Annotated in this window: 53 protein-coding genes (2 of these 53 only partly in view); 34 read left to right on the top strand and 19 right to left on the bottom strand. The window is 48.7% G+C overall.

The features are described 5' to 3' along the window. The 3 genes from aceE to lpdA form a co-directional block, all read left to right on the top strand. On the top strand, window positions 1-1156 hold the end of the coding sequence (gene aceE / locus MHM94_RS08675) for a pyruvate dehydrogenase (acetyl-transferring), homodimeric type (protein WP_022945362.1). Its footprint begins 1511 nt before the window's first position; only the last 1156 of its 2667 coding nucleotides appear in the window; its start codon lies beyond the left edge, outside the window; its stop codon occupies window positions 1154-1156. A gap of 11 nt (window positions 1157-1167) precedes the next feature. Beyond that, window positions 1168-3075, top strand: coding sequence for a pyruvate dehydrogenase complex dihydrolipoyllysine-residue acetyltransferase (aceF, locus tag MHM94_RS08670; RefSeq protein WP_235419264.1), 1908 nt, complete (start codon window positions 1168-1170; stop codon window positions 3073-3075). 155 nt (window positions 3076-3230) lie between these two features. Then, a complete protein-coding gene (lpdA, locus tag MHM94_RS08665; RefSeq protein WP_045980580.1) occupies window positions 3231-4658 on the top strand; it encodes a dihydrolipoyl dehydrogenase in 1428 nt (475 codons plus the stop codon). Between the two features lie 95 nt (window positions 4659-4753). Here lpdA and MHM94_RS08660 read toward each other — a convergent pair whose 3' ends face one another. The 5 genes from MHM94_RS08660 to MHM94_RS08640 form a co-directional block, all read right to left on the bottom strand. Next, complete coding sequence (locus MHM94_RS08660; RefSeq protein WP_235419265.1) at window positions 4754-5716, bottom strand: DUF2608 domain-containing protein; 963 nt, start codon at window positions 5714-5716, stop codon at window positions 4754-4756. A gap of 4 nt (window positions 5717-5720) precedes the next feature. After that, window positions 5721-7724, bottom strand: coding sequence for a GMC family oxidoreductase (locus MHM94_RS08655; protein WP_235419266.1), 2004 nt, complete (start codon window positions 7722-7724; stop codon window positions 5721-5723). An 8-nt stretch (window positions 7725-7732) separates the two neighbouring features. Beyond that, window positions 7733-8227, bottom strand: coding sequence for a hypothetical protein (locus MHM94_RS08650; protein WP_235419267.1), 495 nt, complete (start codon window positions 8225-8227; stop codon window positions 7733-7735). After that, window positions 8227-9522 carry a hypothetical protein gene (locus MHM94_RS08645; protein ID WP_235419268.1) on the bottom strand — a complete coding sequence of 432 codons (1296 nt, stop codon included), beginning with the start codon at window positions 9520-9522 and terminating at the stop codon, window positions 8227-8229. Before MHM94_RS08645 ends, MHM94_RS08650 begins: the two co-directional genes overlap by 1 nt. Before the next feature lie 108 nt (window positions 9523-9630). Beyond that, the gene (locus MHM94_RS08640; RefSeq protein ID WP_235419269.1) at window positions 9631-10173 is read right to left on the bottom strand and encodes a GNAT family N-acetyltransferase; all 543 of its coding nucleotides are present in this window, start codon (window positions 10171-10173) and stop codon (window positions 9631-9633) included. A 57-nt stretch (window positions 10174-10230) separates the two neighbouring features. Between MHM94_RS08640 and MHM94_RS08635 the strand changes: the two genes are divergently transcribed. After that, window positions 10231-10896 carry a tRNA-uridine aminocarboxypropyltransferase gene (locus tag MHM94_RS08635; RefSeq protein WP_151173216.1) on the top strand — a complete coding sequence of 222 codons (666 nt, stop codon included), beginning with the start codon at window positions 10231-10233 and terminating at the stop codon, window positions 10894-10896. An 82-nt stretch (window positions 10897-10978) separates the two neighbouring features. Beyond that, window positions 10979-13072 (top strand): TonB-dependent receptor, encoded by a 2094-nt coding sequence (locus tag MHM94_RS08630; RefSeq protein ID WP_235419270.1) that lies wholly within the window; start codon window positions 10979-10981, stop codon window positions 13070-13072. Between the two features lie 74 nt (window positions 13073-13146). Here MHM94_RS08630 and suhB read toward each other — a convergent pair whose 3' ends face one another. Then, entirely contained in the window at window positions 13147-13950 is an 804-nt protein-coding gene (gene suhB, locus MHM94_RS08625; RefSeq protein WP_022945497.1) for an inositol-1-monophosphatase, read from the bottom strand. A gap of 206 nt (window positions 13951-14156) precedes the next feature. Between suhB and trmJ the strand changes: the two genes are divergently transcribed. The 13 genes from trmJ (at window position 14157) to MHM94_RS08560 (ending at window position 26066) form a co-directional block, all read left to right on the top strand. Continuing rightward, entirely contained in the window at window positions 14157-14888 is a 732-nt protein-coding gene (trmJ, locus tag MHM94_RS08620) for a tRNA (cytosine(32)/uridine(32)-2'-O)-methyltransferase TrmJ (protein WP_022945496.1), read from the top strand. A gap of 202 nt (window positions 14889-15090) precedes the next feature. Beyond that, window positions 15091-15582 carry a Fe-S cluster assembly transcriptional regulator IscR gene (gene iscR, locus MHM94_RS08615; protein WP_022945495.1) on the top strand — a complete coding sequence of 164 codons (492 nt, stop codon included), beginning with the start codon at window positions 15091-15093 and terminating at the stop codon, window positions 15580-15582. A gap of 30 nt (window positions 15583-15612) precedes the next feature. Next, window positions 15613-16830 (top strand): IscS subfamily cysteine desulfurase, encoded by a 1218-nt coding sequence (locus MHM94_RS08610; protein ID WP_045980587.1) that lies wholly within the window; start codon window positions 15613-15615, stop codon window positions 16828-16830. Window positions 16831-16865: 35 nt separating this feature from the next. Beyond that, window positions 16866-17249: a Fe-S cluster assembly scaffold IscU gene (gene iscU / locus MHM94_RS08605; protein WP_022943774.1), complete on the top strand. Its 384-nt coding sequence runs from the start codon at window positions 16866-16868 to the stop codon at window positions 17247-17249. Window positions 17250-17260: 11 nt separating this feature from the next. Continuing rightward, complete coding sequence (iscA, locus tag MHM94_RS08600; protein ID WP_022943775.1) at window positions 17261-17584, top strand: iron-sulfur cluster assembly protein IscA; 324 nt, start codon at window positions 17261-17263, stop codon at window positions 17582-17584. Window positions 17585-17672: 88 nt separating this feature from the next. Beyond that, window positions 17673-18197 carry a co-chaperone HscB gene (gene hscB, locus MHM94_RS08595; RefSeq protein WP_022943776.1) on the top strand — a complete coding sequence of 175 codons (525 nt, stop codon included), beginning with the start codon at window positions 17673-17675 and terminating at the stop codon, window positions 18195-18197. A 30-nt stretch (window positions 18198-18227) separates the two neighbouring features. After that, complete coding sequence (hscA, locus tag MHM94_RS08590; RefSeq protein WP_235419271.1) at window positions 18228-20090, top strand: Fe-S protein assembly chaperone HscA; 1863 nt, start codon at window positions 18228-18230, stop codon at window positions 20088-20090. A gap of 3 nt (window positions 20091-20093) precedes the next feature. Further along, on the top strand, window positions 20094-20432 hold the full coding sequence (fdx, locus tag MHM94_RS08585; RefSeq protein WP_022943778.1) for an ISC system 2Fe-2S type ferredoxin: 339 nt from the start codon (window positions 20094-20096) through the stop codon (window positions 20430-20432). Window positions 20433-20507: 75 nt separating this feature from the next. Continuing rightward, window positions 20508-21941, top strand: a complete 1434-nt coding sequence (locus tag MHM94_RS08580; RefSeq protein ID WP_235419272.1) for an NAD-dependent succinate-semialdehyde dehydrogenase — start codon at window positions 20508-20510, stop codon at window positions 21939-21941. A gap of 114 nt (window positions 21942-22055) precedes the next feature. After that, window positions 22056-22961 carry a sugar phosphate nucleotidyltransferase gene (locus tag MHM94_RS08575; protein ID WP_235419273.1) on the top strand — a complete coding sequence of 302 codons (906 nt, stop codon included), beginning with the start codon at window positions 22056-22058 and terminating at the stop codon, window positions 22959-22961. A gap of 4 nt (window positions 22962-22965) precedes the next feature. Further along, window positions 22966-24039: an aminoglycoside phosphotransferase family protein gene (locus MHM94_RS08570; protein ID WP_235419435.1), complete on the top strand. Its 1074-nt coding sequence runs from the start codon at window positions 22966-22968 to the stop codon at window positions 24037-24039. Window positions 24040-24167: 128 nt separating this feature from the next. Beyond that, window positions 24168-25544 (top strand): Gfo/Idh/MocA family oxidoreductase, encoded by a 1377-nt coding sequence (locus MHM94_RS08565; protein ID WP_235419274.1) that lies wholly within the window; start codon window positions 24168-24170, stop codon window positions 25542-25544. A 279-nt stretch (window positions 25545-25823) separates the two neighbouring features. Beyond that, window positions 25824-26066, top strand: a complete 243-nt coding sequence (locus MHM94_RS08560; protein WP_045979701.1) for a hypothetical protein — start codon at window positions 25824-25826, stop codon at window positions 26064-26066. A 1-nt stretch (window position 26067) separates the two neighbouring features. On the opposite strand, the gene MHM94_RS08555 is transcribed toward MHM94_RS08560, so the two are convergent. Further along, window positions 26068-26337, bottom strand: a complete 270-nt coding sequence (locus MHM94_RS08555; protein ID WP_045979700.1) for a YfhL family 4Fe-4S dicluster ferredoxin — start codon at window positions 26335-26337, stop codon at window positions 26068-26070. Between the two features lie 258 nt (window positions 26338-26595). Between MHM94_RS08555 and MHM94_RS08550 the strand changes: the two genes are divergently transcribed. The 3 genes from MHM94_RS08550 to MHM94_RS08540 are packed head-to-tail and all read left to right on the top strand — an operon-like array spanning window position 26596 to window position 31337. Beyond that, entirely contained in the window at window positions 26596-28323 is a 1728-nt protein-coding gene (locus MHM94_RS08550) for an HAD-IIB family hydrolase (RefSeq protein WP_235419275.1), read from the top strand. After that, a complete protein-coding gene (locus MHM94_RS08545) occupies window positions 28316-29557 on the top strand; it encodes a glycosyl transferase (RefSeq protein WP_235419276.1) in 1242 nt (413 codons plus the stop codon). The genes MHM94_RS08550 and MHM94_RS08545 overlap by 8 nt, the downstream gene beginning before the upstream one ends. Before the next feature lies 1 nt (window position 29558). Continuing rightward, window positions 29559-31337: a sugar phosphorylase gene (locus tag MHM94_RS08540; protein WP_235419277.1), complete on the top strand. Its 1779-nt coding sequence runs from the start codon at window positions 29559-29561 to the stop codon at window positions 31335-31337. On the opposite strand, the gene yegQ is transcribed toward MHM94_RS08540, so the two are convergent. Then, window positions 31318-32673, bottom strand: coding sequence for a tRNA 5-hydroxyuridine modification protein YegQ (yegQ, locus tag MHM94_RS08535; RefSeq protein ID WP_235419278.1), 1356 nt, complete (start codon window positions 32671-32673; stop codon window positions 31318-31320). The two genes, MHM94_RS08540 and yegQ, sit on opposite strands and share 20 nt — an antisense overlap. Before the next feature lie 287 nt (window positions 32674-32960). Here yegQ and ndk point away from each other — a divergent pair, with 287 nt between their 5' ends. The 10 genes from ndk to MHM94_RS08485 all read left to right on the top strand — a co-directional run bounded on the left by ndk (window position 32961) and on the right by MHM94_RS08485 (window position 44163). Next, window positions 32961-33392 carry a nucleoside-diphosphate kinase gene (gene ndk, locus MHM94_RS08530; RefSeq protein WP_130148693.1) on the top strand — a complete coding sequence of 144 codons (432 nt, stop codon included), beginning with the start codon at window positions 32961-32963 and terminating at the stop codon, window positions 33390-33392. Window positions 33393-33561: 169 nt separating this feature from the next. Continuing rightward, window positions 33562-34692 carry a bifunctional tRNA (adenosine(37)-C2)-methyltransferase TrmG/ribosomal RNA large subunit methyltransferase RlmN gene (locus MHM94_RS08525; RefSeq protein WP_022943790.1) on the top strand — a complete coding sequence of 377 codons (1131 nt, stop codon included), beginning with the start codon at window positions 33562-33564 and terminating at the stop codon, window positions 34690-34692. Between the two features lie 91 nt (window positions 34693-34783). Beyond that, window positions 34784-36850, top strand: coding sequence for a type IV pilus biogenesis/stability protein PilW (gene pilW / locus MHM94_RS08520; RefSeq protein ID WP_235419279.1), 2067 nt, complete (start codon window positions 34784-34786; stop codon window positions 36848-36850). A gap of 2 nt (window positions 36851-36852) precedes the next feature. Further along, complete coding sequence (locus tag MHM94_RS08515) at window positions 36853-37782, top strand: RodZ domain-containing protein (protein ID WP_235419280.1); 930 nt, start codon at window positions 36853-36855, stop codon at window positions 37780-37782. 5 nt (window positions 37783-37787) lie between these two features. Beyond that, a complete protein-coding gene (gene ispG, locus MHM94_RS08510) occupies window positions 37788-38906 on the top strand; it encodes a flavodoxin-dependent (E)-4-hydroxy-3-methylbut-2-enyl-diphosphate synthase (protein ID WP_022944280.1) in 1119 nt (372 codons plus the stop codon). Between the two features lie 113 nt (window positions 38907-39019). Next, a complete protein-coding gene (hisS, locus tag MHM94_RS08505) occupies window positions 39020-40294 on the top strand; it encodes a histidine--tRNA ligase (RefSeq protein ID WP_022944279.1) in 1275 nt (424 codons plus the stop codon). A 21-nt stretch (window positions 40295-40315) separates the two neighbouring features. Then, entirely contained in the window at window positions 40316-40951 is a 636-nt protein-coding gene (locus tag MHM94_RS08500) for a tetratricopeptide repeat protein (protein WP_022944278.1), read from the top strand. 12 nt (window positions 40952-40963) lie between these two features. After that, window positions 40964-42136: an outer membrane protein assembly factor BamB gene (gene bamB, locus MHM94_RS08495; RefSeq protein WP_022944277.1), complete on the top strand. Its 1173-nt coding sequence runs from the start codon at window positions 40964-40966 to the stop codon at window positions 42134-42136. Between the two features lie 90 nt (window positions 42137-42226). Then, on the top strand, window positions 42227-43687 hold the full coding sequence (der, locus tag MHM94_RS08490) for a ribosome biogenesis GTPase Der (RefSeq protein ID WP_022944276.1): 1461 nt from the start codon (window positions 42227-42229) through the stop codon (window positions 43685-43687). A gap of 92 nt (window positions 43688-43779) precedes the next feature. Then, window positions 43780-44163 carry a VOC family protein gene (locus MHM94_RS08485; RefSeq protein ID WP_045979690.1) on the top strand — a complete coding sequence of 128 codons (384 nt, stop codon included), beginning with the start codon at window positions 43780-43782 and terminating at the stop codon, window positions 44161-44163. A gap of 27 nt (window positions 44164-44190) precedes the next feature. On the opposite strand, the gene MHM94_RS08480 is transcribed toward MHM94_RS08485, so the two are convergent. The 8 genes from MHM94_RS08480 to MHM94_RS08445 form a co-directional block, all read right to left on the bottom strand. Continuing rightward, window positions 44191-44427, bottom strand: coding sequence for a hypothetical protein (locus MHM94_RS08480; RefSeq protein ID WP_026111017.1), 237 nt, complete (start codon window positions 44425-44427; stop codon window positions 44191-44193). Between the two features lie 20 nt (window positions 44428-44447). After that, on the bottom strand, window positions 44448-45299 hold the full coding sequence (gene panC, locus MHM94_RS08475; protein WP_235419281.1) for a pantoate--beta-alanine ligase: 852 nt from the start codon (window positions 45297-45299) through the stop codon (window positions 44448-44450). Between the two features lie 12 nt (window positions 45300-45311). Further along, window positions 45312-46106, bottom strand: coding sequence for a 3-methyl-2-oxobutanoate hydroxymethyltransferase (gene panB / locus MHM94_RS08470; RefSeq protein WP_235419282.1), 795 nt, complete (start codon window positions 46104-46106; stop codon window positions 45312-45314). Between the two features lie 12 nt (window positions 46107-46118). Continuing rightward, window positions 46119-46598, bottom strand: a complete 480-nt coding sequence (gene folK, locus MHM94_RS08465; RefSeq protein WP_235419283.1) for a 2-amino-4-hydroxy-6-hydroxymethyldihydropteridine diphosphokinase — start codon at window positions 46596-46598, stop codon at window positions 46119-46121. Then, window positions 46598-48028 (bottom strand): polynucleotide adenylyltransferase PcnB, encoded by a 1431-nt coding sequence (pcnB, locus tag MHM94_RS08460; RefSeq protein WP_138509424.1) that lies wholly within the window; start codon window positions 48026-48028, stop codon window positions 46598-46600. The genes folK and pcnB overlap by 1 nt, the downstream gene beginning before the upstream one ends. A gap of 77 nt (window positions 48029-48105) precedes the next feature. Further along, a complete protein-coding gene (gene gluQRS, locus MHM94_RS08455) occupies window positions 48106-49050 on the bottom strand; it encodes a tRNA glutamyl-Q(34) synthetase GluQRS (RefSeq protein ID WP_235419284.1) in 945 nt (314 codons plus the stop codon). Window positions 49051-49056: 6 nt separating this feature from the next. Then, window positions 49057-49500: an RNA polymerase-binding protein DksA gene (gene dksA, locus MHM94_RS08450; RefSeq protein ID WP_022944268.1), complete on the bottom strand. Its 444-nt coding sequence runs from the start codon at window positions 49498-49500 to the stop codon at window positions 49057-49059. Window positions 49501-49693: 193 nt separating this feature from the next. After that, entirely contained in the window at window positions 49694-50701 is a 1008-nt protein-coding gene (locus MHM94_RS08445; RefSeq protein ID WP_235419285.1) for an AraC family transcriptional regulator, read from the bottom strand. 151 nt (window positions 50702-50852) lie between these two features. Here MHM94_RS08445 and MHM94_RS08440 point away from each other — a divergent pair, with 151 nt between their 5' ends. Next, entirely contained in the window at window positions 50853-53411 is a 2559-nt protein-coding gene (locus MHM94_RS08440) for a penicillin acylase family protein (protein WP_235419286.1), read from the top strand. On the opposite strand, the gene sfsA is transcribed toward MHM94_RS08440, so the two are convergent. Next, entirely contained in the window at window positions 53383-54090 is a 708-nt protein-coding gene (gene sfsA, locus MHM94_RS08435; RefSeq protein ID WP_235419287.1) for a DNA/RNA nuclease SfsA, read from the bottom strand. The two genes, MHM94_RS08440 and sfsA, sit on opposite strands and share 29 nt — an antisense overlap. Window positions 54091-54168: 78 nt before the next feature. Between sfsA and pepB the strand changes: the two genes are divergently transcribed. After that, on the top strand, window positions 54169-55464 hold the full coding sequence (pepB, locus tag MHM94_RS08430; RefSeq protein WP_045979682.1) for an aminopeptidase PepB: 1296 nt from the start codon (window positions 54169-54171) through the stop codon (window positions 55462-55464). Window positions 55465-55521: 57 nt separating this feature from the next. Here pepB and MHM94_RS08425 read toward each other — a convergent pair whose 3' ends face one another. Next, complete coding sequence (locus MHM94_RS08425) at window positions 55522-55755, bottom strand: hypothetical protein (RefSeq protein ID WP_022944263.1); 234 nt, start codon at window positions 55753-55755, stop codon at window positions 55522-55524. A 128-nt stretch (window positions 55756-55883) separates the two neighbouring features. Here MHM94_RS08425 and MHM94_RS08420 point away from each other — a divergent pair, with 128 nt between their 5' ends. After that, window positions 55884-57302: a diguanylate cyclase gene (locus MHM94_RS08420; protein ID WP_235419288.1), complete on the top strand. Its 1419-nt coding sequence runs from the start codon at window positions 55884-55886 to the stop codon at window positions 57300-57302. On the opposite strand, the gene MHM94_RS08415 is transcribed toward MHM94_RS08420, so the two are convergent. Continuing rightward, on the bottom strand, window positions 57292-57671 hold the 3' portion of the coding sequence (locus MHM94_RS08415; protein WP_235419289.1) for a response regulator transcription factor. Its footprint extends 286 nt past the window's final position; 380 of the gene's 666 nt are visible here — the last part of the coding sequence; its start codon lies off the right edge, out of view — the gene reads right to left on this strand; its stop codon occupies window positions 57292-57294. The two genes, MHM94_RS08420 and MHM94_RS08415, sit on opposite strands and share 11 nt — an antisense overlap.

The following is a 57671-nucleotide window of genomic DNA, read 5'->3' as shown; positions in this document are numbered from 1 at the left end:
TAATGTATTGCTAAAAGACAAAGGCATTGGCAAAAACATTGTGCCAATTATTGCCGATGAAGCACGTACCTTCGGCATGGAAGGCTTGTTCCGTCAAATTGGTATTTATAATCCACGGGGCCAAAATTACAGCCCGGAAGATCGTGATATCGTTGCTTACTATAAAGAAGACCAAAAAGGTCAGGTGTTGCAAGAAGGTATTAACGAGCTCGGTGCGATGTCCTCATGGGTTGCTGCGGCGACCTCATACAGCACTAACGACCTACCGATGATCCCGTTCTACATCTACTACTCGATGTTTGGTTTCCAACGTGTAGGTGATATGGCGTGGATGGCCGGTGACCAACAAGCACGTGGCTTCTTACTTGGTGCCACCGCAGGGCGAACAACGCTTAATGGTGAAGGGTTGCAGCACGAAGATGGCCACAGCCATATTCTAGCGAACACCGTGCCGAACTGTATTTCTTATGACCCAACCTTCGGCTATGAAGTGGCGGTTATCGTTCAAGATGGTATTCGCCGTATGTATGGTGAAGACCAAGAAAATATCTACTACTACCTGACGTTGATGAACGAAAACTATCATCAGCCAGCCATGCCAGAAGGTGCGGAAGAAGGGATCCGTAAGGGTATTTATAAGCTTGAAAGCTACGAAGGCAACAAGGGCAAAGTACAGCTATTAAGCTCGGGTACGATCATGAACGAAGTGCGCAAAGCAGCGCAAATTCTAAGTGATGACTACGGCGTTAGCTCAGATATATTCTCGGTAACCTCGTTTAATGAGATCACCCGTGATGGTCAAGAAGCCGACCGCTATAACATGCTGCACCCAGAGGCAGAGGCGAAAGTGCCGTATCTGCAAACTGTATTAGGTGAAGAGCCTGCGATTGCGGCTACCGACTACATGAAGAACTACGCTGAACAAATTCGTGCCTTCATCCCGGCTGAGTCATATCGCGTACTGGGTACCGATGGCTATGGCCGCTCCGACAGCCGCGAGAACCTGCGCCGTCACTTCGAGGTGAATGCAGGTTACGTGGTGGTTGCTGCACTAACAGAATTAGCGAAACGTGGCGATGTAGAAAAATCTGTGATTGCAGAAGCAATCAAGAAGTTCGACATTGATGCCGACAAGATTAACCCGCTGCACGCTTAAGGGGTTTGCAAATGAGCATTGAAATTAAAGTACCTGATATTGGTGGCGATGAAGTTGAAGTCACCGAAGTGCTTGTCTCGGTAGGCGACAAGGTTGAAGTTGAGCAATCTTTGATTACCGTAGAAGGTGATAAAGCCTCTATGGAAGTACCTGCCAGCGAAGCGGGCGTAGTAAAAGAGATTAAAGTGAAAGAGGGCGATACCGTCTCTACCGGCACTTTGATTATGATTTTCGAAGGCGAGCGAGGCAATGCCGATGCCGAGCCAAGCGAGGCGGCAGACAGCAGTGATGACAACAGCGGTGCTAGCAATCAAGCCGGCGCCGAGGTGGAAATTACTGTGCCTGATATTGGTGATGACGAAGTTGAAGTCACCGAAATTATGGTCAGTGTTGGTGATAGCGTTGAAGAAGAACAATCAATTCTTAACGTTGAAGGCGATAAAGCTTCTATGGAAGTGCCTGCGCCACAAGCTGGTAAAGTTAAAGAAATCAAAATCAATGTCGGCGACACCGTAAAGACAGGGTCGCTGGTATTTATCTTTGAAACCGCAGGCGGTGGCAGTGCCGAGAGTCCAAGCTCGAGCGATAGCGACAAGCAAGAAGCGAAAGCAGACAAAGACAGCGGCAGTGTTGAAGTTAAAGAAGTGACGGTGCCGGATATTGGCGGCGACGAAGTGGAAGTGACCGAAGTGATGGTCAGTGCCGGCGACACCGTTGATGAAGAGCAGTCGATTCTTAACGTTGAAGGCGATAAAGCTTCTATGGAAGTGCCTGCTCCTTTTGCCGGCAAAGTAAAAGAAGTGAAAGTTGCCGTGGGCGATACCGTGAAAACGGGCAGCTTAATCTTTACCTTTGAGGTGCAAGGCAGTGCCCCTGCACAGCAACAGGCTCCGGCTAAGCAACAATCAACAACTGCAAGCGACGCGCAACCGCAAGAGCACAAGGCCAGTGGCCCAGCGCCAGCGAAGCGTGAAGACTTCGTTGAAAATGCTGATTATGCCCATGCTTCACCGGTAGTGCGCCGTTTGGCCCGTGAGTTTGGTATTAACCTGGCGAAAGTCAAAGGCACAGGCCGTAAAAACCGGGTGTTAAAAGAAGACGTGCAAAACTATGTGAAAGACTTAGTGAAGCAGGTTGAATCCGGTAGTGCAGGTAAAGGCGGCAGCGGTGCCGGTGTCGACTTGATCCCATGGCCAAAAGTCGACTTCAGCAAGTTTGGTGAAGTCGAAGAGAAGAAGCTATCGCGTATTCAAAAGCTATCTGGTGCTAACTTACACCGTAACTGGGTACATATTCCTCATGTAACCCAATACGATGAAGCTGATATCACCAGCTTAGAGGCATTCCGTAAAGAGCAAAACGCGCTGGCTGAGAAGAAAAAGCTGGGCGTTAAGATCACCCCATTGGTGTTTGTGATGAAAGCGGCGGCCAAGGCGTTGGAAGAATTCCCAACCTTTAACTCGTCACTTTCAGAAGACGGCGAGAGCTTGATTCTGAAGAAGTATGTACATATCGGTATTGCGGTTGATACCCCAAATGGCCTCGTTGTTCCTGTGGTTCGTGATGTCAACAAAAAAGGCATTATGGAGTTATCACGCGAGCTGATGGATATCTCCAAAAAGGCCCGTGATGGTAAGCTAACCTCGGCCGATATGCAGGGCGGTTGCTTCACCATCTCTAGCCTCGGTGGCATCGGTGGCACTGCGTTTACGCCTATCGTCAATGCGCCTGAGGTGGCTATTTTGGGTGTCTCTAAGTCAGACTTTAAACCGAAATGGAATGGTAAAGAGTTTGAGCCGCGCTTAATGGTGCCGCTAAGCTGCTCTTACGACCACCGTGTTATTGACGGTGCGCTGGCAGCACGCTTTACTGTGACTCTGGCAAATTACCTAAGCGATATTCGCCACTTGGTAATGTAAGCCATACAGATAATGAACTTTAATCCCAGTAATCGGTTTTTACTGGGATTTTTTTAAATTGCAATGATACAATCTTTGCACAATTTTTGTGAGCGATGGCATGCTGACAGCAAACCGTGTCATTGCTTCCCGTTCGGACAAAATAAGGTAATAGCATGAGCAACGAAATCAAAACACAAGTCGTTGTACTAGGCGGTGGTCCTGGTGGTTACTCTGCGGCATTCCGTGCTGCGGATTTAGGTTTGGAAGTGACCCTCGTTGAGTCACGCGCGACCCTAGGTGGTGTGTGCTTGAATGTCGGTTGTATCCCTTCAAAAGCACTTCTACACGTTGCTAAAGTGATTGATGACGCGAGCGAAATGGCGTCACACGGTGTTTCTTTTGGCAAGCCTGAAATTGACCTAGACAAGATCCGCGATTGGAAGGACTCTGTTATTGGTCAGCTAACTGGCGGCCTAGACGGCATGGCAAAAATGCGTAAAGTGAAAGTCGTGAGCGGCTACGGTAAATTCACTGGCAGCAACACCATTGACGTAGAAGGCGATGACGGCAAAACCACCATCACTTTTGATAATGCTATTATCGCGGCTGGTTCACAGCCGGTGAACCTACCTTTCATTCCAGAAGACGAGCGTGTTATTGACTCGACTGGCGCGCTTGAGCTGAAAGACGTACCAGAAAAACTATTGGTACTAGGTGGTGGTATTATCGGTCTTGAAATGGGCACTGTATACCGCGCTCTAGGCTCACAAATCGACGTGGTTGAATTTGCTGATCAGCTAGTTCCGGCAGCGGACAAAGACGTTATCAAGATTTACCAGAAGTACGTTAAAGACAAGTTCAACGTTATGCTATCGACTAAGGTAACCGGTGTTGAAGCGAAAGACGACGGTCTATACGTGACTTTTGAAGGCAAAAATGCGCCGGCGGAGCCTGTGCGTTACGACAAAGTATTAGTTGCTGTTGGTCGTACACCAAATGGTAAGTTGGTTGATGCCGACAAAGCCGGTGTTAACGTTGATGAGCGCGGCTTTATCAACACTGATAAGCAAATGAAGACCAATGTTGAGCATATCTATGCCATTGGTGACATCGTTGGCCAGCCTATGCTTGCTCACAAAGCCGTTCATGAAGGCCATGTTGCCGCTGAAGTAATTTCTGGCAAAAAGCACTATTTTGATCCTAAGTGCATTCCATCAATTGCCTACACAGACCCTGAAATTGCATGGGTTGGTGTCACTGAGAAAGAAGCAAAAGAGCAAGGGCTGAATATTGAAACAGCGGTATTCCCATGGGCTGCTTCAGGTCGTGCGATTGCTTCATCACGCACCGAAGGTCAAACTAAACTCATTTTCGATAAAGACACAGATCGTCTTATCGGTGGTGCAATGATCGGTATCAACGCTGGCGAAATGCTGGGTGAGATTGGTCTAGGTGTGGAAATGGGCGCCGATGCTGAAGACATCGCTTTAACCATCCACGCGCACCCAACGCTTAATGAGTCAATCGGTCTCGCGGCTGAAATTTTCGAAGGGTCAATCACTGACCTACCGAACAAAAAGGCTGCGAAAAAGAAGAAGTAAGCTTCTTCAACTGAATTTAAAAACCCGGCTTAGTGCCGGGTTTTTTTATGTTTGCATATGACCAAAGCGCGGTTGCTACCATCACTACCTATACATTAGCGGCACTCGCGGGTGTAGCTTGGTTTTATCAGCTCCTTGGTCATGGTTTTTATTACCTTACACCAGCGTTCGGTGGCCTTTGCTTGGTGCTTTTTCGCCATTGGCCCTTGGGTCAGTGCCGCTTTATGCGCCGCCAGCGCCGTGTAGTGGTAGGCGGCAACGTTAAACTGTGCTTGAGTTGCAAATGCGTGGTTTATACTTTCGACATTCTCCAGTGTGTCATCAATAAAGGCGATATTACGAATTTGCTTATCGGGTGATAGCGTGTCGTTGTACTGGTTCACAAAGCACAGTAGGTTTTTGCCTTTATCTTGGCCTGCCAAATACATCACTCCTTGGCGATAGGAAATGCGACGCTTGCTGCCACTATCACACGAAGAGTAGGGGCTGGCTTTACTAGCAAGTCCTGCAAACTTGGGCGCATGGGTGGCAAAAAAGCCCAGTAAATCGCCGCCATCTGGTAGTGTTAAGTCGGTAAACTGGTCTTCTGTAGCAGAAATCGTTTGGTTACCACGTGCCGTCTCAACCATTAGCCTCACCCCTTGACTGCTTAACCGTGCCAATATGGCGGGGACGTTATCTCGAGTGTAAACCATGGTGTTAAGCGCAAATAATAGGTCTGAGGCTTCAATAAGCTCTAAACTTGTGTCGGCGACACGCGGAGCTGATTGTGCAGTGACTAACTCACTTTGCCACGCATACCAAGCGGCCCCACCGAGATACTGGCACTTACTCGGGGATTGGTCGTCAGCGCAGGCGATCATCGTCAGCGTATCGTCGTTATCCATCACTACCAGAGTGTTTTCTGGCTCCCCCCACTGCATTACTTGCTGCTCTAACGTAACAAACGAATCGGTGGTTAAAATGCTCTTTGCTGACTCAGCATACACATGGGTGCTCAGAGTCATGGCGGCGATGCCTGTAAGTAAGGCATAGTAAATCAAAGATAAAAAGTGCATGGCATTAAGCTCCTGCTAAATCGTCGAGTATGTGGCCAGCACCTTGAAACGCCAAGGCGGCGATCGTCAATGTGGGGTTACCCGTACCAATGGTTGGAAACACACCGCTTCCTACCATATACAGGTTAGCATGGTCCCATGATTGTTGGCGGTGGTTAAGCACCGAGGTCGCTGGGTCATCCCCCATGCGATAGGTGCCAACGATATGCCCTGCGCCATAAAACTTAAAATTATGTAAGGTGCCACTGTCATCCTGGTATTGGAATTTTGTCGCCGAGGCATCCTCGGCATTACTGAGGTTGGGCTCGCCGGGGTCTTGAGTATATTCGGTGGCGCCTAATTGGGTGAACAACTCTGTGGTAATTTGTTTCGCCGAAACAAACGCCTTACGCTCGTAATCGGATGCCAAGCGGTAGGTGACCTTGGGTCTTGGCAAGCCAAGGTTGTCCTTCAGCGTCGAAGATAGCTCGACTCGGTTATTGGCATCGGGGAGTTGCTCAATTAGGTAACCTAAACGCAGTTGGCGGGTGTAGGCCTGATTCAAGGTCTGCACCAGTTGTTGACCGAACAACTTACTATTCGCCGGTAAGTTATCATCTAAGCGTAGCTCTTGTCCTTGTTGATTCACCGAGTTGCCGTTCAACTGACTATTGTTCTGCCCAAATATGAAATCAGCGAGCGTCGTGCCGGGATCATTAGCAGCCCATTGCCAGCCCTCGTTACCAATCTCGATGCGATAAGCTGAGCGCTGTTTACGAAAGTCGCCATCGCGCAGCGATTCAATGCCACCTGTGGAAAGTGGACCGCGATACGGGTAAATTGGCTTCTCCGCTAGTCCCCAGCCTAAATACATAATGTGGTCCATGAGGTTGCGGCCCACCTGATCGCTGCTGTTAGCAACCCCGTTTTCGAAGCCAGGGTTTTTATTCGACATAAGCAGTAGTTTCGGAGTTTCAATAGCGTGCGCGGCAAGCACAAAGCGTTTGCCAGTGACCGAGCCCTGACCTGTGGCAATGCCGTTAGCATGGGTATAGCTAATGTAATCAATGGCGCATACCTGTTGGGTCGTGCTATCGAGCTGGATATTGCTTGCCACATGTTGATAGCGGATCTCAACGTTGCCGGTTTGCAATGCTCGAGCCAAGGTCACGGTGGCATCATATTTAGCCTGAATAGGGCAAATAGGTATGCAGTTGGTGTTGCCGGCGCATTGGCGGCGCTCACCGGGGCGAGAGTTTCGTCCCTGTGGCGTTGGCGTTACATAGACTTCATTGCCCTCATATTTCATGCCCAAGGTGGCATGCTCGTAGACTCTGTCTTGTAGGGCAGGGACGATCCCTGGCATGGGGAAATCATAATGAGCGCCGTAGGTGCCGCTGGGGTCGACGCCAAACTGTTCATACAGGCGTTGCATCCGCTGTTTATCGCCAGCGACGTTTATCTCTTGGTCCGCTTTTTCATAAAACGGCACTAAGTCCTGATAAAACTGCTCACCACCGGGCCAATCAACCCCTTGGCCATACAAGGTTTTAAGCTCAAAATCTTGTGGTAACAAGCGCAAGCAGGTACCTAACCAATGCCATGTGGTACCGCCACCGATGCGTTCGTAGGAGCTGGCAAAAGCAAACTTAGCATTCAAACTCGTGCCGCTGACATTGGCATCTTGCGGTGGATAATCAAAGTAACATTGTGTCGGTTTACGCCAAGCATCCACTTGTAATACCGTGTATCTTGGTGTGTTTTCGGTACTGGGATCGGGTAAGCCAAGGGGATTGTTTAGGCTATTTGCCACCGCATTCTGTGTTGCCGGTGGGTACGGGCTTTCAGGTGTTTTTGCGGCAGCTTTAAAAAAAGTATCCATATATTTGGAGCGATCAGCGGGCACGGCAGGTCCGGCCTCTAAAATAAGTACCTTTTTACCTGCTTTGCCAAGCTCGTAGGCGACAATGGCACCTGCGATTCCTGCGCCGACAATCACCACATCATATTCGGTTTTGCTATTCATCATGTTACTCCTTATTGCTCGCTGCTGTGGCCGGTAAAGTCACTTAATGCGGCGCTGGGTTTCTCCGCCCAATAGCCGTAGCGTTCATTCGAATCGCCCATAGGGTGGGCTTGCATGACCTGCCACACCAGCCCTGCAGAGTAAGCTTTACTTGACACTATGGTGAAGTCGGTACGGCTATTGTCCTTTGGGACACTGGGCCAGGCCCCCATATACCAAAGGTAAATGAGTTGTCGGCAGGCCATGGTGAAGTCAGCGCCGTTGCGCTCGCTGAGCATGGCCTCACCAATTTTTTGATCTGACAAGGGCGGTTGAACGCTTTTTAGGTCGCTGTAAGTGGCGAGAATTTTGCTGCTTAAGCCGTTACTTTGCTCATCAACCTTTTCTTGCCACAGCGGCAGGTACTCAGATTTGATATCAATAGGGTCGATTTGCGGCGCGAGTTTGCTCTCGGCAAAGCCTGTTAAAACGGCACTCAAGCCGATGAAATTATCCATTTTACTCATTACTTTTCTCCTTTGGCTTGTGCACGTTGTAGTAGGTAGGTGAAATCAGCAAAGCGGCCATTGGTCATGGCGGCATTGTTGTGACAGCCAATACAGCTTGATGACGTTTGTTTAACCTCGCCTTGTATGTAGGTTTCCAAGGTGGTATTGGCAAGAAAGCTGGGGGCTGGGGCGCCGGTTGGGTCGGTTTTACTTTTAGCGTCTGTGGGCCACTGAGTGCTCACTAGTTCGTAGTTCACCCAAACGCTTTCGGCAAAGGCGTGCTTGAGTTGGGCATGATATTTCTGGTTCAGCTTGTTGGTCGCCTCGTCAATTGCAATTACGCGTTCAACCTGCGAGGGTTGCGTATGGGGTGTGCTTGGGTCCCACGGGCGTGGCGGCGGAGTATTCACCGCAGTGCAATCATCACAGTTGGGTCGGTAATAGTTGTAGCTCTGCTTAGTTGCCGGTTGGCCTTGCGTGGGTGCATTATTAATATGCTCGAAAGTAGACCAAATCCATTGTGGGTTGCCTTCTACTTTTGTGGCGATATGAAAGCCAACTAAGCCAACTCGCTGCAATTGGCACGCAGCTTGAACTCCCTGGTTTTCGTCGGGATTGTTATACACATAGGCATCTACGGTATAAAAACGGCTGCGATCATCGCCTGGGCCCATCACTTTCCAAGCGGCTTTTATCATAATTGCGCCGTCTTTATCCTTACTGTTATCGGTAGACGGAAAGTCAGCGTCGCCTTTGAATTTATGTTGCCCTTGCTGGTTGTAGAGTTCGTTATCAACGATGTAATCGAACATCATTTTATTGGTGAGAATTTCAAAGCGCGTGTACTGGCCATTTTGGTCTATCAGTGGCCCGGTTTGAAACGGCTCACCGCTTTCATCAAGCACATTCGGAGTTTTTCCCACTTGCGACAGCACTAACGCATTATTAGGTGCATCGCACTGAGTTGGCGGCGGGTTGTGCTCTTTCCAGCCGGGCGGTTTGGCGCCGTTAGCTAAAAATATATCGCGACTTTCCTTATAGTGCTGCCATACCACAGCGTTGCCTTGTTGGCCTATGGTTTTGCTGGTATCCGGCAGACCGTCCGCATTTGCAGGCCAATTCAGAGCAATAAAGGACTGCCAAGAAAATACATCAAAGTCATGCTGTAAAGACTGCAACGTGACTGGCTCGGTGACGCTGATGTCTTTGGGTAGATGGGGGGTTAACTGTTGTGTGGGCGTTGTTTGCGCATGGCCGTTAGCAAACGTACTGAGTGCGCCAACAGTGGCAACAGCAATGAGGGGTAGCCTCATATTCAGCTCCTTGAATCAATAGGGTAATGACGGTTAACACGCACTCAGTGCCTGTTAGGTGTACTAACCAATGTAGATTCAAACGCTGGGACTTCACATTACAGTGGGTTACACCGCTAACTGATAGTGGACAACGGGCCAGTCCCCCAGTGGATCATGGTGCACATACTGGCGCTGAAAGCGCATACCTAGGCGCTTCATGACGGCGATGGAACCAAGATTTTCGGCCATCGCGATGGCGCTGAAGTAACGTATTTCTGGTTGCTGTTCAGCAAGACCATGAAGCACCGCATGAGCCGCTTCAGTGGCATAACCTTGGCCCCATGCTGAGTGTTTAAAGCGCCAACCGAGCTCAATATCGTGCCATTTTGGTGCGTCACTGAAAAAATCAAAAGGGCGCACGAGTATCCAGCCGAGATAGGCATCATCTGCGATACGGTTGACTTGCCAAATGCCCCAGCCCTTTGCAGGATTAAGGTATGCGCGAAGGCGAGGTACAAACACTTCGTTGATGCTTGCTCTGGAGGTGGGCGTTCCGCCATTAATGTAGCGCATTACCTTGGGGTCTTGGTCTAGTTCGTACAATAGCTCGGCGTCGCTAAGATCCATAAGGCGAAAGCGTAGTCGCGCGCTATTGATTAGGTTAACCATGTTCTTGCATCCTTAATTCGCTTACAATAAGCGGCTATCGTCGACCTGAGGTATGTGGTGACTAATTCTGTATTAAAACTTCGTGCGCAGCAAATTGCTGATGCCAAACGCGAATACAAAGCCCGAGGCAGTAAGCTCAGCCGTTGTGAACATTGCTTGTTAGCGCAGTCATTATGTATTTGTGCCGGGGTTGAAACGGTGCCTTGTGATGTTGCCGTGTGTTTGTTGATGTATCATAACGAGAGTTTTAAACCCTCTAATACCGGTCGGCTCATTGCCGATATCGTGCCGCAGAACTTTGCTTTTCGCTGGGATAGAACCGATCCAGACCCTGCATTATTAGCGCTATTAGAAGATAGTCGTTATCAGCCGTGGGTGGTGTTCCCGGAGCAAGGCGTTGAACCACAACGAGTCTGTACTGAGGTACAGCCTATTGAGGGCAAAACGCCTTTGTTTATTTTCCTTGACGGCACTTGGCGTGAGGCGAAAAAAATGATGCGTAAATCTCCTTATTTAGATGGTTTTCCGGTGCTATCCATTGCCCCAGAGCAGGTGTCGGACTATCGCTTACGTATTGCCCCACATGAGCATCAGTTAGGGACTGCTGAAGTGGCTATTATGGTTTTAGAGTTAGCTGAACAGCACCAAGCTGCAAGCAAGCTCGCCGAGCATTTTATTGACTTTCGCAACGCTTATCTTAAAGGTAAACGTTCTAAGCTTTAGCCCCCACAGATATTCATTTAATGGCCTGATTTTGCTAGACTCGGTGTTCCTTTTTTAATCCACTAGGGATGCCAAGCTGCGCATGAATGCACGTCTATGTTTGCTGGCCTGTGCCGTGGCTCAAAGTTTGAGTCTCAGTGCACATGCTGATGAAAGTGATATTGAAAAGATCATTGTAACGGGTGACTTTAAAAGCGAATCAATCCAAGAGCTTAGCGCTAGCGCAAGCTTGTTCTCCGAGGCCGATATTGCCTCCCGCGAAGCCAAATATTTAGATGAGCTACTTAACCAAGCTGCCAATGTGAATTTTACTGCCGGCGCGTCGCGCGGTAAGTTTGTGCAAATTCGTGGTATCGGCTTGCGTTCGCAGTTTGTTGACCCTGTTAATCCATCGGTCGGAGTGGTGATTGATGGTATTAATTACTCCGGCCTCGGCGGCGCCGCAATGCTGTTTGATGTTGACCAAGTAGAGATTTATCGAGGCCCACAAGGCACGCGTTTTGGCGCCGATGCGCTTGCGGGGATGATCCACATGGAAAGCGCTGAGCCAACCTTGGAGCCTAGTGTTAAGGTGAAGCTCGGTGCGGGTAACTACAATGCGTGGGATGCCGGTATTGCTGCAGGCACCGGGTTTGGTGAAAAAAGCAGTGTGCGCGCGAGCTTCTATCAAAATAAGTCAGACGGCTATGTTGATAACCAGTACCTTGATAACAACAGTCAAAATATTGATGAGCAAGTCGCCCGCATAAAGCTGCACTCGCAAATTACTGAGCATTGGCGTACGGAGCTCGTTGCTCATTATATGGATATTGATAACGGCTATGATGCGTTCACCTTAGATAATTCCCGTATCAGTGTGGCCGATGAGCCCGGTAAAGATACTCAAGAGAGTGTAGCTGTGGGGCTGAGCAACATCTACAGTGGCTTTAACTTTGCCGACGTGCAATTTAACTTAACCGGTTTAGACGCTGACCTTTTGTATAGTTACGATGAAGATTGGGTGTGTAATGACCCCGAGCAGCCAGCGTTGTGTTTAGAGGGCTTGCATCCCTACGCTTACAGCTCCACTGACAGTTATCAACGTGACCGTCAAGATTATACTGCAGAGCTACAACTTAGCGGTAAAGCGGGGAATTGGGTCACTGGGCTATATTACCAATCTCGCGATGTTGACTTATTGCGCCAGTACACCTGGAATGCCGGTGATTTCACATCGACCTATGACAGTGAAAATATTGCCTTATATGGGCAAATAGAAACGCCTATCAGCGACAAAACGCGGTTGGTCACGGGACTTCGCGTAGAGCGCAATGAGGGCCAATACAGTGACTCCGCTGCGGTCGTCGAGAATGTGGACGACACCATGGTCGGTGCAAAAGTGGCGCTTGAGTATCAAGTAGTGCCGAGAACGATGATTTATACCAGTATCAGCCGAGGCTACAAAGCCGGTGGTATCAATGCCGAAGCCATCGCCAAGGCCAATGATGAAGGGTTAAGCCAAGATGCTGATTTTTTCTTAAACCATCGCACTTTCGACCCAGAGTACTTATGGAATGCTGAGTTCGGCGTGAAGGGCAGCTCAGCCGATAAGCGCCTTAATTTGCGCATCACCGCGTTTTATATGTATCGCGATAATATCCAGCTAAAAGCCTGGAAAACCGAAGACCAGCAGTTCGCAGGCTACTTTGATAACGGCAACAGCGGCGAAAACTACGGCCTTGAAATTGAAGGCGAGTATGCTGTTTCTAAGCGCTTAACCTTAACGGGCAGTGTCGGTGCACTGGACAGTGAAATCGATGGTTTTGTTACCGCTGAGGGCGTTGATCAAAGTGACCGCCATCAAGCGCAAGCGCCCCATTATCAGTATGCATTGAACGCCCGTTTTGACATCACCGACGCGCTATTCGTGAACTTAGGGGTAGAAGGCAAAGACGAATACTATTTCTCAAATAGCCATAATTCAAAGTCGCCGAGCTACAACCTTGTTAATGCCAGTGTTGGCTACCAAGCCGAATATTGGGGAGTGAACTTCTGGGTGCGCAATGCCCTAGATAAAGACTACTACAATCGCGGCTTTAAATTCGGCAATAACCCAGTGAATGGTTACATCGCGCAAACTTATGTGCAATATGCCGAGCCAAGAGTTGCAGGCGTCAGCTTTAACTACGGTTTTTAGAGAGCAATAAAAAACGCGAGCCTAAGCTCGCGTTTTTTCTATTATGCTTGATAGTTCAAGCGCCGGTCACGACATTACTTCAGTAATGACTCTGTTAATACCGGGCGAATCTCTTTTACAATAGCTTTAGCGAGTTTTGGTGAACCGCAGATCACGTTACCGCTTTTCTCGTGGTTAGCACCGCCAGCAAAATCCATCACCAAACCACCGGCTTCTTTTACCAATAGTTGACCGGCAGCGGTATCCCAAGGTTTCAAACCAATCTCAAAGAAGCCATCAACACGGCCTGCCGCCACATAGGCCATATCTAACGCGGCAGAGCCTGCACGACGAATATCGGCAGTGTATACAAATAGCGATTTAAACGCTTCCATGTAGGCATCCATGTGATGCTTTTGCTTAAATGGGAAGCCTGTGGCTAGCACTGTGCCAGAAAGCTCTTTAGCGTTACTAACACGAATACGCTTGCTGTTAAGTTGCGCGCCTTGACCTCGACTTGCAGTGAAAAGCTCACCACGGATAGGATCATAAACAACGGCCTGTTCGATACGGCCTTTTACCTTTAAGGCAATAGAGACGCAGAAGTGCGGAATATCTTTAATGAAGTTAGTGGTGCCATCGAGGGGATCGATCACCCAAAGGTAGTCAGCATCAGTGCCATTATGTTGGCCTAACTCTTCCCCTATAATACTGTGGTTAGGGTAAGATTTTAAGATGGTTTCGCGAATAACGGCTTCCGCCTCTTTATCAACGCTGGTTACAAAGTCATTGCTGCCTTTTTGGCTGGCTTCTACTTTTGATAAATCTTCACAGGCGCGCAAAATCACCTTGCTTGCGTTTCGCGCAGCGCGAATCGCAATGTTTAACATCGGATGCATAGCATTACCTTTGGGTTGTAAAAGAACAATATTTCGAGCCGGCGTATTCTAGCGGTTTTTCAACTAAAGTAAATACGCGAGTAAAAATAACCTGATGATTTTTTGTGCAGTGCTGTTTTGCTTATAAAAATTTTTCAGCGGCTCTCTACCTAGGGTTATGATAAACTACGGCGTATTGTAATTTACTAAAGAATAAACACCGTACTATGGCACTTGAGAACATTCGCATCGTTTTGGTTAACACCTCGCATTCAGGTAATATTGGCTCGGCGGCTCGAGCAATGAAAACCATGGGTTTTAGTAACCTTTATCTTGTTGACCCAGCCTGTGAAATTGATAGTCATGCCAGCGCACTCGCAGCTGGTGCTACGGATGTTTTAGGGCAGGCTCAGGTGGTCGATACGCTAGAGCAAGCACTTGAAGGCTGTGTATTGGCCATAGGCACTAGCGCCCGTTCTCGCACTTTGAGCTGGCCGATGGTAGATCCTCGTCAATGCGGTGAAAAACTTGTTAAAGAGGGCGAGAGCAGCCCTGTGGCATTGGTTTTTGGTCGTGAAAACAGCGGCTTAACCAATGAAGAGTTGCAGCTATGTAATTTCCATGTGTGTATTCCGGCGAACCCAGACTACAGCTCATTGAACCTAGCCATGGCGGTACAAACTCTGTGTTATGAGACGCGCATGCAGTTTTTAGATACTCAAGAGCAAGCGGTCGAACAAGACGACAACGAGTACCCCACCAACGAACAAATGCAGCGCTTCTATGAACACTTGCAAAGTACCTTTAGCAACACCGGATTTATCATCAAACAGCACCCTGGTCAGGTGATGACAAAACTAAAACGTTTGTTTAACCGTGCCCGCCCAGAGCAACAAGAGCTCAATATTCTGCGCGGTATGCTGACTTCAGTAGATAAACAGCAAAACAACCAAGACTGATACTCAGAAACGTCACTAGAGCGCCACTATGAAGGGGCGCTCGTGCTCCCTCTATACACTGCAGGTTAATACTTGACTATTTTACTCAGGTAATTACAATGACAGTCAATACCCGAGTATTTTACTCAAGTACTTCCAGTAAATACTTGACTCTAATACTCAGGTAATTAAAATTCACACTCTTGAAGAGTATGGGGGCGATATGAAGTTAACATCCAAAGGCAGATATGCGGTTACCGCGATGCTCGATGTTGCGCTGCACACCGATGCAGGGCCCGTTCCCCTTGCCGATATTTCACAGCGGCAGGAAATCTCATTATCTTATCTTGAACAATTATTCGCTCGCCTACGTAAGCAAGGGTTAGTGACCTCTGTGCGCGGTCCAGGCGGCGGTTATTTACTAGGTAAAGAAGCCGGTGCTATTTCGGTCGGCGATGTTATCAGTGCGGTTAATGAGTCGGTGGATGCCACTCGTTGTCATGGCGCTGATGGTGGGTGTCAAAGCGGCATGCGCTGTTTGACCCACACTTTGTGGTCTGACTTAAGTCAGCGCATAGAAGAGTTTTTACATGGTATTAGTTTATCTGAGTTAGTCAGCAAATCTGACATTAAAGAAGTGGCCGATCGCCAAGATAAACAGCTTAATGATGCCATTAGCAAGTTAGAAAATATTCAAGTCAGCTGTCAACTGTAAGCAACTAGGTTGCCGTAAGCGGAGAAAGTAATGAAGTTACCGATTTATTTAGATTATGCAGCAACAACGCCGGTGGACCCGCGCGTTGCCGAAGAAATGATGCAATGCCTGACAATGGAAGGTAATTTTGGTAACCCCGCATCGCGTTCACACCGCTTCGGTTGGCAAGCGGAAGAAGCGGTCGATCAGGCGCGTCACGACATTGCCGATTTAATCAACGCCGATGCCCGTGAAATTGTATTTACTTCAGGTGCGACTGAATCGAATAACCTAGCTATTAAAGGCGCCGCTAACTTTTATAAGAAAAAAGGTAAGCACGTGATTACCGTGCGTACCGAGCACAAAGCGGTGATCGATACCTGTCGTGAGCTTGAGCGTCAGGGCTTTGAAGTGACGTATATGGACGTTGAAGAAAACGGCCTACTTGATTTGAAAAAGCTGGAAGCAGCAATGCGTGACGACACCATTTTGGTGAGCGTGATGCACGTAAATAACGAACTTGGTGTCATTCAAGATATCGCCACCATCGGTGAGATGTGTCGCGAACGTAAAATTATGTTCCATGTCGATGCCGCTCAAAGCGCCGGTAAGGTGAAAATTGACTTACAAGAGTTGAAAGTCGACTTCATGTCATTTTCTGGCCACAAAGTATATGGCCCTAAAGGCATTGGTGCATTATATGTACGCCGTAAGCCACGTGCGCGTTTAGAAGCACAAATGCACGGTGGTGGTCATGAGCGTGGTATGCGTTCGGGCACGCTGGCAACGCATCAAATCGTTGGTATGGGCGCCGCATTTCGTTATGCCAAACAGGATTTTGATAAAGACCATGCACACATCAGTGCCCTGCGTCAGCGCTTAATTGACGGCATTATGAATGACATGGACGAAGTATATTTTAACGGTGCACCGGAGCAGTCGGTTCCTGGTATTACCAACATTAGCTTCAACTTTGTTGAGGGTGAGTCGCTGTTAATGGCAGTGAAAGACATTGCCGTATCTTCTGGCTCAGCCTGTACATCAGCAAGCTTGGAGCCGTCTTACGTGCTGCGTGCACTAGGTCGTAACGATGAGCTAGCACACAGCTCGATTCGCTTCAGTATTGGTCGTTTCACCACTGAAGAGGAAATCGATTACACCGTAAAACTTATTAAAGAGTCCATTGGCCGCTTGCGTGAAATGTCTCCATTGTGGGAGATGCACCAAGAAGGGATTGATTTAGAATCGGTTGAATGGGCACATCATTAAGCCTTGGCGAATGACAAGGTAGCGAGGTAAAAGTTATGGCATACAGTGATAAAGTAATTGATCATGTTGAAAACCCACGTAACGTGGGCGTTCTAGACAAAAACGATCCCAGCGTTGCAACCGGTATGGTCGGCGCACCTGCGTGTGGCGACGTTATGAAGCTGCAAATCAAGGTATCTGATACAGGTGTCATCGAAGACGCTAAGTTCAAAACCTATGGCTGTGGTAGTGCAATCGCATCATCATCGCTGGTCACCGAATGGGTGAAAGGCAAAACCTTAGATGAAGCGGCGACTATCAAAAATACCGATATCAGTGCAGAGCTAGAATTACCACCAGTGAAAATTCACTGTTCAATCCTAGCGGAAGATGCAATCCAAGCAGCAATCAAAGATTACAAGAGCAAGCAAGACAAATAAGGCGGCAGTATATGGCAATCACCTTAACAGACTCAGCAGCAGACCGAGTTAAATCCTTCCTCGCAAACCGTGGCAAGGGCATAGGTTTGCGCGTGGGGATCAAAACCACCGGCTGTTCGGGGCTTGCCTATGTGCTAGAGTTTGTCGACGAGCTCAGCGAAGGAGATCAAACCTTCGAAGACAAGGGCGTAACCCTGATCATTGATGCAAAAAGCCTGGTATATATTGATGGCACTGAACTGGACTTCACCAAAGAAGGGTTGAATGAAGGGTTTAAGTTTAATAACCCGAACCAAAGTGGTGAATGTGGCTGCGGCGAGAGCTTCACTGTTTAATAACCAGCAGTGAGTACGCCGAAGCGGTGTGCATCGCACGTTTTTAAGCCCTACCCAATGTAGGGCTTTTCATTATAGGGTTTAACCAATGCGTTATTTTGAACTATTTTCTATTCCAGTCAGCTTTACGGTTGATTTAACCTTAATTAATGAGCGCTATTTAGAATTGCAACGTGCTGCTCACCCAGACAGACACAGTGGTGGCAGTGAGCGAGATAAACTCGTCGCCGTGCAAAAAACAGCGGAAATCAATGATGCGTTGCAAACGCTTAAGCACCCAGTAAAGCGCGCAGAGTATATGCTGGCTGAGCTTGGGGTGGATTTGCGCGGCGAACAACAGACGCTGCAAGACCCTGAATTTTTGATGCAGCAAATGGAGCTGCGTGAAGAGCTTGAAGAATTGCAATCAGCCAGCGACCCGGATGCGGCCATCGCTGAGTTTGAAAAGCATATTGCTGCCTTAGATAAGCAATACAGCAATGAACTCGCGACGCTGTTAGCGAGCGACGATTCAGCACAATGGCACAAGGCTGCAGATGACGTGCGCAAACTGAAGTTTGTCTACAAGTTACGAGACGAACTAGAACGCATTGAAGATGAGTTATTTGACTAGCGCATTAAACGAAAAGGTTTTTTAGATTACATGGCATTATTGCAAATCGCTGAGCCGGGGCAAAGCGCGGCACCACATGAACACAAACTCGCTGTGGGAATTGATTTAGGCACCACCAACTCGCTTGTTGCTACGGTGCAAAGCGGCGAGGCAAAAACCTTAGCTAATGAGCAAGGTGAGGCTATTTTACCCTCTGTTGTGCGTTATTTAGAGCAAGACGTGGTCGTCGGCACCGACGCGCAGCAACACGCTGCAGATGACCCTCATAATACGCTGATCTCGGTTAAGCGCTTCTTAGGTAAGACCCAAGCGGAAATCGAAGCCAGTTACGGCCAGCTGCCGTATCAGTTCACTGATACCAATAACAGCCTGCATATTCACACTCGTCAAGGCGATATCAGCCCAGTACAAGCTTCCAGTGAGATTCTCAAAGCATTGCGTAACCGCGCCGAGCAAAGCTTCGGCGGTGAGGACATCACCGGGGCGGTGATCACCGTGCCTGCCTATTTTGATGATGCCCAGCGCCAAAGCACCAAAGATGCGGCCCAATTAGCAGGGCTAAAAGTGTTGCGCTTACTGAATGAACCAACCGCAGCAGCGGTGGCATACGGTTTAGATTCGGGCCAAGAAGGGGTGATTGCCGTTTATGATCTCGGTGGCGGTACCTTCGATATCTCTATTTTGCGCTTAAACAAAGGCGTGTTTGAAGTGCTGGCAACCGGTGGCGACTCCGCTTTGGGCGGCGATGACTTTGATTCTTTGCTGGTGGATTACTTTAAGCAGCAGACCGGCGTTACGCAATTAACGGCCAATACCTTACGGTTATTTATCAATAAAGCCAAAGCCTGTAAGGAAGCACTGACAAGCTATGGTAAAGTGAATGTGGTATTGGAATTTGATGGTCAATCTCATACCGTTACCGTGACCCGCGAACAGTTTGCCGAGCTGGCACAGCCGCTGGTTAAGAAAACCTTACGCAGCTGTCGCCGGGCGTTAAAAGATGCCCAAATCAGCAACGAAGAAGTGCTCGAAGTGGTGATGGTCGGTGGCTCGACTCGAATGCCGGTAGTGCGTGAGCAAGTGGCAGAGTTTTTTGCCAAACAGCCATTAACCAGCATTGACCCAGATCGCGTTGTTGCCGTCGGCGCCGCGATTCAAGCCGATATTTTAGTCGGTAATAAGCCTGACTCTGATATGTTATTGCTTGATGTGTTGCCGCTGTCTTTAGGGTTAGAAACCATGGGTGGCTTGGTGGAGAAAATCATTCCCCGCAATACCACAATTCCGGTTGCACGGGCGCAAGAGTTCACCACGTTCAAAGATGGGCAAACAGCCATGTCGTTGCATGTTTTGCAGGGCGAGCGAGAGCTGGTTGACGATTGTCGTTCTCTGGCGAAATTCAGCTTAAAAGGAATCCCGCCCATGGCCGCTGGTGCAGCGCACATTCGGGTTACCTTTAATGTTGATGCTGATGGCCTACTCAGTGTGACGGCGATGGAAAAGTCCACCGGTGTACAAGCAGAGATTCAGGTAAAACCTTCTTATGGTCTATCTGATGACCAAGTTGCCGAGATGCTCACATCGTCAATGAGCAACGCTAAAGAGGACATGCAAGCGCGGATGCTTAAAGAGCAGCAAGTAGAGGCGCTACGGGTTGTTGAGGCACTAGAAGCTTCATTGGCAACCGACAGTCACTTGCTTGATGAGCAAGAGTTGAATGCGCTGCGAGCAGCCATGTCGGAGCTCACGGAAATTAGCAGTCAGGCCGATGAGCCACAGCAAATTAAACAAGCAATTGAGAAAGTTGATGCGGCCAGCAGCGAGTTCGCTGCGCGCCGTATGGATGCATCCATTAAAAAGGCTCTTACGGGCCAGTCAGTAGACGAGGTATAAGCAATGCCACAAATTATCTTTTTACCCCATGATGAATTGTGCCCCGATGGCGCGGCTTTAGAGGCAAAAGAGGGCGAAACAGTCCTTGATGTGGCACTGAAAAATGGCATCAGTATTCCCCATGCTTGCGAAAAATCTTGTGCCTGCACTACCTGTCACGTGGTGATCCGCGAAGGGTTTGATTCTTTAGAAGAAAGTGATGAACTTGAAGATGACATGCTTGATAAAGCCTGGGGACTTGAGGCCGAATCACGCCTTGGGTGCCAAGCCAAAATTCATGACGAAGACTTAGTGGTTGAAATTCCCAAATACAACCTCAACATCGTTAATGAAGAGCATTAATTTGGTTCGAACTTAATTTATGCAAAAAGCCGCTGTAATTTATCTTCAGCGGCTTTTTTGTTTTGGAGGCGCGTTATGGATTCAGCTTGGATATTTCAACACTCATTTATTGATGGGCAATGGCTAAAAGGAGAGGGGGAGTTTGCCGTAACTAACCCCGCCGATGGGAGCGAGATAGTGCGTGCCTCAAGGGTGAGCCCTTCTCAGGTAGAGCAGGCAATAACGAGTGCACAACGTGCTTTTAAAGGTCTCAAAACAACCACTGCTGAGCAGCGCAGCGAAGTACTCTACCGTTGGTATGAGTTGATTATGAAGCATCAACACAGCCTTGCTGAGCTGATGACGCTGGAGCAGGGTAAGCCGTTAGCCGAATCGCGAGGTGAGGTCGCGTATGGTGCCGGGTTTGTAAAATGGTTTGCTGAGCAAGCCAAACGTAGCTATGGTGAAATTATTCCAGCTAGCAAGCCTGAACATCGCATTAGTGTGATTAAGCAAGGCGTTGGTGTAGTTGCTGGCATTACCCCGTGGAACTTTCCCATTGCCATGATCACTCGTAAGGTTGCACCTGCTTATGCGGCGGGCTGTAGCTTTGTGCTTAAGCCCTCAGAACACACACCACTGTGCGCGTTAGCTCTGGCTCACTTGGCGCATCAAGCGGGGTTCCCTCGGGGCGCCTTTAATGTCCTGCTTAGTGATGATGCTAAAGCGGTTGGGGAGCAACTCACCACCAGCGAAGTGGTGCGTAAATTCACCTTTACTGGCTCAACCCAGGTCGGCAGCCAGCTGCTAAAACAATGCGCGAATACCATTAAGCGCACCTCTATGGAGCTGGGGGGCAACGCGCCTTTATTGGTGTTCGCCAGTGCTGACTTAGATAAGGCGGCTGATGGCATCATTGCCAGTAAGTTTCGCAATGCTGGGCAGACCTGCGTCTGCGTTAATCGTGTTTTAGCTGACGAGCGCATTGCCGACAAGTTGCTTGCCAAGTTACAGCAGCGAGTGGCCAAATTAAAGGTGGGGCCAGGCACCGAAGAAGGCGTTGATATTGGCCCACTTATTTACCCACAAGCCAAAACGAAAGTGAATGAGCTTATCGACTCGGCGCTGCAAGAAGGCGCGACCTTAGTGGGCGAGCGTCAAAGTCTTGAAGGAAATTTTGTGGCGCCAGTGTTATTGAGTAATGTTACCAGTGAGATGCGTATCAGTCGTGAGGAAATCTTTGGCCCAGTGCTCACGGTTGCCACTTTTAAAGATGAGCAACAGGCACTACAGCAGGCCAATGACACTCCCTATGGCTTAGCTGCGTATTTTTACAGTCAAGATGTAGCCCAGATACACCGGGTCGCAGAGACGCTTGAATATGGCATGGTAGGTATCAATGAAGGACTCATTTCTAATCCTGTAGCACCCTTTGGCGGGGTGAAACAGTCTGGTCTTGGCCGTGAAGGGGGGCACCAAGGGTTAGAAGAGTACCTCGAAGAGAAGTATTTGTGTCTCAACCTTGATTAACAGCTTAAGTGGGGGCGCGTGCAAACGCGCCTCATCTGGATTCCCTCCCAACTATTTGCTCAACTCCCTCAGTTATCTGTACACTCTACCTTTTGTCGTAGTAATTGGACGAATATGAGTGCAGCAACGCTAAGTTTAGTTATTCTTGCTGGCGGCTTAGGGAGTCGTTTTGGTGGCGCCAAGCAGGTGGCGGTATTGCCGGGTTTGCAAAAGACTATAATGCAATTGAGTATTGAAGACGCTTATAGGGCGGGGGTGCGCCATGTAGTATTGGTCATTAACCAACAAGTACGGGCGACGCTGTGCGAGCATATATTACCGCAATTACCAAAGGACATGAGTGTTGACTTGGTCGAGCAACATATCAGTGATGTACCAGCGGCTTATGCTCACTTAGTACATGAGCGCAATAAGCCTTGGGGAACTGGCCATGCTTTGCTATGTGCGAGAGACAAGGTGAGGGATAAAGCCATCGTGATCACCGCCGATGACTATTATGGTGAGCACGCCTATCAGCAAGTGGTGGCACACTTTGAGCACAGTGAGCACTGGGCCTGTGTTGCTTACCCGGTGGTGAGTACCTGTAGTGAGCAGGGCGGCGTGAATCGGGGGATCTGTCAGCTTAACAGCCATAATCAACTTCAACGTGTTGATGAAGTGCTTAATATTCAAAACGTTGATGACGAGCTTGTCGGCTATAATGATAAGGGTGAAAGGTTACAAATTGATTCAGGAGCGCTCGCGTCAATGACCTTTTGGGGTGTAGGGCGAGCATTATTTGATGTGTTAGCGGATAATTTCGAGCGCTTTTTGGCGCACACTGACAACGGTGTCAAAAAAGAGTATTATCTTCCCGATCAAATACAATATTGCATTGACCATCATTTGGCGACCGTTGATGTTTACCCTGCCACACAGCCCTGGCTCGGCATGACTTATAAAGATGAACTCGCTGTAATCGCAAAAAAAATAAAACAGCTCAAGGGATTAAGCAATGAGCGAAGCGGCACTCAAGATTGAACCTATGAATACAGACTCTCATGCGCAGTTATTGGCGCACCAGTTCGGCTTTGAGCCGACCCAGCTTAGTTTAAATCCCATTGGTAATGGTCACATTAATACCACCATGTTATTGAAACATGCTCACGGCGCGGTCGTGGTACAACGCCTCAATACCGATGTGTTTCCTAAGCCAGATAAGCTGGTCGCGAATGCCCGTAAAATCGAACAGCACTTGCTTAAAAAGCATCATAAACAACAATATGAGCTTGATATTATTAAACATGTAGCCACTACAGATCAGCGCTACCTACTCGATATCAACGGTGAGAAATGGCGTGCATTGGAGTTTATCGGTGGTAGTTACAGCGAGGAAGTGGTGCGCTCACCAAGCCAAGCGAGGGTCGCGGCTAATGCGTTCGGTCAATTTGCAGCAGCGCTTGAGGATTTCGACGCCGAGCAGCTTTATCCGGTGATTAAGGACTTTCATAACTTAGCAATGCGCTTGGACATGCTCGAGCAAGCGGTGCAAGCGGATAGCCAAGGGCGTGTAGCAAAGGTGGATGAGCAATTAGCCTTTTGCCAACAGCAAACCCATCTTGTGCACCAATTGGCAGAACTTGTGACCTGTGTTCCAGTGCGTCCATGTCATAACGACACCAAGATAAATAACATGCTCTTTAGCAACAAAACCGATCAGGCCAAGGCGGTCATTGACCTTGATACTTGTATGCCAGGTTATTGGTTATTTGATTTCGGTGATATGGTCCGTACCTTTTGCTCGCCTGAACCCGAAGACAGTACCGAGCTTAGTAATGTGCGGGTGCGTAAAGATATATTTGCCGCTATTGTTGAGGGTTATATTGAGCCATTAAAAGGGCTGATCACGGTACAGGAAAAACGCAGTTTTTGGCTCGGTGCGCAAGTGATGCCATTTATGATTGGTGTACGCTTTTTAACTGATTATATTAATGGCGATAAGTACTTTGCCACTAAGTACTCCGAGCATAATTTGGACAGAGCAAACAATCAGTTTGCCTTGTACCGCGATCTCATCAATAACACCGACACTCTGAAAACACTGATCGATCACGCTTAGCTTTTTGCTGTCGTCGCGTTATCTCAGCTGACGACAGCTCCAACCAGCGCGTTATTCATCCTGTTCCTTTTGCCTAGCCAACCGCTTTGCGATAGCGTGCTAGTGACGCATTTACCAAGGAATAGATTATGAAGCAGTTTAATCGACGCGATTTCATTAAGGCCGCAGGCGCGGTTGCCGCTGGGGCGGCAACCGCCTCTTTGGCTGGCTGTGCCAGTTCACAACGAGCAGTGACGCCTGCACGCCAAGGCAGCTCAGTGATCGGTTTGGTGGCACCTAAAATGGAGGTTGTTCGGGTCGGCTTTATCGGCGTTGGTCAACGAGGTTACGGCCATGTAAAGCGCATGAGTGCCATTGCAGGCACCGAAATCAAAGCCATCTGCGATACTCACCAAGAAGTGCTGGAGCGCAGCGTTGAGTTCGTTGTTAATAACGGTCAACCTAAGCCCACTGCCTACGGCGATAGTGACTATGCTTATCGCGATATGCTCGCACGCGATGACATTGATATTGTTATTATTTCTACTCCCTGGCAATGGCATGCGCCGATGGCTATCGATACCATGACAAGCGGTAAGCACGCGTTTGTTGAAGTGCCACTGGCGTTGACTGTAGAAGAAATGTGGGAGCTGGTAGATACCGCTGAGCGCACGCAAATGAACTGTATGATGATGGAAAACGTCAATTACGGTCGCGATGAGCTTATGGTGTTAAATATGGTGCGCCAGGGCGTATTTGGTGAGTTACTCCATGGTGAAGCTGCGTACATTCATGAGCTGCGTTGGCAAATGAAAGAGATCACCCATAAGACCGGCTCTTGGCGTACTGCATGGCACACCAAACGTAATGGTAACTTGTATCCAACACATGGTTTAGGTCCGGTGTCGCAATACATGAATATCAATCGTGGCGATCGTTTCGATTACCTCACCTCTATGAGTTCCCCAGCATTAGGACGTGCTGCGTATGCACAGCGCGAATTTCCCCCCGAACACTCGCGTAATCAAATGGAATTCATAACTGGCGATATGAATACCACGCTGATAAAAACCGTTAAAGGGCGCAGTATTATGGTTCAGCACGATACCACCACTCCTCGCCCTTATAGTCGTCATAATCTTATCCAAGGAACTAACGGCGTGTTTGCCGGCTTCCCTAATCGCATCGCTCTGGAGCAAGGAGGCGATAAAAGCTTCCATGAGTGGGAGTACGACATGCAGCCATGGTATGACAAATACGATCATCCCTTATGGCAAAAAATGGGTGCGCAAGCAGAGCATAATGGTGGCCATGGTGGTATGGATTTCTTGATGTTTTGGCGCATGATCTACTGTCTGCGCAATGGTGAGCCATTGGATCAAGATGTATACGATGGCGCCGCTTGGTCAGTGATCTCTCCCTTGTCTGCGCAGTCGGTGGCTAATCGCAGTGAGTCCTTAAGTATTCCTGACTTTACTCGTGGTGCCTGGAAAAGCGCCACACCATTGGGGATTGTTGGCGCTTAACCCCTCTTTAACTTCGATAGCTTGATACTGAGCCTGTCGGGGTGAGTCTATCGAGCAATGGCTGTTTTTGGTTGCGGTGATAAGCAAGCTGATACAACAAAAGTGTCCGATTGCGGACGCATACGTGTCCACAGACGGACAGCTTAGCTACGAATAAAATGCGTGTTAAATATTTAAATTGTTGATAATTAAAGATTTAAATTTTTGGCACGGACCTTGATATTCCTACAGTAAGCGCATTAAAAGATGCTTTAATTAAACTGAAAAAGGAATACAACTATGAAATTCGCACGTATCGCACTTATCACTACTGTAATGACATTGAGCTTTTCTACTCAAGCAGCCAGTCTAGCCGAAGAGGTAGAATTAGCCGTTAAACAAGCGGCTGAGCAAGCACTTGAAAACTTTGTACAAGCGCAACGTGAAGCACTGCGAGCGAGTGTCTCTAATTTGCTAGAGCAAGCACTTGATGATGATGTGAATACCGCAGAGAAAAGCAATACATCTGCGCCTCGGTCGTAATTTATGTGTTGCCGTAGTGGGCAGTTTGTTCGGTTAAGCGTACATACTTATCGGCAAGCTGCTCCACACTCTCTTTGTGTGCAGGGTCTGGTTTTATGCAATCAATAGGGCATACTTGCACGCAGGTTGGTTGATCATAGTGACCAACACACTCAGTGCATTTACTCGCCTCGATTTGATAGATTTCTTCGCCCATAAAAATAGCGCCATTAGGGCACTCGGGCTCACACATATCGCAGTTAATACACTTATCGTTGATTAATAAAGCCATCACCACTCCCCTTGTTTCAGCGCGGACGCGATAGTACAAAAAACGTGGTTCAAGCACAGCCTTTTAGTTATCGTTTTACTACTTTGCTTGATCTAAAACAAAGTGCGATCGCAGCGCATAATCCCTCCTTTTTGCACCTTTTTGGTGCACTTACTCTTCGCTTATTTACTAACCTTATGAAAAGGCCGCCTTTTACAATTTGGCCTAAGTCCTGCAAATTACCTTTATAGTTACAATCGAACCTTGTGTGAGCACGGCATGGATATTGAAAAATTTATATCAGCGCAACAGTTGCAGTCGAGTTATAAATTGCAAATTCAGCACCACTTCATGCCGCTGGCGCAGCAGTTAGCAAATAGTAAGCAACCTGGACAGGCGTTGTTTATCACCATAAATGGTGCGCAAGGGTCGGGTAAAAGCACCTTAGCAGCGTTCTTGGCGCAAGCATTACAACAGCGCTTTGCTTTGCATACCTGCGCGTGCTCTATAGATGATTTCTACTTTCCAAGAGCGGTACGTGAACAGTTAGCGCAGTCAGTGCACCCGCTTTTTGCCACCCGAGGTGTGCCGGGCACCCATGATATTGCACTGCTCAATAAAGTGATCGCACGAATTCAAGACGGAGCTCATGGTATCCGAGTGCCGCGATTCAATAAAGCCACCGATGACCGCGAGCCGTTAGTGAATTGGCCTTATTTTGAGCGCCCCATCGATGTGTTTATTCTTGAAGGCTGGTGTGTTGGTGCGCAGCCACAAAGCCCGTGTGAGCTTAACGTCGCGGTTAATAGCCTAGAGCAGAACCAAGATCCAGATGGCCGCTGGCGGCGTTGTGTGAATTCCCGTTTGGCCAATGAGTATCAAGCGGTTTTCAACGATGCCGATATTCGCATCATGTTGAAAGCGCCCAGCTTTGATACTGTGCAAGCGTGGCGTTGGCAGCAGGAGCAGCAGCTTATTGCCCGCCATGGAGCCAGTGAGCACACTCTCGACGAGCAAGGAGTCAAATCCTTTATTAGCTATTTTGAGCGCTTAACCCGCCATTGTTTAGCTCACTTACCCGCGCACTGTGATGTAGTTTATCACCTTGATAACACACGACACATTTACCAATGCGATAATAAACTAGCCACTCAGGGGTCGGCATTTCCGGTGGTCTTTACCGATTTGGATGGCACTTTATTAGATCATCACAGCTATCAGTGTGATGAGGCGAAGCCCTTACTCAATGCTTTGAATCAGGCGCAGGTGCCAGTGATCGTTAATTCCAGTAAAACAGCGGCGGAAATCCATGCGCTGTGCCAGGCTTTACACCTAGACTTGCCCTTTATTTGCGAAAATGGCGCCGCTCTGTATGTGCCCAAAGGGCACTTTATTACACCACCTAAAGCTGCTCAGCAGTGCGATAACTACTGGATTATGCCCTTTGCCCCGCCTTTAGTTACCTTACAACAGTGCATTTCGGCTTTGGCAGAACAATTCGGCGACAGCTTTCGTTCTTTTAGTCAACTATCGTCTAAGCGCTTAAGTGCCTTAACTGGCCTCACTGGAGAGGCATTAACACAAGCGCAAACACGCCATTACAGCGATCCGCTTTACTGGCAAGGTAGTGACGAGGTGTTACACCAATTCACGCTGGCGGCGCAGAAATTAGGATGTGAAGTGTTGCGCGGTGGGCGCTTTGTGCACCTGATTCTGGGAGTGAACAAGGGCAAAGCGCTGCACTATGTGATGCAAATGCTGGCACCGCAATATAGTTGCCCACTGCACAGCATCGCCCTGGGCGACAGCCATAATGATGTGGCAATGCTAGAGGCGGCAGACACTGCGATAGTTATTGCGAACAGCGAAAACACAGCCCCGATTTTAAAAAAACGCAGCGCGTTATTCAGTGTTCATGCCGGGCCGCGAGGTTGGCAGGAAACGCTCAGTAGTTTAGCGCTGATCAAAGAGCAACTAGCAGCAGATGAGGTGCGTAACCATGGCTGATTTTCATCAAAATGGCATTGTCACAACACTCCACAATATTTCTCAGCGTTCGGTCGCTGAACTTGAAGGGGAGTTGGTGCAATTTGCCCAAGAACGGCCCATGGGTCTTATTCTGCCATCGCTTTTTTCCGAACTCGAAGGCCCCGCGTTAGGAAACATAGTGAATCACCTGCAGCAAGTGCCTTATCTCGATGAAATCATCATAGGCCTGGACCGAGCAGACGAGCAACAGTACCGTCATGCGCTGACATTCTTCGACAAATTGCCGCAAAAACACCGGGTACTATGGAATGATGGCCCGCGTTTACGCGCCTTGGATAGTGAGCTACAGGCCCTTGGTGTGGCCCCTAAGGAGTTAGGGAAGGGGCGTAATGTGTGGTATTGCATGGGCTATACCCTTGCTGCATCAAAAGTTGAATCTATCGCTTTGCATGATTGCGACATTCTCACCTATGACCGTGCACTGCTGGCTCGGCTTATCTATCCTGTGGCCCACCCACGCTTTAACTATGAGTTCTGTAAGGGCTTTTATGCCCGTACTGCGGCAGGAAAAATCAATGGTCGAGTTTCGCGTTTATTGGTGACGCCACTGCTGCGCTCATTCAAAACGGTATTAGGTAGCACCGATTACCTCGAGTACATGGACTCATTTCGCTACCCCTTAGCGGGGGAATTTTCGTTTCGCCGCGATGTGCTCAATGATATTCGTATCCCCAGTGATTGGGGTTTAGAGATTGGCGTGCTGTCGGAGATGTACCGCAACTACGCTCATAACCGTTTATGCCAAGTCGATATTGCCCAAACCTATGACCACAAACACCAAGATCTTTCCTTGGAAGATAGAAACGCTGGGCTATCAAAAATGTCGGTGGATATTACCAAAGCGCTATTTCGCAAGCTTGCCACCCAAGGGGAAACCTTTACCACCGAAACCATTCGCTCACTGAAAGCAACTTACTACCGCATTGCCTTGGATTTTGTCGAAACCTATCATAATGATGCGCTTATGAATGGTTTAAACCTCGATATTCACCAAGAAGAAAAGGCGGTGGAAATGTTCGCGCAAAATATTATGCATGCCGGGCAACATTTTTTAGAGCACCCGATGGAAGCGCCTTTCGTGCCCAGCTGGAACCGCGTAGTGTCGGCAATGCCTGACGTGTTTGCCCGATTACGTGAAGCGGTTGAGCTTGATAATCAGCAGTTCAGCGCACACATACGCAAGGCGGGGTAGTATGACTTCTCGCCAGCGTCAGTTTGAGCAACGTGTCACCCACCATTTAGCGATCATTTACGCCGGTATTCTTGATGATGCGCAATGTCAGGAGCTCGCGGCACAGTTGCTAGAATCGATGCTTCAAGGTGATGTGGTTCGCCAGCCCACCCCCCATAAAAGTCGCTGGGATGAACGGGATGCGGTGTTGATTTGTTATGGCGACTCGGTAAATAAAACTCAGGCTCATGAACCCCATACGCTGCCCACTGAACCGCCCTTGTATACACTGAAACAATTTCTCGATACCTACACCGAAGGCGCCATTAACTCGGTGCATATTTTGCCATTTTACCCTTACTCGTCAGACGAGGGGTTTGCGGTGATGAATTACGTGCAAGTCAATGAGGCCCTTGGCAGTTGGCAGCATATTAACGATATCAGCAAAGATTACCGGCTGATGGCCGATTTAGTGATCAATCATTGTTCCAGTAAGAGCCTGTGGTTTAGTAACTTTATTGCTAACGTTGCCCCCGGAAAGGGCTACTTTAAAACGGCCAATGTCAGTGACAATCTAGAGGGTGTGGTGCGTCCACGCACATCTGAGCTACTCAACAAGGTGCGTACTGCAGCGGGTGAGCAACATGTGTGGTGCACTTTTAGTCATGATCAAGTGGACTTTGACTTCGCTAACCCGCAGGTGTTGCGAGAGTTTGTGGCGATTATCCGCTTTTATCTCGACAACGGAGTACGTTTATTTCGCCTCGATGCGGTGGCCTTCTTATGGAAAGTCCCCGGAACTTCCTGCATTAATTTGCCGCAAACACATGAAGTGGTGCGTCTGCTTCGCACTTTGATAGAACATGTGCAGCCACAGGCCATTATCATTACTGAAACCAATATTCCCAATGAGCAAAACCTCTCCTACTTTGGTAATGCCAATGAAGCGCATTGCATTTATAACTTCTCTTTACCTCCTTTGTTATTACACACCTTGACTACCGGTGACTGCACAGCACTGAAAAAGTGGATGATGCGCATGCCCCCTGCCCAAGATGGTACGGCCTATTTTAACTTTATAGCCTCCCATGATGGCATTGGCCTGCGCCCAGCAGAGGGCCTGTTAGATACCGTGCAAATTAATGCTCTGGTGGCCTGTATGCAGCGCTTTGGTGCCAAGGTGAGTTGGCGCACACAAAATGACGGTACGTTAGCGCCTTATGAAATCAACATCGCGTTGTTTGATGCCTTACAGGGAGCGCAGCAGGGGCCAGATAACTTTTCTGTGGCGCGATTTCTATGTGCTCATGCCATTATGTTGGCACTGGAGGGAATTCCCGGTGTGTATATTCACTCGCTCACGGGGACCGAAAACGACTATGAGCGTTTTAATAATACCCAGCATAATCGTGCCATTAATCGCCATCGTTGGCACTGGCATGACTTAGAGGCCAAATTGGCCGATCCACATAGCCACCACCAAAAGGTGCATCGTGGTATGTTGAATTTGCTTAAGATACGCGGGAAGCAAAAAGCCTTTCACCCCAATGCAACGCAGTTTACTTTGCACCTTGGCCAAGAAATATTCGGCTTTTGGCGGCAAAGCGCCGACCGCCAACAAAGTATTTTTTGTCTGTTTAACATTAGCAATCAGCCACAAACCTTGTCACTGGAAGATTTAAACTTGGTGAACACCCAGCCGTGGTGCGATTTGCTCAGTGACATAGTCTATAAAGACATGAGCACATGCCTGAGCATGCGTCCTTATCAAGCTATATGGCTTACGAACACGACGACTTAAATGGGTTGCGTGTATCTTGACCACTTTCTAAGTTACGCATCAAAATGGCGTGTTCAAGGTCGATATCCTCGGGGATGGGAATACGCACTTGATGGCCAGAGCCTTTTGCATCGCTAATACGCTCGCCCTTGGTGTTTTCCATGTGTTGTAAGTTAAAATGCACGTTGCCTTTAGGCGTCATTAACTCCAATGAGTGGCCGGTACAAAATTTATTTTTAACGTCTATTTCTGCTAAGCCATTCGCGGTTCGACCAAGCACCTCACCAACGAACTGCTGTGAATCAGAAATAGAGTGGCCATAGTCATAATTTTGATACTCTTGGTGCGCATGGCGTTTTAAAAAGCCCTCGGTATAGCCTCGGTGGGCGAGATGCTCGAGACTGCGCAGTAAGTTGGCGTCGAATGGCTTGCCAGCGACGGCGTCATCAATGGCTTGGCGGTACACCTGAGCCGTGCGTGCAACGTAATAGAACGACTTAGTACGGCCTTCTATTTTAAGACTATGAACGCCCATACGCGTCAGCGCATCCACATACTGCACGGCGCGCAGGTCTTTGGAGTTCATGATGTAGGTGCCGTGTTCATCCTCAAATGCTGGCATATACTCCCCCGGGCGGCCTTGCTCTTCAAGCATAAATACCTCATTGGTAGGCGCACCCAACCCAAGTGTTGGGTCCACCTTATGCACCACATCACCGGTCGGCGTTTCGGTGGCCGGTTGCACATCGTAGCTCCAGCGACAGGCATTCGTGCAGGTACCTTGGTTGGGGTCGCGTTTGTTGATGTAGCCACTGAGTAAGCAGCGCCCGGAATACGCCATGCATAACGCGCCATGGACAAACACTTCTAATTCGGTGTTAGGACACAGTTCGCGGATCTCTGCAATCTCTTGCAGTGATAACTCGCGCGATAGAATCACCCGCTCAACTCCCTGTTTGGCCCAAAACAGCACGCTGGCATAATTCACGGCGTTGGCTTGAACACTCAAGTGAATGGGCATATCAGGCCATTTTTCTCTCACCAACATAATAAGCCCCGGGTCAGACATGATCAGGGCATCGGGCGTCATGGCGATAACCGGCTCTATATCGCGCAAATAGGTTTTTATTTTGGCGTTGTGCGGCGCAATATTAGAAACCACATAAAGTTTTTTATTTTGCTGGTGGGCCTCATTTATACCAAGCTCGAGGTTAGCGAGGTTAAACTCGTTGTTTCGAACTCGCAAACTATAGCGAGGCTGTCCCGCATAGACGGCATCCGCGCCATAGGCAAAGGCGTAGCGCATATTTTTTAAACTACCCGCAGGGCTGAGCAGCTCTGGTGAAAATACAGACATAATGATTCCTTAACTGAGTCCAGGTCAGTGAAAAAATAGCTCGGCAGTGTAGCGGTGAGGGCGCTAGGATGGTTTGATATGGATCAGCTTTTGCTATTGCGTCAGCGTGGTAAGCACAGTAGGGCGGTAGAGCACATCATCACCGAAACGGGGTTGTCATCGCCCTGACTTGTTTATTCACTAAGCTCACGGGCGTAACAATGTAGTAGGATTTTCACGCTAAAGCGCGTATAATTCGCGCCCGGTAAAGTTTAACACTTAAAATTTAACGTTATTTGGAGCAAAACATGGCTTTAGAGCGCACTTTCTCTATCGTTAAGCCTGATGCGGTAGCTAAAAACCACATCGGTGCAATCTACAACCGTTTCGAAACTGCAGGTCTTAAGATCGTTGCATCAAAAATGGTTCACCTATCACAAGAGCAAGCTGAAGGCTTCTACGCTGAACACAAAGAGCGTCCTTTCTTCGGTGCCCTTGTTTCTTTCATGACTTCTGGCCCAGTAATGGTGCAAGTTCTTGAAGGTGAAGATGCAATCCGTAAAAACCGCGAAATCATGGGTGCGACTAACCCTGCGGAAGCGGCTGCTGGCACACTACGTGCTGACTACGCAGAAAGCATCGACGAAAACGCAGTACACGGTTCTGACGCGCCAGAGTCTGCGGCTCGCGAAATCGCTTACTTCTTCGCTGAAGAAGAAATCTGTCCTCGTACTCGTTAATTTCGAGCTACGACAACAGTCGCGGGAAGGGCTTTCGGGCCCTTTTCTTGTCCTTGTAATTCCTTAGTTTATTGGCACTGCAGCCAGTGTGCTAAGGAATTGCTATAATGGTTAAATTGTGTACAATTTGCCACCTTCGTTTTATCCGTCACCTGATAGAGGTTTGTTCATGGCCACGACTGAGAAAAAAATCAATTTACTCGATTTTAATCGCCAAGGAATGCGCGAGTATTTCGCATCCATTGGTGAAAAGCCGTTCCGCGCCGATCAGGTGATGAAGTGGATTTACCATTTTGGCATCGACAATTTCGACGACATGACCAATCTCAATAAAAAACTCAAAGCGCGACTGAGTGCTGAGTGTGAGATTCGCGCCCCGGAAATTTCGGTAAAGCAGCCATCCAGCGATGGCACTATCAAATATGCCTTGCTACTCGATGGTGGCCAAGAGGTAGAAACCGTTTGGATCCCGGAAAAAGATCGCGCCACCTTGTGCGTATCGTCGCAAGTGGGTTGTGCATTGGAATGTACTTTCTGCTCGACCGCACAACAGGGCTTTAACCGTAACCTCAAGGTTTCTGAAATCATCGGTCAGGTATGGCGTGTGGCTCGTGACATTGGTCTGCACGGTGACAGCACCCGCCGTCCTATCACCAATGTGGTGATGATGGGCATGGGGGAACCACTGCTTAATTTGAAAAACGTGGTTCCGGCGATGGAATTGATGATGGATGATTGGGCATTTGGTTTATCGAAGCGCCGCGTTACCTTGAGTACTTCAGGTGTGGTTCCAGCGCTTGATTTGTTAAAAGAGCAAATAGACGTGGCCTTGGCTATCTCCTTACACGCTCCGAATAACGAATTGCGTGATGAGCTAGTGCCGATTAATAAAAAGTACCCTATTGAAGAGTTTTTAGCGGCGTGTCGCCGTTATATTGACGGTTCAAAAGCGAATAAAGACATCACCATTGAGTATGTGATGCTGCAAGAAGTCAATGACAGCACCGATCATGCCCATGAATTAGTGAAAGTACTTAAAGGCACGCCATCGAAGGTTAACTTGATTCCTTTTAACCCTTTCCCTGGCAATGATTACGGGCGCTCAAGCAACAGTCGTATCGACCGCTTCTCTAAGGTACTGCAAGGGGCCGGTATTACCACCATCGTGCGTCGTACCCGAGGCGATGATATCGACGCCGCATGTGGTCAGCTGGTGGGTGATGTGGTCGATAGAACCAAACGTTTGGCCAAGAGAAAAGAGCGAGAAAAGAGCGCTATCGCTATAAATGTGGCTCAATAACAGAAAATATCGCCCTTTTGTTAAAAAATAGATGAAACAAAAGGGCTTTTCGGTAATATAGGTGCAATAACGGAATTAACGAGGCGACGCCATGCGCAAGCTTTTAGTGACCAGTGTCAGTTTACTCGCCTTAGGCGGGTGTGTAACCGAAAGCACCTATGTGGGCAGCGACCGGCCTGTAGTAGAAAAACGAATAAATAATGTCGACGCCGCGCGTACGCGCATTTCTTTAGCCCTCAACTATCTCTCGCAGGGCAACAGCACACAAGCAAAATATAACCTCGAACGCGCAGCTAAGTTTGCACCAGAGCTTCCTGAAGTACATTACTCGATGGCTTACTACTATCAACGAGTCGGTGAGCATCAGCGTGCACAAGATGCTTACGAACGTGCAATTGAGCTCGAGCCGAATGATCCAAACACCTTGAATAATTATGGGGTGTTTTTATGTGATATTGGCGATTATGAAGGCGCGGTTGACAAGTTTATGTCAGCAATTGAAATTCCAAGCTATTTACGGGTTGCGGAAAGCTACGAAAACTTAGCTTTGTGCGCACTCGAATTTGATAAATTTGATGCCGCTGAGTCCTACCTTGAAGAAGCGTTGAATCACAGTTCTTTACGTGCTTCCAGCCTCATTAATTTAGCTGCAGTGCACTATGCTAAAAGCGATTTTTATAAAGCACAGCAGGTGCTCCAGCGTTATGAGCGCACTGGACGAGTTTCATCGCGGTCATTGTTACTTGGTTATTTGATTCAAGATCGTATGGGTCATGTGGAAGATGCGCGTAAATTAGCAGAAACCATCGAGCTGACGTACCCGTCGTCGATTGAAGCGCGTATTGTCCGCGAGCAGCGCTATAGCGCCAGTGAGTTTGAACAGTTGCGAGAGCAGTATCGCAAACACCAACTTTCTGAGTTGCAAGGGGTGATGCAAGATGACCGCATCGTTGCCAAGCCAAAAATCAAGGTGATGAAGAAAAAGTCGAGCACTTCGACAACGCCTACTACATCGCCGGTAGTCATCACTTCACCAGCGCAGCAACAGGCCGCAACCAGCAGTGCCGAGCAGACTCAAGAAATGGTCGACAGTGCTCATGAAAATAGCGACCTAGTTGCAAATGACGATGCAGCAACCACAAATGACAAGGTAGAAGCAGCAAATACTGAGGTGGATACAGCCGCAGAAGCTGTTAAAGCACAAACCTCAGATACTGAAGCGACTCAAACCGAACAAAGTGCTACCGAGCAGGTTAATGCAGACTCTCAGGACATTGCGGTGGTCACGACCACCGATACCAGTGACGAGACAACGACCCCGAATCCAGAGCCGTCAGCTGCACAACCTGCAGCACAGCCGAGTGACGATAATAGCGATGGCGAGCAGAGCGCACCGCAACAGCCTGCTGAAGCGCTGCAAGCAAGCGCCGAAATTGATGAACAATCAACGTCACCGGCCGATTTGCCAGAGCATGACTCCGCTGCACAAGATGAGCCTGCAACCACAGCCGTCACCGATGAAGTTGACACGGTTGCTGAGCAACAAAATGCTGATGAAGTAGCGACCCAAAGCGAAGGGGCTGACAGTGCATCTGACGTAGTGGCCGAAAGCAATGACGGCGCCGAGCCGCCATCTTTATCCACCGATGAACAAGCAATGGCACAGGTGAGTGATACTCCAGTACAGAATGCGGGTGATGACACTACGCCTGTAGACAGTACGCAAGCGTCCGATGCACAGGCTTTAGCCAGTGAAGATGTGGTGGTACAGCAAAGTAATACTGAGCTCAGTGAAGGGGTCAGCGAATTTATCGCTCAAGGCGCACAGGTCGATAGTGATGACCCACTGGCGCTGCCCTATCACGTAATGAAAAAAGGGGAGACCTTATTCAGTGTTTCAGCACGCTATAATATTCGCTTAAGCACATTGCGTGAATGGAATAACCTTAAGAGCGCAGATCACGTGCTCAGCGGTAGTAAAATTTACTTAAAAGAGCCGAACATTTATCATACTGTGCAAGAAGGAGATACGCTGTTTAGTATCTCCACCCAGTATAACATTCTTCTGCAACGACTAATGGAATGGAATCAGCTAGATGAGGGCGCTCGCCTAGTACCCGGCGAGAAACTGTATTTAGTTGATCCTCAAAACTATTAAATATGAGCGAAAATAGTGAAATAACAGAGGAAAGTGCTCCATTAGAAATAGGGAAATATTTAGTACAAGCGAGGGAGCAACACAGGTTAAGCCAAGAACAAATGGCGAAAAGGCTGAACCTGACAGTGCAAAAGCTTGATGATTTAGAGCATGACCGCCTCGAAAAGCTCGGCCCGCCGATCTTTGTTAAAGGCTATGTGAAGGCTTACTGCAAAGTGGTAGGCCTAGATCATAAAGAATTGCTTGAGGGTTATGACCCACAAGATGACAGTGAACAAATCGCGGCCATGCAAAGCTTCTCGCGAAGAACTGAAAAAGAAGCCCATGACAGCCGCTTGATGCTGGTAAGCTATATTATCCTGGCTATCATCTTGGGCTCTTCCGCTATTTGGTGGTGGCAAAATAGTGATGACCCGCTGAGTTTGTCTACCCCAGAGTCCAGCACTGTGAGCTCGAACCCAATATCCAGTGAGGGGCCTGAAAACGCTGAGCAACAGCCAGTGCAACCAAGTGGCGAAATCCAAGAACAAAGTCAACAAACACCTGCTCCCGAAGCACAACAATCAGCGACGACGCTGAGCGCGCAAGAGCCAATCTCTAACACTGCGACAGAAGAGCGTGAAGAGACTGCTGATGCAGCACCTACAGCAAATACTGCAGTGCAAAGCGAGCCCTTAAAAAGTGGTCAGCAGCGTGTATATATGCGTTTTAGCGGTGAGTGCTGGGTGGCGGTAGAAGATGCTGATGGTAAGCGCCTAGTTTACGATATAAAAAATGCAGGGCAAGAGCTTGAACTCATTGGCAAAGCGCCTTTTGCTGTCACGCTTGGCAAACACGATGTTGTTGATATCGAATTAAATGGTGAAGCGGTTGATATTTCACAGTTTCCGAAAAACCGCCTCGCTAAATTTTCATTACCGTTAACAGAGTAAGTAGTATGTTTTCAGAGTCACCGATCAAACGCCGCAAATCGACGCGTATTTATGTAGGTGATGTGCCTATTGGCGACGGCGCGCCAATTGCGGTGCAGTCCATGACCAATACCGACACCATGGACGTCGATGCCACAGTCAAGCAAATCCAGGCTATTGAGCAAGCAGGCGCAGACTTGGTGCGTGTCTCAGTGCCCACTATGGCGGCGGCAGAGGCGTTTAAAAGCATTAAAGAACAAGTGGATATTCCGCTAGTTACGGATATCCACTTTGACTATCGTATCGCGCTTAAAGTGGCTGAGTACGGCGCTGATTGCCTACGAATTAACCCCGGGAATATCGGTAATGAAGAGCGAATTCGAGCAGTCGTCGATGCCGCTGGTGAACGTAATATTCCGATTCGTATCGGCGTTAATGGCGGCTCACTAGAGCGTGACTTACAGGAAAAGTACGGCGAGCCAACGCCTGAAGCTCTGCTTGAGTCGGCGATGCGTCATGTGGAAATTTTACAGCGTCTCAACTTCGACCAATTTAAAGTGTCCGTCAAAGCCTCCGATGTATTTTTGGCTGTCGGCGCATACCGATTGTTAGCACAAGAAATTGATCAGCCGTTGCATTTAGGGATCACCGAAGCAGGTGGTTTTCGTTCTGGCTCGGTGAAGTCAGCAGTCGGTTTAGGCATGCTCCTAGCCGAGGGGATTGGTGATACTTTACGGGTGTCGTTGGCGGCCGATCCTGTGCAAGAAATTAAAGTCGGCTTTGACATCCTTAAATCGTTGCGTATACGTTCGCGCGGTATTAACTTTATTGCCTGCCCAAGCTGTTCGCGTCAAGAGTTTGATGTGGTCGGCACCATGAACCAGCTTGAAGAGCGCCTCGAAGACGTGGTCAAGCCGATGACCGTTTCTGTGATCGGCTGCGTAGTCAATGGCCCGGGTGAAGCCTTGGTCAGTGATATTGGCTTAGCCGGGGCAAATCGCCGTTCAGGCCTGTATATCAACGGTCAGCGACAAAAGCTGCGTATCGATAACGATAACATTGTCGATCAACTTGAAGAGCAAGTGCGCGATTACCTCGCTAAACAAGAACAACAAACGCCAATCGACGTTAAATTAGTTGATTAAGCCTTGCTCTGCTACTTGGTGGTAGCGGCGCAAAAGGCTATAATGGCGCGCTTAATTTATCGACGCTTTGACATCGGCGCTTGAGCGCCTAAACAGAATTTTTGGGATTATCAGTGGCAAAACAAATTCAAGCAGTCCGTGGGATGAATGACATCCTACCGGGTGATACACAAGTTTGGCAGAAAGTGGAAGATACCTTACGCCAGTGTGTGGCCTCTTTCGGTTATCAAGAAATCCGCTTCCCGATCGTTGAATCAACCGATCTTTTCAAGCGCTCTATTGGCGAAGTGACTGATATCGTAGAAAAGGAAATGTATACCTTTGCCGATCGTAACGGTGATAGCCTCACCTTACGTCCTGAGGGCACTGCGGTGTGTGTGCGTGCCGGGAACCAAAATGGTTTACTGTATAATCAAGAACAGCGCCTGTGGTATATGGGGCCTATGTTCCGCCATGAGCGCCCTCAAAAAGGTCGTTATCGCCAATTTCATCAGTTCGGTTTGGAAGTGTTTGGTATTGCCAGTGCTGATATTGATGCCGAAGTGATCATGCTTACTGCGCAGCTTTGGCAGCAATTTGGTATTAGCGAGCATGTGCGCCTCGAGCTTAATTCGTTGGGCTCCAATGAAGCGCGTGCACAATATCGTGATGCACTTATTGCTTACCTAGCGCAGCACGAAGACAAGCTCGATGAAGATTCAAAGCGTCGTATGCACTCCAACCCACTGCGAGTGCTTGATAGTAAAAACCCTGATGTACAAGCTGTTCTGGCCGACGCACCTAAGTTATCTGAGCACTTAGATGATGAATCTAAAGCACATTTTGCAGATTTATGTGAACGTTTAGACGCAGCGGGTATCGAATATCAGGTTAACGAAAAACTCGTGCGTGGTCTTGATTACTACAACCGCACTGTGTTTGAGTGGGTGACCGATAGTTTGGGGGCCCAAGGCACAGTTTGTGCGGGCGGCCGTTACGATGGCTTAGTTGAGCAACTTGGTGGTAAAGCGACGCCGGCTGTTGGCTTTGCCATGGGTATGGAACGTTTGGTGTTGTTGTTGCAAGCATTAGATAGCGTCGGCGACATTCGCCGTGACGCCGATGTATACGTTGCAGCAATGGGTGACAAAGCCAGTATTCAAGCCCCCGTTATTGCTGCCCAGTTACGTGCGCAAGTGCCAGGTTTACGAGTGCTAGTACATGCCGGTGGTGGTAACTTTAAAAAACAATTAAAACGAGCCGATAAGAGCGGTGCTGAAGTAGCGCTGATCCTCGGTGAAGACGAACTTGAGCAGGGAGTGGTGACAGTGAAATACCTGCGTGAAGAAAAACCACAAGCAACCCACTCCTTGAATGAAATTACCCAGCTATTGGCTGAGATGATTTAGACCTGAGTCTACGAGGTAATAATGGAAATTTATTCAACAGAAGAACAACAAGCAGAAGCGATTAAGCGCTTTTTCAAAGAAAATGGTATTACGCTAGGCCTAGGTATTGTTATCGGTCTAGGTGGCTTATATGGCTGGAAAGCCTATAACCAAAACCAGTTAAGCAGCGCCGAGCAAGCATCTGATGCCTTTAACAAGGTGATTGAAGGTGCTGGGTCACAAGACAGTGATGTAGTTGCTAAAAGTGATGCCTTTATTGAGCAGTACAATGGCTCGAGCTATGCCGTGCTGGCGGCTTTCGTTGCAGCGAAAGAAGCGGTTGATAATGACGACTTAGCTCTGGCTGCTGAGAAGCTAACGTGGGCACAAAAAAATGCTGGCAAAGCAGAATTGCAAGCGATTGCTACCACGCGCTTAGCGCGTATTCAACTAGCTCAGAAAGACTATGATGCGGCACTCGCAACGCTTGATACGCAGTTACCTGAAAGCTATAAGGCCAATGTTGCCGAGCTTAAGGGCGATATTTACCTAGCTCAAGGCGATAAAGCACAAGCGCGGGCGTCGTACCAAGCGGCAGCAGACAATGGCGGTTTAGAGAGTAACCCTTTACTACAAGTGAAGTTAGACGATTTAGCCGAGCAGACTCCAGCAGCTTAAGGAGTGGGTAGTATGAAAAAGTTAACCCTGGCAGGCTTAGCACTGTGTATGGCGTCGCTCACCGGTTGCTCTTCCAGTGATGAAGATGAGTTGGTGTTACCAGAGATTGCCAACCAGTTTGAAACGCAAGTGTTGTGGCAAGAAACTGTGGGAGATGGTGTAGAGCATTATTTTTCTCGTTTACAGCCCGCTGTTTATAAAGACCGCGTCTTTGTTGCCTCGCGTTTTGGTGAAGTACAAGCATTGTCATTAACTGATGGCGACGTCTTGTGGGAGAACGATGTGCGCGCAGACGCCTCGTTTTGGCCATGGGAAAGCACAGACAGCGCCAAACTCTCAGGTGGTATCTTGCAAGCCTATGGCAAGCTATTTATCGGCTCGGAGCATGGCCAAGTGGTTGCTCTTGACCGAGAAACTGGTGAGGTCATTTGGCGTAAAAGTGTTCCCGGTGAAGCGCTATCAAAGCCTGCCGCTGGAGATGGCCTGGTTTACGTTAACTTAGGCTCGGGTAAGTTACTGGCGTTACACCCTGATAGCGGGGAAGAGCGCTGGCGCTATGAGCAAGAAGTGCCGCCGTTGACCTTGCGTGGCCTAAGTGCTCCCACTGTCGCGAATGGCGGAGTCTTAGTGGGTGAAGAGACGGGTAAGTTATCTGTGCTTATTTCTGACAGTGGATTTGCCGCGTGGCAGGCAGATATTGCCCAGCCTAAAGGTGCTTCTGAGTTCGAACGTTTAGTCGACGTTGACACTGAGCCCAAAGTAAGCGGCTCTATGGTGTACACCTTAGCTTATAACGGCAACTTGGCTGCTGTTGATATTCGCTCTGGTAACGTGGTCTGGAAACGTGAATACAGCAGCTACCGCGAATTCAGTATTGTTGGTACTACGATTTATGTGGTCGATTCTGATGGTGTTATCTATGCTTTAGATAAGAGTTCGGGGATCGAACGCTGGTCACAGCCAGCACTGCGCGGCTGGTATATCACAGGCCCTGCAGTACTAGGTGATTACCTCGCTGTGGGTGACCAAGAAGGTAACTTGCACTGGCTAGACCGCAACAGCGGTGAGTTAGTCGCTCGTCACGAGTTTGATGGCTCAGGGTTTTACGTTGAACCTGTGGTTGCTGATGATCGCTTGATCATTGTCACGCGCGATGGCGAAGTAAGCGCCGTTAAAGCGCCGTAAGTTAGATTAATTGGGCTTTGCCCTAAAATAGGCTTCGCCTTCAGGCCAATTGGTCATGGCGGAGCTTTTTTGTTGTTTAAGAGGTATATTATGCTTCCTGTGATCGCCTTAGTGGGGCGACCTAATGTTGGTAAGTCGACATTGTTTAACCGCTTAACTCGCACTCGAGATGCGCTCGTTGCTGATTTTCCCGGGCTCACTCGTGATCGTAAATATGGTCAAGCGAGCTATGATGGCTATGACTTTATTGTGGTCGACACCGGTGGTATCGATGGCTCTGAAGAGGGCATAGAAACAGAAATGGCAGAGCAATCGCTGTTGGCGATTGATGAAGCCGATGTGGTGCTGTTTTTAGTCGATGCTCGAGCTGGCATGACGGTGGCTGATCAGGCCATTGCCCACCACCTGCGTAAGCAGGAAAAAAAGGTGTTCTTGGTAGCAAATAAAACCGACGGCATCGATGCTGATTCCAACTGTGCGGAGTTTTATCAGTTAGCCCTCGGAGAGGTATACCAGATTGCAGCTGCCCACGGTCGTGGTATAGCTGGGCTACTTACTACAGCATTGCACCCGGTTATCGAAGAGCTCAGCGCATTAGAGGCTGGCACTGAGGAAGAAGCCTTTGCTGCGTTTGATCACGACGGTGAGCTGAGTGACGAAGCTCAGCAAGAGCTGGAGAATCAAGCCATAAAGTTGGCTATTATTGGTCGCCCTAATGTTGGTAAGTCAACACTTACTAACCGTATCCTTGGTGAAGAGCGGGTGATTGTTTATGATATGCCAGGTACCACACGAGACTCCATTTATATTCCTATGACTCGCAATGAGCGCGAGTATGTGTTGATAGACACCGCCGGTGTTCGAAAGCGCAAGAAAGTCAGTGATGTGGTTGAGAAGTTTTCGGTGATTAAAACGCTCAAGGCCATAGAAGATGCGAACGTCGTGCTGTTGGTGATTGATGCGCGCACAGGCATTTCCGATCAAGACCTAAGCTTGCTTGGCTTTGCCCTCAATGCCGGACGCTCCTTGGTATTGGCGGTAAATAAATGGGACGGACTGGATACCGATGTCAAAGACCGTATTAAGTCTGAGTTAGACCGTCGTCTTGGCTTTGTTGACTTTGCGCGTATTCACTTTATCTCAGCGCTGCACGGCACTGGGGTAGGGCATTTATTTGAGTCGGTGGAAGAAGCCTTTGATAGCGCCACTAAACGCATTAGTACGGCGATGTTACGGCGGATCATGGATATGGCACAGGCGGATCACCAACCACCTTTGGTGCGTGGTCGTCGAGTGAAGTTAAAGTATGCGCACGCCGGTGGCTATAACCCACCGCGTATCGTTATTCATGGTAACCAAGTACATGAGTTGCCGGATAGCTATAAGCGTTACTTAATGAACTATTATCGCAAAGCTCTAGACATCATGGGGACGCCAATCAAAATTGAATTCCGTGAAGGGGATAACCCTTATGCGGGACGCAGTAATAAAATGACCTTATCACAGCGACGGAAGCTGAAAAAAATCAGCCAAGAGTCTAAAGGTAAGTAATGAAAGCGGCGCAATTAGAGCGCCGTTTTTGTTTATTTTATACGCCCTTAGCGCTATTCTTAAGCTATTGTTCAGAAATAAAACGAGTGGCTATGAAGTGCGTAGGGACGACTATCTTCGTTGATAATGTCGAAGAAGTGCTGGATTTTTATTACCAAGCTTTTGGCTTATCGACACACTACATTGACGAGCAAGGCACTTACGGCGAACTAGCCTGCGGGGTCGCCAAAATCGCCTTTGCCAGCCATCCATTTGCGCAATCACGCTTTCGCCAAGAATATATCCGTACCCAGCCAAAGCAGCCGGCACTGGGGTTTGAGTTGAGCCTATGCTGCGATAATGTTGCCCAGAGCTTTGCTAAAGCGGTGGCTGCTGGGGCTGAACCACTGTCGCCACCGGCAACTCATCAAGGGCTCACCTACGCCTATGTGCGCACCCTGGAGGGGACTTTAGTTGTGCTCAGCAATGAGCCATAAAAAAGCCGCTCTAGGCGGCTTGTTTGGTTATTGAATTTCGCCGAGCTTTTCGGCTTGCTCTTTACAGCGGTTGTAGATTTCTTGGCACTGGGCCACGCACACGGTGTTGGTCATACTCTCTTCAACGGTGCTGTTGCTACAGTTGGTTTCACACTGAAAATTTTGCTGCGCACACTGGTTAAGCTCAGGGTTTTCCACACTGTTCTGACAGCCACTTAGAGCGGCGACTAGAGCTAACGCGAAAATCGCTTTCATGGTATTCATCCCTTTTATTTTTCTGTTACTTAGCTGCAGTCTAGCGTTAAATTATCGATAAGTCTCACTTTATCCAAATAGGCGGCCACTAATAACACCAGCTCAGAGTCTTTGGCTGTCGCTGCTGTCAGTCGATTGCGCTCAGCCACATTAAAGTAATCAATACGCAGCCCTTGCTGTTCTATGCGGGCGATAGCTTGATGCTCCAAGTCGGCAAAGTCGTTATCACCGGCCTGTATTTGTTCTTTGACCCACTGCAAGGTAGTAAACAAGGTGCTCGCTTGCTGCTTTTGCGCTTCATTAAGATAGTTATTCCGAGAGCTTAGTGCTAAACCATTCACATCTCGTTGGGTTGGTACACCGATGACCTCTATAGGCATGGACAGGTCGCGCACCATGGTTTTTATAACTTGTAGCTGTTGAAAGTCCTTCTCGCCAAAACAGGCGAAGTCAGGCTGTACTAAATTGAACAGCTTAGTGACCACAGTGGCAACACCGCGAAAGTGTCCTGGGCGGGCACCGCCGCAATAACCCAATGACACGCCAGGGACGTCAACATAGCTTTGACTTTCTAAGCCATTGGGGTAGATGGTTTGTACCGTGGGAGTAAATAAGTAATCGGCACCGCGCTCACTCAACCCCTGTTGATCAGCTTTTAAGGTACGCGGGTACGCATCTAAGTCCTCATTGGCACCAAATTGCATGGGATTAACAAAAATACTGACGACCACCTTATCTGCTAACGTTTTCGCTTTATCAACAAGTGAGTAGTGTCCCTCATGTAAGTTGCCCATAGTTGGAACAAAGGCGGTGCTCAACCCCGCTTGGCGCCAAGACTTAATTTGGCTGCGTAGTGAGCGAATTTCGCTGGTAGTCTGCATAGCTATCTTCGTCTAATTGAATTCATGATCAGGGCCAGGAAAGGCACCACTTTTTACATCTTCACAAAACTTCTGCACCGCCGCAGGCATGTTACCGGTTTCGGCAAGAAAGTTTTTCGAGAATTTAGGAATATACCCTGCGGAAATACCGACTAAATCATGCATAACCAGAATCTGTCCATCGGTCTGGTTGCCCGCGCCAATGCCTATAGTGGGAATACTCACCGCATCGGTGATGGCTTTGGCTAAGGCGCTTGGAATGCATTCAAGTACCAAAAGCTGCGCTCCAGCTTGCTCTAATGCTTGCGCATCGGCAATCATTTTCTGCGCTTGCGCTTGGTCACGGCCTTGAATTTTAAAGCCGCCAAATACATGGACCGATTGCGGCGTTAGCCCCAAATGTCCACAGACCGGCACGCCTTGCTGAGTGAGGGCTTGGATACTGTCATGCAGCCACTCGCCGCCTTCCACCTTAACCATGTTGGCACCAGCACGCATCAGCTTGGCAGCATTCTCGCAGCTTGCAGAAACAGTGTTGTAAGTCATAAATGGCATATCAGCGATGACAAACAAATCGCGGCTGCCAGCACGAACGCAACGCGTGTGATATGCAATATCCTCTATGCTGACTGCGAGCGTATCATCACTGCCTTGCAGCACCATGCCGAGGGAGTCACCGACCAATACGGCATCAACGCCATTGTCGGCAAAAAGTTTGGCAAAACTGGCATCATAGGCTGTAAGCGAGGTTATTTTTTCACCTGCTTGTTTTTTCTTTGCCAGAGTAGAAACTGAGATCTTCGCCATATGCTGTCCTTATTAGAGTTGTTCTAAGCCATTGCGTGGGGTATTGGCCACGAGGCGTTGCAGCGAGCTGCCATCTGGTAGTTGTAAATCAGGAGCTAGCTCATGAAGTGGGTAGAGCACAAATTCACGCTCTTTCATACCGTAATGTGGCACTGTGAGGCGGGCATCATCAATGCATTGCTGGCCAAATAAGAGGATATCGATATCTAAAGTACGTGGCCCCCAGCGCTCGGCCTTGCGCACTCGACCGAGTCGTTGTTCAATCGCTTGAGTGGCATCGAGCAGTTGGTGTGCGCCTAAGGTGCATTGCATTGCGAGCACCGCATTCACATAGTCGGGCTGATCTTGCGGTCCCATAGGTTTACTGGCGTACAGCGCCGAGCAGCGGTGTGCTGTGGTGCCCGGCAGAGCCTTGAGTTCAGTAATGGCATGGTGTAATTGGGCGATAGGGTCGCCTTGGTTTGCACCTAATCCTAAGTACACCTGAGTCATTATTGTGACTCACCCTTAGGTTTATTGCGGTTGCGTGAGCCGCCGCTACGACGACGCCGGCGTGGGCGGTTATTGCCTCCTAGGGCTTTGACCATCATCTTTTGACCGTTTACATCAGCATTAAGGTAGGCACTCCACCAATCAGCCAGCTCTTTTAGGTCTTCTTGACCGCTATCTACCAGTAGCAACATAAAGTCGTAAGCGGCTTTAAAGCGTGGTTGCTGGCTCAGGCGATAGGCACGTTGGCCACCGCGTTTATCAAAGCGGTGTTGAATATGCCAAATGTCTCGTGCTCCTAGCGTGAAGCGCTTTGGCACTGCCACATGTCGGGCGTTTTCCGATAAAATTTGGTTCATGGCCGCAGCCAAGGCTTCAAAATGTGGCAATTGATCGCGTTGCATCAACAACTGACAACGCTCTAACAGCGGGAACCACAGCAGTGCGGCAAAAATAAACGCCGGGGTAACTTTCTTGTCGCCGTTAATCCGCACATCGGTATTGGCAAACATCTGTGCTATAAAACGCTCTTCTTGACCACCAGGGTTGGCATCAAGCAGCTTGTCCAATGCGGGAAATAAATACTTAAATAACCCATATTGGCGCAAAGCATGGAAATTAGCTTCGGCTTTGCCGCCCAAAAACAACTTCAAACACTCTTCAAACAAACGAGCCGGCGGGATATGCGCAAGTAAGTCAGCCAATTCAGTAATGGGTTTTGCTGTAGCGCTGCTAATGCTCATGTCTAATTTGGTGGCAAAGCGAATGGCACGCAACATACGCACAGGGTCTTCGCGGTAGCGTGTCTCTGGATCGCCAATAAGCTCTATGCGGCGGCCTTTAATGGCTGCGACGCCATTAGCGTAATCATAAATGCAGAAATCTTTAATTGAGTAGTACAGCGCATTGATAGTGAAATCACGGCGCTCGGCATCTTCGTCGATAGTACCGTAGACGTTGTCGCGCAGCAGTTGACCATGCTCAGATGACTGACTGACGTTATTTTTTGAGTCTTGCGCCTCGTGGTGACCACGCATGGTCGCGACTTCAATGATCTCGCGGCCAAATACGATATGCGCGAGACGAAAGCGACGACCAATTAAACGACAGTTACGAAACAGCTTCTTAACCTGCTCTGGCGTTGCATTAGTAACGACATCAAAGTCTTTTGGTTGCAGACCCAGTAGCAAATCGCGCACACAACCACCGACCAGGTAGGCTTCAAAACCACCGTCTTTGAGTCGGTATAATACTTTTAACGCGTTGGGACTAAACTGGCTGCGCGAAATCCCGTGCTCGCTGCGGGGGATAATCACCGGCTCGTCGAGCGTCCCTACGGTTGCTGAGTGGGCGTCAATGTGCTCTTTTGCGGACAGTGCTTGTCGGCAAAAATGAAACAATTTGGAAATGATAATCGCTCTCCTAGGCTGCATTTATGGCGATTTTAGAAGTGGCTTATAATATACCAGCGCGGCGGAAAAATTAAGCGAGGGAGCAAAAAATCACGGCTTTATAGGGTGGTTAATTCGGTGTTGCCCGCTTCATCTTCACTTACTTGCACTTCTAGGGCCTGACGCAGCTGTACTTTAGGGTATTGGCTAACAGCCCAATCAACAATGGTTGCAGCGCGCTCATGGAGCAGTTCAGGGTCAGGTTGAAAACCTAAAAAGCGTAATGCATCTAATAGAGCTGGTTGAGGGTGTGCGCGCTCAATAGCTGGCGCGTAATTTTGCTTCGACAGCTTAAAGCCCGGGCTAGCCACAGCTAACGGCAGGTGCATATAGCTTGGCGGGGTTGCCCCTAGTTCAGTAAATAAGCCGATTTGCCGTGCGCTGGGGATAAGTAAGTCGGCACCACGGACCACATCGGTAATGCCTTGGTCAATGTCATCGATGACCACGACCAGTTGATATGCGAACAAGCCGTCCCGGCGCTTAATAATGTAGTCTTCGCGTGCTTGTTGCGCCAACACTTTTACCTCGCCTTGAAGGCGGTCTTGAAAACGCTCGACAATCTGGTTTTGAACTAATCTGAGGGCATATTCATCACCGCTCACCGTCAAGTTGCGGCAGCGATTGTCATAGACGCCGCCCATGGCTTTAATTTGTTTGCGGGTGCATTGACAGCGGTAAATTAAACCTCGGTCATAAAGTTCATCGGTGATTGCTTGATAGCGCTCTATACGTTGGCTTTGGTAAACGACGTCACCATGCCAATGCAGTGCATAGGCTTCGAGGGTTTTTAGAATGTCGGTATCAGCGCCGGCTTTGACGCGTGGAGTGTCAATATCTTCAATGCGAACGAGCCAGCGGCCATGATGACAGCGGGCATCTAGGTAGCTACCAAGAGCAGCTACCAGAGAGCCGAAATGCAGGGGACCGGATGGGGAAGGGGCAAAACGGCCAACGTAATGGCGCGCGGCAGGTGTGCTCGTGCCCAAACCCGTAGTTGTCATGGTTGATTAACCGCGACCGGCTTGCTTCTCTTTAATCTCAGCGAGTGATTTACAGTCCACACACAAATCTGCAGTTGGTCGCGCTTCTAAGCGGCGAATACCGATTTCAATACCACAAGATTCGCAATAACCAAACTCGTCTTCATCGATGAGTGTGAGGGTTTTTTCAATCTTTTTAATTAGCTTACGTTCGCGGTCACGAGTGCGAAGTTCCAAAGAGAACTCTTCCTCTTGCGCGGCACGATCGACTGGGTCTGGAAAATTAGCCGCTTCATCCGCCATATGGGTCTTGGTGCGGTCAACTTCGTTTCTCAGTTCGTTACGCCATGATTCCAGAATTTTGCGAAAGTGAGCACGTTGCTGCTCATTCATATACTCTTCGCCTGGCTGTTCTTGATACGGTTCTAACCCCGCCTGAGCGATTAACCCTAGTTTACGCTGCTCTGGCATAACACTCTCCTAAATCCTTAATATACAGTCCCCGGAAATAACCGGCGGCTATAAATAGCAGAATACCACCCCCTTAGCAAACACTTTTTTCTTAACCCGATGGCGACTGAATCCATCATGACTGGTAAAAAGGAACGATAAAGTGTGGCGTTTATTCTTTTCTTAATTCAGCTTTATATGGTGTTCTTGATCACTATTTCAAGTTGTTTTTTGTAATAAGATAACGTTTTGGTGATTTGCCGTACCAGCGCTTGAAAGCTCGTTGCAACGCACTTTGCTCAGAAAAACCAAGTTTTGTTGCAATATCAATGGCTTTGTAACCGGACTCAAAGAGCTGTAAAGCCAGACGTGCACGGGCTTCATCCAATAATTTCGAAAAGCTTGTTTGCTGCTGCGCCAGATGACGCTGCAATGTGCGTGTTGGCACAGCGCACAGTTGCGCCGCTTGCTCTACATTGAGCCGCTGTGGCAAATGCGCTACCAGTTGTTGTTTTACTTTTTCGCGTAAATCAAAGCGCGCATCCAGTTGTTGTTGAGCCTGATGCAGTAACAGCTGCTCTAGGGTGGTATCGGGCTGCTTGAGAGGTTGGCTAAGCAACCCCCGTGCGATGGTCATGCTGTTAGTGCTGCTATTGAAGTACACTGGACATTTAAACACGTTTTCGTAAATACGCTGTTCCTTGGTGTTATTAGGTGGCGAGCGCATTAGGTGCACGGCAACCGGCGTCAGCTGCTCAGCTTGCAAGACATACATGCGAGCAAAGCTTAGCCAGCTAGCAAAAAGCTCATCAATTACGTAGTAACAATGCGACTGCGTGGGCCCTAAATCCAAAGTTAGCGTTTGCGCTCGCTGGTGAAAGGTAAGGCTTTGGGTGTGGCGCACTAATGGATGAAATCGACGTCCGTAGTCAATGACCCGGTGTAAATTAGGGCTCACGGCAGCAAGGTGACCAAGCACGCCCCAGCGCTCAAGGTCTAACTGCACGCCAAAGTATAAGCCGATATGTGCGCAATTGAGTTGCTGATGCGCCCAAAGCATTAGACGGTGGTAATGGCCTAGGTGAAAACTTTCACTGGGCTGGTGTAGTGCCTGCTCATCGCAGCGCAGCTGGTGCAAGGCGTCGACTCGTTTCAGCCCCTTTGTTTCTAAAAACAAAACCAAAGAACGCAGTACTTGATGGCTGACAAAAGAGGGACTCATAGTGCTATTTGTTATTATTTTATTGTTCTTTATCCACGCTGCGCTAATTGGCGCGTAAAGTCAATTTTTGGCGTTATAGGTCAAGATTTACACCTGAGCTTAGGGCAAGGTGAAGCAGAGCAAGTAGAATAACAATAGAGAAGGACACCCTATGAAAACATCGTTTACGCCGCTGTGCCTTGCCGTCATCAGCGCACTAACCTTAAATGGTTGCGGCTCTGACTCCGATGACAATACCTCGCCTGTGGTCGAAACCCCGGACCCAGTACAACCGGACCCTGAAGCTAAACCTCTGGTGCTGTTTGATGACGATGGTACGTTAAACGCTGATATACGTTGGACCACTTACGGCGTTCCCCATATTAAAGCAGACAATGTTGAGAGCTTGGCATTTGGTAGTGGCTACGCCTATGCCAAAGATAACGCCTGTGTGTTGATGGACCAAATCGTCAAAGTGCGAGGCCACCGTAGCCGTTACTTTGGCCCAGATGAAGTCCCTGGCAGCGGCGACTCCGCTCATTTGATTTCAGACTTTGGCTATAAGGCCTTGGGCGTTAATGATTATGCTGCAGAAAATTACGGCCAGCTCGATGCGCAAAGTCGCGCCCATTATCAAGGCTTTGTTGCTGGGTTTAATAAGTATATCAGTGACATCGGGGCTGATAATCTCGCCCCCGAGTGCGCCTCACAACCTTGGGTGATCACGCTCACCCCTGAAGATATGCTGGCCTACTCTATGGCCACAGTGCAATTAGCAAGCTCTGCCAACTTTCTTGATTTAGCCTTTTATGCCAACCCTGGTGAGGGCGATGAATACCTGCCAGTTATGGCCCAAAGCGGGGCGGTGGCGCAGAGTTTTGCCGCCAATTTGAATGCCCGTACGAAAACCTTAAAGCTAGAAAAGAAGTATGAGCACTTGGGCTCGAACGGTTGGGGGTTAGGTAAAGATAAAATGGAAAATGGCATGGGTGGCTTGTTAGCGAACCCGCATTTTCCGCATCGCGGTAACCTCAGGTTCTGGCAATCGCATTTGACCATCCCTGAATCACTCAATGTCATGGGCGGCAGCTTGCAGGGCATGCCGGGTGTGGTCAATATCGGCTTTAATGAGCATGTCGCTTGGACTCATACCTTCTCCAAGGCTCGGCATTTCATTATTTACCAGTTAGCGCTCAGTGACAATGACCGCTTAAGTTACACCTTAGATGGTGAGCCTATGGCCATTAACAGCAAAACCATCAATGTCGATGTTGCCATTGCACCAGGGCAGAGTATTACCTTGACGAAAGACTACTATTACTCACATCAAGGCTTGATGATCGAGACCCCAGCCGCGCAAGGATTAGGGTGGAGTGACAGTCACGCATTTACCATTAAAGATGCCAACGAATTTAATATGGATGTGGTGGGCTTTTGGTCGCGTATGAATGCCGCCAGTAGCTTGGACGACATGAAAGCAGCATTTGCCGAATTTGATGGCGTATCCTTTAACAATACCATGGCAGCGGACAAGCACGGCAATGCCTTTTTTATTGATGACTCCACCGTTCTAAAAGTAGGGGAAACCGCTAACTTGGCGCTGCGATTAGAGCCACAATTAGTGGCATTACGTGAGCAAACAGGGTTCGATTTAGTCCCTGGCGATACTTCATTATTTGCCGCTGATGGTGTCGTGCCTTATGCCGAGGCACCGAAGTTAGAGCGCAGCGATTATGTACAAAATTCCAATGACAGTTATTGGCTTACCAACCCCGAGCAACCGCTGTCAGGGTTTGCCGCGCAATATGGTGACGTGCAATACCCGCAATCACTGCGCACGCGCATGGGGCTAAAGCTACTGCGTGAAGGCGGTGGCGAAGACGGTAAGTTCTCATTAGCTGAGCTCGAGCAAGCGTTAATTGGCAATGATATTTACCTTTATGACTTGGTCTTTCCGGAGCTTGTAAACCAATGTCAGGCTCAGGGCAGCGAGCCTATTAACCTTGATGGTCGGGCGGTTGACTTAAGTGATGCCTGCGCGCTGTTGGCTCAGTTTGACGGCAAGATGACCCTGCAGACCAAAGGCGCTGCGCTGATCCGCGAGTTTGCGCATTTATTTGACCCAGCAGTGCATTTGTTTGATAACTTCTCCAGCATCGATGCTGCAAATACTCCGAACACGTTGCGCCCCGATGGCTCAGCATTGCGAACTCTGGCACATGCGGTACTAAATGTGACCGACAATGGTTTTGCCCTGGATGCGACCTTGGGTGAGTTGCAGTTCGTTGAAAAAACACTGGCCGGGGGCATGGCCTCAGGAGAAAAACTCCCCTGGGCGGGCCCTATGCATGTCGAAGGCGGCTTTAATGTATTTCGCTTTGACCGCCGTGGGCTTTCCGATTCGACGGTGATCCCCTATGTCAGCTACCCCGTGCTCAATGATGCGCTTAGCGGCGCACCACTGGCTTCCAATCTTAGTGCATCTGGTTACCCCATCAACTATGGCTCAAGTTGGATGTTTGTGATGAACTTTACCGAGAACGGCCCGGTTGCCAAAGGATTGCTGACCATGTCTCAGAGCTCACACTCAGACTCACCACACTTCGACGACCAAAGCCGTTATTACTCGCAACAAGCCGCTTTGCGCCCGCTGTATTTTTCTGAGGGCGACATTAGCAACAACTTGATTGCCGAGATGAGTATTAGTCTTGAAAAGCCAAGCGCTGAGTGAGGGTGACCTCCTCGGCACTGATACGGGCTTTATAGGCTAACACTTCAACGCCGGCTTGCTGCGCTTGGCGCAGGAGGTCGGCGTAAACCGGATCAATATGGGTGGCGGCGCTGACTTGGTTGATGCCGCTGTGTAGCACAGCAAACAGTAACACCGCCCGCTTTCCTTGTTGGCGCATGGCGGTTAACTCGCGCAGGTGTTTTTGCCCACGTAGCGTTTGCGCGTCGGGGAAGTAACCCTGTCCTGAGTGCTCAAGTAAGGTCACTGATTTTACTTCGATATAGCAATCTGCTTTGTCGGCATCGCGCAACAGTATGTCGATACGGCTATTTTCTGCACCGTATTTTACTTCACTGTGTAGTTGTTCATAGCCTTGCAGTTCTTCGATCACATCGTTGTTGATGGCCTCGATAGCGACTTTATTAGCCACGGCGGTATTAACACAAATTAAATCCCCTTGGGCGTTACTACTGAGCTCCAAACTATGCGGGTATTTGCGTTTGGCGTTGTCGCTGGTGGAGTAGTAGGCTTGCACGCCAGGCTCGGCACAGCCGGTCATTTTACCGGTGTTAGCACAGTGCACGGTGAACTCATTACCATCTTCGTCGCGCAAATCCACTAAGAAACGTTTATAGCGCTTTAGCAGGGTGGCGCTTTGTAACGGGGCAGGAAATAACATTAATCTCACTTCGCTTTAGAACTGCATAGCCCTAGTGTAAACTGCTAGTAATTGTAATCACAGTCCAAGAGGACCCACATGAGTCAACAATTTTTAGTACACCTAAGTGAACAAGCTGCGCCTAGTCATTGGGGCGAATCTGCATCAGTGTCTTTCAATGAACAAGGTGCCACGGTGCACTTAAGTGAAGATGAAACCCTTAAAAACGTACAAAAGGCGGGCCGCGCCATAGCTAATCAAGGCGTAAAAGCGGTGCAGTTAAGCGGCGATACTTGGTGCACTGAAAGTCAGTGGGCATTCTACCAAGGCTTTGTTAGCCCTAAGGTACTCGATGGGGTGAGCTTTGTTGATAACGACCAAAGCGACATTAAGGAGCTGCAAGCGCTTAAGCAAGCGGCGACTTGGATGCGCCAGATGATCAACGGCACGGCAGAAGAAATTTACCCAGAAAGCCTGGCAGAAAAGGCGGGTGAGTTTATTCAGTCGCTGGCGCCTGAGCATGTCAGCTATCAAATTATTAAAGGCGAAGCACTAAAAGAGCAGCAGTGGATTGGTATTTACGAAGTCGGTCGCGGTAGTGAGCGCCCACCGGTGCTACTAGAGCTTGATTTTAACCCCACCGGTGATGATGCCGCTGAAGTGGCTTCTGCACTTGTTGGTAAAGGGATCACCTTTGATTCCGGTGGTTATTCAATCAAGCCGAGCGAAGGGATGCTGGGCATGAAGTGCGATATGGGCGGTGCAGCAACCGTCACCGCAGGCTTGGCCCTGGCAATTAGTCGTGGTTTAGATAAGCGAGTAAAATTATACCTTTGTTGTGCTGAGAACCTGATTTCAGGGCACGCATATAAACTTGGTGACATCCTTACCTATAAAAACGGCACCACAGTGGAAATTGTGAACACCGACGCCGAAGGCCGTCTAGTGCTAGCTGATGGTTTGATGGCCGCCAGTGAGTCTGGGGCGAAAACCATTATTAATGCAGCCACCTTAACGGGTGCAGCGTTAGTGGCTGTGGGTCAGGAATATAACGCCCTATTTGGCCTAGACAAAGACATGGTACGCGATGTTGAAGGCTTCGCTAAAGAAGAATTTGAAGGTGCATGGCCGTTGCCATTGGAGAAGTTCCACCAGCACAACTGTCCATCACCTTATGCTGACACCGCTAATAGTCGTCCACAAAAAGGTGGTGGTTTTGGTGGCGCCTCAAACGCCGCCGGATTCTTGTCTCGCTTTGTTCGTGATGAAGGCCAAGGCTGGGTGCATATCGATTTAGCCGCAGCGTTTCAAACATCCGCTACGGGCATGTGGGCAGCTGGGGCAACGACACAAGGTATGCGTACGGTTGCACGTACGCTACAAGAAAAGTCGTAACTTTAACAATTCGATAGAAAGCGGCCTTGCGCCGCTTTTTTTATGCCTAAAATTAACTTAAAGCTTGGAATCGTGGCCCTCATGGCGCATTAATAAAATGGTTAGATATATTTTGGTGGGGAGCGAGAGAATAAGCCCAATAGCAATACACATAGCGCCAAGCATATAGCTGTACATACCAAAATACTGGCGGAATCCATCCACGACAAGCAGGCTATGACCACTCAAAATGAGCAACAGTCCCAATACGATGATGCATTTTAATAGGGTGAGTTGGGTGGCTTTTTGCATGGGGTAATCACTTTTAGTCACATTTTGCGACTATTATTTAAGCAAATGTAAATTTTTATTGGATTGATCTACCTCATACAAGGTATATTTCGTCCCAAAATAATAAATAATCATTAGACAGGTTCGCTGTGACACCGACAGTAAAAGCACAATCTCATGCAAGCGCGCGCTTACCTCATCTCAATACGTTTCCTAAGCTATTGATTGGCGGCCTGTTGTACTACGCTTTAGCGCAGTTCGGTATGACCTTTATGGCGACTCAGCCTGCTAATATTACCTTGATTTGGCTCAGTGTTGGTGTAGCGCTAGTGATGTATTTGCGATTGGGCAAGGCATCGGCCATTGTGGTTTTTATTGCAAGTTTCGCTGCTAATTATCCTGGTATGCAGGTGGCGGACATGGTCCATGGGGTAGTGCATACCAGTATCGCGGCTTTGATTGATACACTTGCGCCTTGGGTGATGGCGGGGCTTGTTAAACGCCATTTACAAAGTGGCTTAAGCCGCTTTCAAGACTTGGTCACCTTGGTTGTGCGAGTTTATCTGCTACCTATTGCGTTGTCTGTGGTGATGCTAACGGTCAACCTTATTTTAGGTGGGTATATTGGTAGCGAACTCTTTGCTCAGTATGTGCTGCAATTGCTGTTTTCCGACATTTTAGGTGCTTTGCTGGTCTACGCATTTTTTGATGCTTTTGTGAAGCAACAGCAATGGCCACTGCGTCAATCTGCGCTGGCATGTGCGGCGATTGTACTGGCTTTGGCGGCGATGCTCACAGCCAAACTCTGGCTCGGTGGCTTTATTTTTGCTGTTTTGCCTTGCGTACTAGTGATGATATTTGTCTGCGCCAGTGTCTTTGTGTATTCGGTATTGTTAGCCGTTGTGGCGGCGCTGGTGGTGCTTTTTGGTCATGACTTTGGCCCTTTTATTCAAGATACCCCCATGCAGTCATTGTTTATGCTGCAATCGTTTATTGTGACCCTTTCTATGTTGACTATAGGCGGGCGGCTATTGCAGTCGCAATTACTCAATGAGACCGATTCAAAACACTATTGGCAGCACCAAGCTCGGTTTGACGACTTGACGCAGCTAATGCAGCGAAATGCCTTTATGGACGCCGCTGAGCACAGCTTACGCTGCGGTGGGCTAAAGGGAAAAAGTAGCAGCATTGCGGTTGTCGATTTAGATTTATTTAAGAAGGTGAATGACCGCTTTGGTCATCAGGCTGGTGATGAAGTGTTGGAATGCGTGGCCTATTGCCTCACCAAGCAATTACGTGAGCATGACTTAGCCGCTCGTTTTGGTGGCGAAGAGTTTGTATTGTTACTCAGTGCCCACCTTGAGCAAGGCCGTGGCATTGTCGAGCGAATTCGCATCGCCATTAGTGAACTTACTTTTGATGACTACCCCGAACTTCGCGTGACGTGCAGCATCGGTGTTACTCACGTTAACCAAGGTGAAGATATCGGTTCTGCGCTCAGTCGTGCGGATGGAAGCCTCTACAAGGCAAAGCAGCAGGGTCGTAATCAAGTGTGTATTAATCACTAGGTGTATTCGCAGCGCAGTACAGGCCTAATTCGATGGCTTTAATGGTGGCTTGGGTGCGATCGCGCACTTCAAGTTTAGTTAATATCGTCGATACCGCGTTGCGAATAGTGCCTGGTGCTTTGTGTAATTTAGCGGCGATTTCTTTATTGGCATAGCCTGCACAAATAAGCTGTAAAATTTGCTGTTCGCGCGCTGTTAAGCCCTGTACTTGTGGCGTTACTACACTGCGCTGCTTAGCCATCACCGCCTCTTTTAATGCTTGTTGTAATACGCTACCGCCTTGCGAGAGTGCTGTGATCCCCGCAACTAACTCTTCCAGTGATGCATCCTTAAGCATGAACCCTTTGGCGTTGTGCTCAATAGCCCGAA

This window comes from Pseudoalteromonas sp. CNAT2-18.1 (genome assembly GCF_022347865.1).
Classification (GTDB): domain Bacteria; phylum Pseudomonadota; class Gammaproteobacteria; order Enterobacterales; family Alteromonadaceae; genus Pseudoalteromonas; species Pseudoalteromonas ruthenica.
The sequence above is the reverse complement of the archived record's forward strand: the minus strand, read 5'-3'. Positions and strand labels throughout refer to the sequence as shown.

Bases quoted from the DNA above. Each gene is read 5' to 3' on its own strand.
- MHM94_RS08640 (WP_235419269.1), bottom strand. From the start codon at position 10,173: ATGGTTAACCTAATCAATAGCGCGCGACTACGCTTTCGCCTTATGGAT.
- MHM94_RS08555 (WP_045979700.1), bottom strand. From the start codon at position 26,337: ATGGCTTTATTAATCAACGATAAGTGTATTAACTGCGATATGTGTGAG.
- MHM94_RS08655 (WP_235419266.1), bottom strand. From the start codon at position 7,724: ATGATGAATAGCAAAACCGAATATGATGTGGTGATTGTCGGCGCAGGA.
- iscU (WP_022943774.1), top strand. From the start codon at position 16,866: ATGGCATACAGTGATAAAGTAATTGATCATGTTGAAAACCCACGTAAC.
- MHM94_RS08660 (WP_235419265.1), bottom strand. From the start codon at position 5,716: ATGCACTTTTTATCTTTGATTTACTATGCCTTACTTACAGGCATCGCC.
- MHM94_RS08440 (WP_235419286.1), top strand. From the start codon at position 50,853: ATGAAAACATCGTTTACGCCGCTGTGCCTTGCCGTCATCAGCGCACTA.
- sfsA (WP_235419287.1), bottom strand. From the start codon at position 54,090: ATGTTATTTCCTGCCCCGTTACAAAGCGCCACCCTGCTAAAGCGCTAT.
- MHM94_RS08610 (WP_045980587.1), top strand. From the start codon at position 15,613: ATGAAGTTACCGATTTATTTAGATTATGCAGCAACAACGCCGGTGGAC.
- yegQ (WP_235419278.1), bottom strand. From the start codon at position 32,673: ATGTCTGTATTTTCACCAGAGCTGCTCAGCCCTGCGGGTAGTTTAAAA.
- suhB (WP_022945497.1), bottom strand. From the start codon at position 13,950: ATGCATCCGATGTTAAACATTGCGATTCGCGCTGCGCGAAACGCAAGC.
- gluQRS (WP_235419284.1), bottom strand. From the start codon at position 49,050: ATGACAACTACGGGTTTGGGCACGAGCACACCTGCCGCGCGCCATTAC.
- MHM94_RS08630 (WP_235419270.1), top strand. From the start codon at position 10,979: ATGAATGCACGTCTATGTTTGCTGGCCTGTGCCGTGGCTCAAAGTTTG.
- MHM94_RS08580 (WP_235419272.1), top strand. From the start codon at position 20,508: ATGGATTCAGCTTGGATATTTCAACACTCATTTATTGATGGGCAATGG.
- der (WP_022944276.1), top strand. From the start codon at position 42,227: ATGCTTCCTGTGATCGCCTTAGTGGGGCGACCTAATGTTGGTAAGTCG.
- MHM94_RS08485 (WP_045979690.1), top strand. From the start codon at position 43,780: ATGAAGTGCGTAGGGACGACTATCTTCGTTGATAATGTCGAAGAAGTG.
- MHM94_RS08515 (WP_235419280.1), top strand. From the start codon at position 36,853: ATGAGCGAAAATAGTGAAATAACAGAGGAAAGTGCTCCATTAGAAATA.
- pilW (WP_235419279.1), top strand. From the start codon at position 34,784: ATGCGCAAGCTTTTAGTGACCAGTGTCAGTTTACTCGCCTTAGGCGGG.
- pepB (WP_045979682.1), top strand. From the start codon at position 54,169: ATGAGTCAACAATTTTTAGTACACCTAAGTGAACAAGCTGCGCCTAGT.
- dksA (WP_022944268.1), bottom strand. From the start codon at position 49,500: ATGCCAGAGCAGCGTAAACTAGGGTTAATCGCTCAGGCGGGGTTAGAA.
- MHM94_RS08540 (WP_235419277.1), top strand. From the start codon at position 29,559: ATGACTTCTCGCCAGCGTCAGTTTGAGCAACGTGTCACCCACCATTTA.
- MHM94_RS08545 (WP_235419276.1), top strand. From the start codon at position 28,316: ATGGCTGATTTTCATCAAAATGGCATTGTCACAACACTCCACAATATT.
- MHM94_RS08645 (WP_235419268.1), bottom strand. From the start codon at position 9,522: ATGAGGCTACCCCTCATTGCTGTTGCCACTGTTGGCGCACTCAGTACG.
- aceF (WP_235419264.1), top strand. From the start codon at position 1,168: ATGAGCATTGAAATTAAAGTACCTGATATTGGTGGCGATGAAGTTGAA.
- MHM94_RS08575 (WP_235419273.1), top strand. From the start codon at position 22,056: ATGAGTGCAGCAACGCTAAGTTTAGTTATTCTTGCTGGCGGCTTAGGG.
- MHM94_RS08480 (WP_026111017.1), bottom strand. From the start codon at position 44,427: ATGAATACCATGAAAGCGATTTTCGCGTTAGCTCTAGTCGCCGCTCTA.
- MHM94_RS08445 (WP_235419285.1), bottom strand. From the start codon at position 50,701: ATGAGTCCCTCTTTTGTCAGCCATCAAGTACTGCGTTCTTTGGTTTTG.
- MHM94_RS08560 (WP_045979701.1), top strand. From the start codon at position 25,824: ATGAAATTCGCACGTATCGCACTTATCACTACTGTAATGACATTGAGC.
- lpdA (WP_045980580.1), top strand. From the start codon at position 3,231: ATGAGCAACGAAATCAAAACACAAGTCGTTGTACTAGGCGGTGGTCCT.
- ndk (WP_130148693.1), top strand. From the start codon at position 32,961: ATGGCTTTAGAGCGCACTTTCTCTATCGTTAAGCCTGATGCGGTAGCT.
- folK (WP_235419283.1), bottom strand. From the start codon at position 46,598: ATGACTCAGGTGTACTTAGGATTAGGTGCAAACCAAGGCGACCCTATC.
- ispG (WP_022944280.1), top strand. From the start codon at position 37,788: ATGTTTTCAGAGTCACCGATCAAACGCCGCAAATCGACGCGTATTTAT.
- trmJ (WP_022945496.1), top strand. From the start codon at position 14,157: ATGGCACTTGAGAACATTCGCATCGTTTTGGTTAACACCTCGCATTCA.
- MHM94_RS08565 (WP_235419274.1), top strand. From the start codon at position 24,168: ATGAAGCAGTTTAATCGACGCGATTTCATTAAGGCCGCAGGCGCGGTT.
- iscA (WP_022943775.1), top strand. From the start codon at position 17,261: ATGGCAATCACCTTAACAGACTCAGCAGCAGACCGAGTTAAATCCTTC.
- panB (WP_235419282.1), bottom strand. From the start codon at position 46,106: ATGGCGAAGATCTCAGTTTCTACTCTGGCAAAGAAAAAACAAGCAGGT.
- MHM94_RS08525 (WP_022943790.1), top strand. From the start codon at position 33,562: ATGGCCACGACTGAGAAAAAAATCAATTTACTCGATTTTAATCGCCAA.
- panC (WP_235419281.1), bottom strand. From the start codon at position 45,299: ATGCAGACTACCAGCGAAATTCGCTCACTACGCAGCCAAATTAAGTCT.
- MHM94_RS08570 (WP_235419435.1), top strand. From the start codon at position 22,966: ATGAATACAGACTCTCATGCGCAGTTATTGGCGCACCAGTTCGGCTTT.
- MHM94_RS08650 (WP_235419267.1), bottom strand. From the start codon at position 8,227: ATGAGTAAAATGGATAATTTCATCGGCTTGAGTGCCGTTTTAACAGGC.
- iscR (WP_022945495.1), top strand. From the start codon at position 15,091: ATGAAGTTAACATCCAAAGGCAGATATGCGGTTACCGCGATGCTCGAT.
- MHM94_RS08550 (WP_235419275.1), top strand. From the start codon at position 26,596: ATGGATATTGAAAAATTTATATCAGCGCAACAGTTGCAGTCGAGTTAT.
- hscB (WP_022943776.1), top strand. From the start codon at position 17,673: ATGCGTTATTTTGAACTATTTTCTATTCCAGTCAGCTTTACGGTTGAT.
- MHM94_RS08425 (WP_022944263.1), bottom strand. From the start codon at position 55,755: ATGCAAAAAGCCACCCAACTCACCCTATTAAAATGCATCATCGTATTG.
- hscA (WP_235419271.1), top strand. From the start codon at position 18,228: ATGGCATTATTGCAAATCGCTGAGCCGGGGCAAAGCGCGGCACCACAT.
- bamB (WP_022944277.1), top strand. From the start codon at position 40,964: ATGAAAAAGTTAACCCTGGCAGGCTTAGCACTGTGTATGGCGTCGCTC.
- MHM94_RS08500 (WP_022944278.1), top strand. From the start codon at position 40,316: ATGGAAATTTATTCAACAGAAGAACAACAAGCAGAAGCGATTAAGCGC.
- pcnB (WP_138509424.1), bottom strand. From the start codon at position 48,028: ATGCAGCCTAGGAGAGCGATTATCATTTCCAAATTGTTTCATTTTTGC.
- fdx (WP_022943778.1), top strand. From the start codon at position 20,094: ATGCCACAAATTATCTTTTTACCCCATGATGAATTGTGCCCCGATGGC.